The sequence below is a fragment of the Paenibacillus sp. J22R56 genome (genome assembly GCF_056269375.1).
In genome coordinates, this window is the sequence record NZ_JBWDNV010000009.1 from 172072 (window position 1) to 228964 (window position 56893).

Consider the following 56893-nt stretch of genomic DNA (forward strand, 5'->3'; position numbering starts at 1 on the left):
CTATGATCCCTGCACCTAGTCCAGCTACAAAGGAGCGGTTCTTAAACATAGACCTTCTCCTCCTGCTTAGCCAGTTGCAAGATCAGTTGCACTTCCCCTTTATTCATACTCAGTTTTTTAGCGATAGCCTCAATTGACTTTCCTTGATTGTACAGCTCGAATAAATCGGCATAACGCGATTGAATGCCCGATACTACTTGTTGAGGTTCAGGATCCTCAACAGTAGATTCAACTGTCGCTGCTTGGAAAGCTGGTGCAGCTGTCTGTATCGGTGCAGAATAGGCCTGGGCAACCATCAAGTCGTTCTGACGCTGTTGCTGTAGAAAACCTAGCTGTTGCTCCAATAGCGAACATTTGTTCTCGATTTCCATCAATCGCTGTTTACTTTGCTCGGTTTGTGTTTTTCCTTCTTCTCGAAGAACCGTTACAAGCTTCACAAGGTCTTGATGATCCTGCTCCGTATTCTCCATAAACTGCTCCAAAGCAATTTCCATATTACGAGTATCTTTTGACTCCTGTGACTGCTGCTGTTTCCGTGGAAGGAATAGCGAGGCTACGACTACAACAGCACCAAGAAGTACAATATAAGACCAGTTAGACATAATACACACCCCCTACAAAGCATTGCTGATGCTATAACGATATATCCACATGATGCCCTTTATAGGGATGCTCGGCCTGGCGGCTTTCTTCAGTTATGCCCTGGGATTCATCGGGCTTACGTTTCCTCTTTGCCAAATAGGGATTACCGCTCTGCCGATCTCGATCATTGCGTACATTTGGTCCGCCAGTCTGCTCAACACCGGTATTTTTACTTCGTAACTGTTCCGTTTGTTTGGATGCCAGCTCTGCCATTCTTGTCTGTTCCGCAATAGGCTTATGGTTAGTCTGACTTTGTGTCCCACTTGCTTCAAGTGTTCGTGGAATCGACCATTGCAAATCAATTGGCTTAAAAGGCATTCGCTCAGCTCCTCTCGTAACAGCCCAGTTAATATTTTTCATTAAAAGAAAACAATGAGATTACGTAAACAAAGGATACTGTACAATATCACCTTCCGAATAACGGAATGAAACACGCTGTACGGGATCCTTGATAAAACGGGTATATCGGCCGATTACAATTTTAATACCGCCATATACCGTATGGCTGATATCTACCTTGGATTTGTCGGTATCTTCCAGTGATTTCTCAATTTCAAGAATACGCTCTCTAATCTGATCGCTCTCAGCGGTAGTCTGACGTCTAGTTGCACCGAGTTTAATGCGCATCGCCATCTTCTGATCAGTAAGTTGATCTAAAGCTGCCTGCTGATCAAGAATAGCAAGCGCTTTCTCTGTCTTATCCATCGCATCCATGTTCTGCCTAAGCTTTAATCGCAGCTCTTGGAGCTCTGAGCGAAACTCCGGTCTTACCCCTACTTCAATAGAAGTGGCTGTCGACATCGTATTGCCAACCACTCGCGCAGAGACCTGCTCGACCGCTTGAATTGAACCACCCACAATGAGTCCCTTCGACCCCTGGCAAATAACGTTTCTGCCTGCCCGGACATTCGAGTGCATGATACTTTGCGATACCAGAACATCCTCACCAGCAATGACGTTACAGTCTTGAATGAAGGAGCTTTTTACATTCTTTTGTGCTTTGATGTAGCCCTTGTTACCCGCCATAATACCGCCAGTAATCTCGATTGAGCCTTCAGAATCCAGTTCAGCTCCTTCTACTCCGCCAATAACACGAATATCTCCGGAAGCTTTCACTCGGAATCCGCTTAATACATTCCCACGGATGACTACCGTACCGACAAAATCAATATTGCCGACTCTATAATCAACGTCCCCGTTCACTTCATAAACCGGGAAAACGTTTACTTTCTCTTTGTCAGTAATCGTGATAAGGCCGTCAATTAAGGCATACATCGCCGTTTGATCCTCGTTCACGACAACGTTTTTCCCTACTTTAAACCTAGCTTGTCTGCCTTGTTTAGCTGAGATTTCTTCACCCGTAATCATCATTCCGGGGGCACCAAATAAAGCTTCCACCCGCTCCGCAATTAATTGACCACGCTTCACATTTTTCAAACGCGAAACTTCTTTGAAATCAACTTTGCCGTCCTCCAGTTCTGCCGGACGCTGGGATTGCTCCTTCATATCATAGGCAAAACGGATTGAACCGTCCTTGCCTGGAGTTGCCGGAGTACCCATGGCTATTAACGTTTGCTCTTTACAATAAGCAAGCGTATTGGTGCAAATCTCATGTAACACACTTGTGCGTATTCCAAATACAACACCTTTGCTGCGTACAAAACGTTCCAATTGACCGGGAGTGCAGTCGAAATCTTCGGTGATCCGGTTAAAGGTCAGGAAGGCAGACAGCTTATCAGCAGATATCTGGATACGCAAGTAAGACTCTAATAAATGGTCATCCACCTTGCCCACTCCCTTCTAATGCTGCAATAATTGTTCTTTATTTTTCGCCAGTGCACCACGAAGCCTTAAGATCGCTTTTGAATGCAACTGAGATATACGGGAAGGGGAAAGTGACATCACTTCCGCAATTTCGCTTAACGATAATTCTTCATAATAGAAGAGAGAGATAACGGTTCTTTCCTTCTCCGTTAATTTCTCAATTCCGCTGATCAGTGAGTCCTTCAAGAAAAACTCATGAGCTTTATGATCCGGGTTTTTCGCCCGTTCATCAATGAGCAGCGACAGCCTTGTCTCCGACTCTTCCTCCCTGATCGGATCTTCCAATGAGCAAACCGTCGTGATTGCGATTTCATGGAGCATATTCGTAAACTCTTTTTCACTTACATTTAAATGATGGCTTATTTCTGCATCCGTTACCGAACGCAAATATTTTTGCTCCAAGTTTTGATAGGCTTCCTCAATTCGTTTCGCCTTTTCTCTAACTGAGCGCGGCACCCAGTCCCCTTGGCGCAGGCCATCAATGATCGACCCGCGAATACGCCAGGATGCGTATGTCTCAAATTGCAAACCTCGGCAATAATCGAATTTCTCGATGGCATCAATGAGTCCCATCACTCCATTGCTGGCGAGGTCATCCTTTAACACATTTTTCGGCAGTCCAATCGCCATTCGGTTCGTTACATAATCGACCAAAGGCAAGAACTGCTCAATTAGACGTTTCTTGGCTTCTAGGTCGCCTTCCTCTTTCCACGCTCGCCACATTTCTAAATTTGCAGTTGCGATCATGTCACTTACCCTCCTGTCATATGACGAATGGCTTTAGCCAATTCCTCAGGCTCTTTATTCTGGGTCGAAACAAGCTTAGGCGGTGTTAACGGTTTAAACTGCTTCAATTGCTCCGACTGTTCTGCTTCTTGCTGATGATTGCTATCAAGCTGTGATCGAAGCAGCTGATTGAGGTCTTCACTCTCATCAGGAGTCTGCAGATCCAACTGCGTGCCTTTGCCATCCTCTTGTGCTGTCTCTTCTTGATGCATGACTGGCGGGGCTAGTATAAAGGCCAGTGCAATCCGCATTACAAATGCAATCGCTACAAAGGCGATGAAAGCATACATGCTGCGCATCAGCATGACAGACAGCGGGTTTTTACCAATCGAAAATAATAAGGTTAGTACCGCGCCAATAATCCCCAAGCCGACATTCCATCGCCAATTTCCAACCATTTCAAATCTCCTTTATCCCAAACTGCACGCTTCTTATCGTCAATACTCCACTCATGCTGTCAATTTCAATCGTGCGGCCATAATTCCCGCCTGTATCCTGCCCTAAGACAGGAATGGAATAGTTCGCGAGAATTCCCAAACAGGATTCTACATTACGTGGTCCGATTCGCATCGAATCCGATTGGCCTGAAAAGGCGAACATTTGTGCTCCACCCGCCATTTTGGCCACAAGGCGGTTAACTACCGCCCCGATTGCTTTCATTTGCCCAATAAGCTCAGGAATTGCCGTATCCGCATATTTGGCAATATTCATTGTCGACTCTCTGGCAATTTCTGAAGATGGCAGCATAACATGTGCCATTCCTGCAACTCGTGCAACAGGATCGTATAACGTCAGACCGACACAAGAGCCTAGCCCTGTTGTCCGTAGATGTGCTCCGCCCGCAGCCCATTTTAAATCTGCCATGCCGACCTTGATCACATCTTGTTGGATCATTCGGTCAGTACTCCCAAGGATTGAAATATTTTAGAGAAGGAATCCGGATCTGGAATGAGGAAGAAATGTCCCTCCAGCTCCTCCTTGTCTTCGAGAAACGTTGTTTCTATAAGTAATGCGGAATCTCCCATTTCTCCGTATTGCATAAGCCCGTAGCTTAGGATAGGTCCTGCCATATCTCTAGCAACTGCGGGAACCGAAGGTGCCATCGACAAATTTGTAAAGTCAGCTAGGGATGATAAATAGGAGCCCGCCAAAATATTACCGATCTCGCAAAGCGCAGACATCTCCATTTCGGAATAATTGTCCGGTGCTTCGTTTTCAAGAGAAAGCAGTTGTCCAAGCAGTCGCTTGGCTGCCTCTTCTTGAATAATAAAGAACATATTGCCTGGCGCTTCCCCTTCTACCCGAAGAAAAACCGCGATGACAACTTGTTCGGAACCGCCCACACGATCAGCAACTTCTTCAAACGGCAGCAGGCTGACCTTAGGCACCGCCATGTCTACCGGCTTGTCCAGAAGGCGGGATAATGCAGTAGCTGCATTACCCGCTCCTATGTTGCCTACTTCCTTCAGAACATCCATCTCAAACGCTTTGAATCGATTAAAGACGTCCACACCTACACCTCTAACTGTTCGAGTTGAATAATTTCGCTCTTATTCAGCACTTCGGACAAGTTCAGCATAATGAGCAAACGGTTGTCACCGAACTTGGCAATCCCTCTTAAATATTTCGCTTTAATTCCTCCGACAATTTCCGGCGGTAAATCAATGGTATCCGTATCGATATCAACCACATCATTAGCAGAATCTACGATAAAGCCAACTTCCATATCAGCAGCCGCGACTACGATAATCCGGCTGTTCTCTGTTGTTGTGGATTCAGGAAGACCAAAACGTCCGCGCAAATCAATGACAGGAACAACTATACCGCGCAGATTGATAACACCTTTAATGAAGGAAGGAGTTTTCGGAACCCGAGTAATTGGGGCTAGGCGTTCGATCGTACGAACTTTATCAACCTCAATGCCATATTCCTCATGTGCCAGTGTAAATACGATAACTTTTAATTCTTCTCCCATCGGTAAGCCCTCCCTATTTGATTAAAGCATTAGGATCAATGATGAGTGCCACTTGGCCATCGCCAAGTATAGTTGCACCTGAAATTGCCTCGATATTGGTCAAATATTTGCCGAGCGTCTTCAAAACAATTTCGCTTTGCCCGATAAACTCATCCACCGTGACAGCTGCCCATTTATCGCCTTTACGAATAACAACAATCTCTGTTTCTGATTCGTTATGCTCGTTAAAGTCCGGAGATTCAAGGACTTTACTTAGAGAAACCAAAGGAATAACCGCGTTGCGGAAATGAATCATTCGATTACCGTGAACGTTCAAAATCTGCTCTTTTTGAATAATACCTGTCTCTACTATCGAAGTAAGAGGAATGGCATATTTCTCTGAACCTAGCTTAATCAGCATTGCCGAAATGATAGATAGCGTCAGAGGCAATTGCACGGCAAACTTTGTTCCTCGTCCTTGAACGGAGTCAATTGTAACGTTGCCGCCAAGTGAAGTGATTTTCGATTTTACTACATCAAGACCTACTCCGCGTCCTGAAATATCCGAGATTTTGTCAGCTGTACTGAAGCCCGGTGCGAATATCAACATGTTGATATCTTCACTAGTCAGCTGCTTGGACTGTTCCTCTGTTACTACTCCATTCTTAATGGCCGTCTGGAGCACTTTCTCTTGGTTAACGCCACGTCCATCTTCTTCTACTTCGATGAATACATGATTGCCGCTATGGTAAGCACGTAGATTGATCGTACCTGTCTCGGATTTGCCTGCCGCAATCCGTTCTCCCACCGTCTCAATACCGTGGTCGACCGAGTTGCGAAGCAAATGAACGAGTGGATCACCAATCTCATCAATGACGGTCCGATCAAGCTCTGTATCTGCACCGGTAATAACCAGATCGATCTTCTTATCAAGTGATTTGGCTAGATCCCGAATCATACGCGGGAATCGGTTGAATACCGAATCTACCGGAACCATTCTTAGTTTCAAAACGATATTTTGCAAATCTGAGCTGACACGAGTCATATGCTCTACGGTCTCTGTCAGATCATTACGGCGGATCTCACTGGAAAGCTGCTCTAGTCTTACTCGATCTATCAACAGCTCACTGAACAGATTCATCAGTGCATCAAGCCGGTCAATATCAACACGAATCGTTTTTGAAACGGCTGCTGGTGCTGCAGAAGCAGCTGCTGCCTGCGAACGCGCTGTTGTAACCTGCTTGCTAGCTTCCTCCTTCGCTGCCGCTTCCACTTGAACTGGAGCAGCTGCAGGAGATTGCTCTTTGGCAGCATTATTCAACATGGCTAGCGATTCGAGATCCAGCAAGGCAACCGAAACCTTCTCAATCTCCGAAATAGCGGAGAGTTGTGTTTCAAGCTCTTGCTGAGATAAGGTCGAGATAGTAAACACTGTGAAGGAGCGGTCGAACTTATCCTGCTCTAAATCCGTTACCGGCGGTTCTGACTTTATAATATCGCCGTTCTTCCCCAGCAGGTCGAATACCATGTAGGCACGAACTGCTTTCAATACACAATCCTCACGGACCTCAACTTCAATAAAGTAAACATTATGTCCGCTATCGATAGATTGCTGAATAACAGAGGTTTGGAATTCGTCTAGTAACGCAGGACCAGTTGCCTGCTGGCCATTCGGGGCTGCCGGCGATGCTACTACAGAAGTCCCTGATGTTTTATAATCTCCTTTTACAATCGACTGAAGGGAAGCTACCAGCGAAGTTACATCCGCTTTACCCGTTCCTCCCCCTACGATATCCTGGACCATTGCTTCCAGAGCATCAAGTCCTTTGAACAGTGTATCGAAGATGAAGCTATCCATTTTAAGCTTGCTATTACGTACAAGATCGAGGACATTCTCCATCTCATGTGTCAGAGAAGCGAGGTCTTCGTACCCCATTGTTGCAGACATACCTTTAAGCGTATGGGCTGAACGGAAAATCGATTGGACGATCGACAGATCCTCCGGTTCGCTTTCGAGGCGTAGCAGATTTTCATTCAAAGATTGCAGGTGATCATTGGACTCGTCGATAAACATTGACAAGTAGGCGTTCATATCCATTTTGTCGCACCTCCTGATAGGACTTTATATCGTCTATTATCCTTTCAATACCGCTTGCTGCAGCTCTGCAGCAATCTGCTGCAAAGGTAATACCGTCTTCACGCAGCCATTCTCAATGGCACTACGTGGCATTCCGTAAACGACGCAGGTTTGTTCCGATTCGGCAATTGCCGATTCTGCCCCGCTGTCGACCAGAGCTTTCATCCCTTTTGCTCCGTCGCTGCCCATCCCTGTCATAATGACAGCATGGCGTCGTAGTTCATCAAACGGAGTTAAAGATTCAAACAACACATCCACTGAAGGGCGATGGCCGTTTCGAGGTGGCTTCTGAGTAAGCTGCACATAATAGCCTGTTTGGTCTTTCGCCAGTTCCATATGATGACCGCCAGGCGCGACGTAGACTACACCTGCCTTCAGCCGATCTCCTTGTGCCGCTTCAATGACTTCCAGATCACTGAAGCTGTCCAGCCGCTGTGCAAGCGACTTTGTGAATTTGGGAGGCATATGCTGAACAATTAAGACCGGTGCAGCAAGCTCTGCTGGAAGAGAGCAAATCACTTCATGTAGTGCACGTGGTCCACCCGTGGAGGTCCCAATTGCAATAACATGGTCGAATTGATCTGCAGCTTTTAATCTCTTCTTCGGCTGCTTCCCACTCGTGCTATCCTCTAGAGCTGCCGCTACAGGTACAAGTGGAATTCTCTCCTCATTGGAGAGTTTCGGCAGCTTTTTCATAGGACTGGAAACCTTCACCTCTTGCGCTGGCGAAACCGCTTCCCGAGCTTCCGCCTGCTGTTCGGGCTGCAGCAACCTTTTCTTGCGGCTGCTCTCTTCTTCTAAAGGATTTGCCCTCTTAACCAACGGCAATCGTTCTATCTTTGCCTTTGGAAGAGCAGGCGTGTCCTCTATCCCATTAATGGAAGAATACCTTTTCATCAAAACAGCGATTCTTAGTTTTTCCAGCAACAGCTCTCCAACTCGAACGATGTCATTAGAGAATGCTCCCATGGGCTTACGAATAAAGTCAAATGCCCCAAACTGGAGCGCCTTGATGGTCTCTCTTGTGTTCTCTTCGCTAATACCCGACAGCATGATAATTGGAGTCGGCTGTTCACTCATAATGCGCTGCAACGCATCAATTCCGTTCAGCTCAGGCATTTCAAGATCAAGCGTTACCGCATCCGGCTTCCACCTCTTCACAGCCTCTATCGCTTCGAGTCCATTAGATGCTGTTGCCACAATCGTAAATTGGGGGTCCTGTACGATCAAATCGCTAAATATTTTCCTCATGAAAGGCGAATCGTCCACGACAAGCACGCGATAAGGAAGCATTCTGTTCCCCCCTCTTATGTACAAATCACTACCGCGATAGCTTGAACATTTTATGTATAAAACCTTTAATACCAGTTGCAGCAGCAGGCTCGGGTGAAGACATCTCCAGGTACCGGCGAGCTATCTCCTCAATTCCTCTAGTTGCATCACTTCCCGGATAGGCAACTGTAAACGGCGTTTGTCGTTTCACAGCCTTTGTTACATTCGGATCATCCAATATAACACCTAATGTCGGGAGCTCTGCTTGCAGAAACTTTTTTGCTACAAGATTGATTTTGTCCGCCGTCTGAATGCCTTCTCTTCGATCTGTTGCACGATTAATGATGAGCTTGAATGAAGCGTTAACGCCCATTGATTTGACCATCTTCACAAGAGCATAAGCATCGGTGATCGCGGTAGGCTCAGGTGTTGTGACAACAATTGTTTCCTCCGCGGCCGATATAAACTTAAGCGTCTCCTTAGATAACCCTGCCCCTGTATCAAACAAGATGAAATCATATTCGCCTTGCAGCTTGCCAATCTGCTCAGCGAACCAATCCAGTTGTTCTGACGAGAGTTCAAGCAAATCCTGAAACCCTGAACCACCTGCGATAAAATGGACTCCCGAAGGTCCCATTTGGATGATATCCCAAATTGTTTTATCCTGCTTAAATAGATGGTAGAGATGATAGGGGGAGCTGACCCCCATCAGCACATCGATATTTGCCATGCCGATATCGGCATCAAATACGAGCACTCTTTTCCCTAGGCGTTGAAGCGTGATGGCAAAGTTCAAGCTGAAATTCGATTTGCCTACTCCTCCCTTCCCGCTCGTGATCGTCACGATACGAGTTGGGCGGGCTTTATCTTGTCCCATCTTCATCTTCACCATGTTGCGCAGCGCCTCAGCCTGATCATTCATCGGCAGGAGCCCCCAGCAGCGCATCGATATAACGCTCGGCGTCAAACGGACCAATATCATCTGGAACCGTTTGGCCGCTTGCAATAAACACCGGCTTTAATTCGTATAACAATGCCAGGTTAAAGATCGCGCCATACACCGATGTCTCATCCAGTTTGGTGAAGAGCACTTTACTTACACCATACTTCACGAAGTTGTCGGCAACAGCCATCATATCCTTCGTTTTGCCGGTCAAGCTCAGTACAAGTACGGTTTCACTTTGCTCATTGGACTGCAACAAGCTGTTCACTTCCGATACATGGAGCTCATTGCGGAAATTCCGGCCGGCTGTATCCATATAGATGAGCTCTCGATCCTCAAGCTGCTTGTATGCCTTCGGCAGATCCATCGGCGAGAATACAACTTCCATTGGTACGTTCAAAATGTTCGCATAGGTTCTAAGTTGATCGACCGCTGCAATTCGATAAGTATCAGAAGTAATGAGACCAATCTGGCGGCCGAACTTGATCGATTGCCCGGCAGCAAGTTTGGCAATCGTTGTTGTCTTGCCAACTCCAGTTGGACCAACAAAATGAACGATTCTCGCAGAATGATTGATGGTGTGATTGGCTTGTGGTGCCAGCCATTCGTTCAACAGACCACGTGCTATGCTCCAAATGTCTTGTGGATTAAGCAGCTCCGGATTGCCCGCAAGTTTCTCCTTTACCGCGTCAACTAATCGATCAATAAGTTCTGCCTCAACCTCCTGCTGAACCAATCGGCTATACAGAGCTTGAATCGCTAGAGGTTTATCGATCTCTGGCCTATGCATCGAAAGCTGTTTCAAAGACAGCTTAATGTGACGAATTTCTTCAAGCAGATCATCATTGATTCTATTTAGCGGTTGAGATACAGGTGCAGTTGGTATGGATGGTGTAGGAGTCTGCACGACAGGAGGCTCTAAGACCGCTGTAGCTGTTGCAGCCTGTCTCTTCGACTCTTGAATCGCATGAACCACACGCTGAACATCCGCTGCAGCTTGACGCGGCTGAGAAGCAGCTGCCGGAGCAGGCGCTCCAGACTCTATCGCTGCGATGACCTCCATCTTCTTCTTACGAAACATGCCCATAAATCCACCGATGCGAACTTCCTTTGTATTAAGGATTACGGCGTCTTTTCCAAGCTCGCTCCGAATCATCGGTAAGGCTTCAGGCAAGGCATTCACGACATAACGTTTTACTCTCATAAGTTCACCACCCCTACGCTTTGAACCTCAATATTAGGTTCTAGCTCGCTGTATGATAATACGGGTACATCCTGCATCGTCCGTTCTACGATTTGTCTCAAATACATACGAATCGTCGGTGATGTCAGTACTACTGGCTGCTGGCCGGATTGAATTTGGCGTGATACCTGTTCATTCAGCTTTTGGTAGATTTGCTGAGTCGCAACCGGATCGAGAGCAATATAGCTGCCTTGATCGGTTTGTTGGACGGATTCTGCAATTTTCTTCTCGAGCGAAGGTCCAACCGTAATGACTTTCAGCATGTTTCCTGAAGAAGTGAATTGCTGGGTAATTTGTCTAGACAACGCCTGGCGGGCATATTCCGTAAGAATGTCCGGGTCCTTCGTATAATGACCTTGGTCAGCCAATGATTCGAAGATGGTAACAAGATCCCGAATGGATACTTTCTCACGAAGCAGCTTCGCCAATACTTTTTGCAAATCTCCAATTGATAGAATAGAAGGAATAAGTTCTTCGATAAGAGCTGGATAAGCATCTTTCACATTCTCTACCAAAGCTTTTGTCTCTTGGCGTCCAATCAGTTCATGAGCATGACGCTTAATTACTTCCGTTAAATGAGTCGCAACTACGGATGGTGGATCTACGACTGTATAGCCCGATATCTCCGCTCTCTCTTTCATTGCCTCATCTATCCATATAGCCGGAAGGCCAAAGGCCGGTTCTGTCGTTTCAATGCCGATCACCGACTCATCCTCAAACCCTGGACTCATAGCGAGATAATGGTTTAGGAGAAGCTCACCGCGAGCAACGATGTTGCCTTTTATCTTAATGACGTACTCATTTGGTTTAAGCTGAATATTATCTCGAATCCGAATGACTGGAACAACGAGCCCCAGCTCTAATGCACATTGTCTGCGGATCATAATAATCCGATCGAGCAAATCACCACCCTGCTGGGTATCAGCAAGTGGGATAAGACCATAACCAAATTCGAATTCGATTGGATCGACCTGCAGCAAGCTGATAACACTTTCTGGACTGCGAACCTCTTCGATTTGCTGCTCCTCCTCCAGTAGTTCCTCTTGCTGCATTTGCTTCGCAATCGTCTTCTGCATCTTCCATGCTCCAAATATAAGCAATCCGGCAAAAGGAATAGTACGTAGGATGCCGATTGGTGTAAACACGCCAAGCAGCGTGATCGTTCCAGCTACGATATATAGAAGCTTCGGATATTTAAGCAGCTGCTGCGTAACATCCTGTGCAAAGTTACCATCTGATGCTGCACGGGTTACGATCAAACCGGCTGCAGTCGAAATTAACAAAGCAGGAATCTGGCTGACCAGACCATCACCAATCGTCAGAATGGAATAGGTGTGAATGGCATCTTGGAATGAGTCTCCATGAATGGCCATCCCGATGATAAATCCACCTACCAAGTTGATGATCAAGATAATAATAGAAGCAATGGCATCGCCTTTGACGAATTTACTTGCACCGTCCATCGAGCCGTAGAAATCCGCTTCTCTTTCAATTTTCGAGCGGCGCTCGCGCGCCTGCTGTTCATTGATCAGTCCTGCGTTCAGGTCGGCGTCAATACTCATTTGCTTGCCGGGCATGGCGTCGAGTGTAAATCTGGCTGCAACCTCCGCTACCCGTTCCGAACCTTTCGTAATAACGATGAACTGGACAACGACCAGGATGAGGAAGACGACGAAGCCGATGGCGATTTCCCCACCGCCAACCCATGATCCAAACGTCTGAACGACTTCACCGGCATGCCCATGCTGTAAGATGTTACGTGTTGTGGACACGTTAAGTGCGAGCCGGAATAAAGTCGTGACGAGCAGGATTGCCGGGAAGATCGAGAAATCAAGGGCTTCCTTCGTATTCATCGCAATCAGCAGAATCATGAGCGCGATCGAAATGTTCAGGATGAGCAATATATCGAGAAGCAATGTAGGTATAGGGATGACCATCATGAGTACGATGCCGATAATCCCAGCTAAGATAGCAATATCTTTTACTTTCATGATGTTGTCTTCTCCCTTTCAATTATGATGATCGAACTCGGCCTTTCATTTTATAAACAGCAGCCAATACTTCCGCCACAGCTTGGAACAAATCGGCGGGAATCGAATCCCCAATATCTGCCCGTTCATACAAGGCTCTGGCGAGCGGCTTGTTTTCCATCATAATAACGCCGTGTTCCTTAGCAACTTCACGAATGCGAAGCGCAACATGATCCATTCCTTTTGCAATAATGAGTGGTGCTTCCATCTTCGAAGCGTCATATTGCAAGGCGATCGCAAAGTGAGTCGGGTTTGTAATAACAACATCTGCTTTAGGCACATCCTGCATCATCCGCTGCATCGCCATCCGGCGCTGCCGTTCACGGATCTTGCCTTTAATGAGAGGGTCACCCTCCGATTTCTTGTATTCATCTTTAATGTCTTGCTTGGACATCCGAAGACTCTTCGCATGCTCATATTTCTGATACATAAAATCGGCGAAAGCAAGAACGACTAGTACGGCTCCAGTCTCGAGCCCAAGCTTAATGGTTAGACCTGCTGCAAATTGAAAGATTTGCCCTATGGATAAGCTTGAAAGCAGCAATATCTTATCCCAATCGCTCCATATGGCCTGATAGACCAAAAATCCGATGACGAGGAGTTTGGTTAAGCTCTTTAGAAATTCAACAACCGTACGCATGGAAAAGATTTGCTTAAATCCATTAATCGGATTGAGCTTCGTGAATTTCATCTTGAGCGGTTCACCTGTAAGCAGGAATCCAAACTGCATGACATTACCGAGTATGGCAACAATGACTACGATTGCGAATATTGGCGCTAGAAACATGAGCATATCCACTGCAATCTCATTAAACAATGGCATAACATTCTCTTCTGTTACGTCCATCATCATCCAATTCTCGAACAACTCTCGAAACAAACCCATAATTCGCGTCTTATAATAATTGCCCAAAGCAGCAAAAGTCGCGAATGTAAAAAGCAGGATCATTGAGCTCGGCAAATCATTGGATTTCGCAATCTGCCCTTTCTTTCGAGCGTCCTGCGTTTTCTTTGGCGTTGCCTTTTCCGTCTTTTCCTGACTGAACAGCTGCAAGTCTAGCTCTAGGTAGTAAGATCGCAACGTTGCAGCCCCCTTATTTACTTTCCGTTTGTTGAACGACACTAAACAGCTTCTCTAAATTGTTAAACATAATGTCAATCAGTCTTTCGAATATCGCAGAAACGCCTGGAAGCAGCAAAATCAGTAAACCAAGGCCAATAAGCAGCTTCAGTGGAATCCCGATAACAAAGACATTGTATTGTGGTGCTGTCTTCGCCAGTAAACCAAGGCCTACATCGGTCAGGAACATCGCAATGACCAGTGGAGCAGCGACCTGCAAAGCAAGCAGGAAAGCATTACCAACCGCCCGGGTCAAAAACTCTGATATACTTCCGTTATAAATAGCTGCAAACAGTTCATTGGACAATGGCATCCATTTGTAGCTGTCCATTAATGCCGTGAGCAGATAATGATGACCATTCACCGCTAGGAACACCATGATGAGAAGCATATACTTGAAGTTGCCCAGCAACGGAGCCGAGACACCTGTCATCGGATCAATAACGTTCGACATTGCGAAGCCGATTTGCATATCCATAAGCGCGCCTGCCGTTTGCACAACCGTCATGAATAAGTAAACGACGTACCCCATCATTAACCCGATCAGTACTTCACGGAATATATACAAGATATATTCGGCATCCATTGGAACCATCGTTTCTTTAAGTCCGTATGTCATAAATACGATTAGGGATAAAAAGAAACCGAGGCCAATCTTAAACGTACTCGGGACACCCTTCATGGAAAACAACGGCGCCACGACGAAAAACGATGTCATTCGACAAAATATAAGCAAAAAAATAGGGAAGTACTGGACGATCTGATCCATGATTTCCGTTCACAACCTATCCGATGTATTTATACAAGTTGTTCAGCAGATTGTAAGTGAAATCGACTATTACATTCAGAATCCAAGGTCCAAATATAATAAGGGATACAAAGACCGCTACTATTTTAGGCACAAAAGCTAACGTCTGCTCTTGAATTTGGGTAGTCGCTTGAAAAATACTAACGATTAATCCGACGACTAGAGCGAGAACGAGCATCGGCGCGCTGGCTTTCAATACGGTACTGATGGCTTGACTAGCCAATCCGATGATGAAATCAGCACTCATTGAACGTTCCTCCCTGTCTTTAATTACGTGTTAAAACTTAATAGCAATGATTTGACGATCAGATACCAGCCATCTACAAGTACGAATAATAGCAGTTTGAATGGTAGAGATATCATGACCGGCGGCAGCATCATCATCCCCATCGCCATTAGTGTACTAGATACGATCATATCTATGACGAGGAATGGGATGAATATCATAAAGCCCATCTGAAAAGCCGTCTTGAGTTCACTAATCGCATAAGCTGGTACTAGAACCGTAATTGGAATGTCTTGATAATTTGCCGGCTTGTCCGTCTTCGTATAGTTCAGAAACAGCAGCAGGTCTTTCTCCCTTGTATGCGAGACCATAAACTTCTTCATAGGATCGGCGGCTTTCTCGAATGCTACCGTCTGCGTAATCTCACCTTTTAAATAAGGCTGCAGAGCTACTTCATTCACTTGCGAGAATGTCGGAGCCATAATGAAGAAGGTTAGGAACATTGCCAGCCCGATAAGAACTTGGTTAGGCGGCATTTGCTGCGTTCCTAGCGATGTCCGAACGAAACCAAGCACGATTACAATTCGGGTAAAACTCGTCATGAGCACAAGTATGGCTGGTGCAATGCTTAATACAGTAATAAGAAGCAGGAGCGACAATGCGCTTGTTCCCGGCTCTTCGCTTCCGTCACCAACGTTTAGACTGATATCCGGCAGAGGATCAGCCGCAAACGCATGCGATTGCAGCAGCATAACTCCCAGCAGTACGGTGACGATCGAAATCCACCTTTTATTTTTCATTGTCATCCCCATCGTGTTTGGATTCCTTCAGAAGCGACTCCAACTGTTGCTTGCGATCGGCTTGCTTGCTTAAGTTTTGATTCAGCAAGCTTTGGAACGAGGACGACTGCATATTCCACTGCTCATTAGTCAGATCCTCTCCCGAGCTCGGCTCTTGCTTGCGGAACCGCTTAAGGAAGTCTGTAATGGTGTTTGTTGACCATACAGCTCCATTCGATTGCCGATCGAGTGAAGCGAGAATTGCTTGTACCTGCTCTACATCTTCAATCTTGTCGAGCAGGGTTACGTTCTCACCAACGCCAACGACATATAGCCTGCCGGTGAGTTCAATAACCTGAAGCGAATTGTTTTGACCCAGCGCAACCCCTCCGAGCGATCGAACCGCTCGGTTAGTTCCCCATACGCGGTTACGCTGAGACAACCACTTAATAAGTAAGATAATTAAACCGATAACAATGATAAGAGAGATAATGACCCAGATGATACTACCGGCGTAGCTGTCAGATCCGGCCATTGGCCCCTGATCATTCTCATTACCGGCTGCCGCGGCGAAGGCGGGCTGTATAGCAACGCCAACCGCGATCATAGAAGTTAATCTCGAAACATATGTAAGCATTTCTTAGCCAAGCGTTTTCTTGATCGCTTCAATAACACGATCGGCTTGGAATGGTTTTACGATAAAGTCTTTCGCGCCGGCTTGGATTGCATCAATAACCATCGCTTGTTGGCCCATAGCGGAACACATGATTACTTTTGCATTAGGGTCAAGCTTCTTCACTTCTTTGAGTGCGGAGATTCCGTCCATCTCAGGCATCGTAATATCCATTGTAATCAGGTCAGGTTTAAGTTCCTTGTACTTTTCTACCGCCTGTGCGCCGTCTTGCGCTTCTCCGACGACCTCGTAGCCATTTTTAGTTAGAATGTCTCGGATCATCATGCGCATGAATGCTGCGTCGTCTACGATTAGAATGCGGTTTGCCATCTTTTTTTCCTCCTAGAGTATTATTGCAATTTTTGAATGCGGTCCCATTGGCTTACGATATCTGTTACACGTACCCCGAAGTTCTCATCAATGACGACAACCTCTCCCTTAGCAATAAGCTTGTTATTCACTAAGATGTCAACAGGCTCACCAGCGAGCTTGTCCAGCTCGATAATCGAACCTTGGGACAGTTCCAGAATATCCTTAATTTGCTTTTGGGTCCTACCTAATTCTACGGTAACTTTAAGCGGTATGTCGAGAAGTAAATTGAGGTTTGTTTCATCCGTATGCACATATGGCGCTTGATTAAAGTTAGCGAATTGCACAGGCTGTACATTTACATTCCGACTTGCTGTATGTCCGTAGGTTTGTGGTCCTTGCGGCTGAAGCGGAAGATCAAATCCTGCGCTTTGCTGATAAGGATTATAAGGCTGATTATACTGCGATGCCGCTGCTGCAGGTGCAGACTGATATGGATCCTGGTAAGCCTGCGCTTGCTGCGGAGCTGGCGTTGGTGCAACTGCTGCTGGTGCTGCCACAGGAGCAGGTGTAGGTGTAGGTGCTGGCGCAGGTGCAGCGATTTCGCTTTCTACATCCCCCATCAAAATGGCTACCATTTGCTTCGCGAATGGTACTGGCAGCAACTGCATGATAGTCGAATCAATCAGATCCCCAATCATTAAACGAAATGAGATTTTGATAAAGACATCTTCTGGGGGTAATTGTCCCATTCCATCACCGCTATCCACATCCAGGATGTCAATGCCTGGAGGCGAGATATTGACAAAGCGATTAAAAATGGTAGACATCGAAGTTGCAGATGAACCCATCATTTGATTCATCGCTTCCTGAACGGCGCTGATATGAATCTCATTCAATTCCTCAATAGTGATATCGCCTTCTCCGCCTAACATTAAGTCGGCAATAACTTGGGCATCCTTCGTCTTAATCACAAGCGAATTAATTCCTTGGAAGCCGTCTACATATTGAACACTTACTGCAACATGCGGCTTAGGGAACTCATTCGCTAAATCTTCACGTTTAATAAACGTTACTTGAGGAGTCGTAATATCAACTTTCTTACCCAGCAAGGTGGACAATGCGGTTGCCGCACTTCCGAAAGTAATATTTCCGATTTCTCCTAGAGCGTCCTGCTCGATCGAAGACAGGAAGTCCGACAGTTGATACACGGGATCCGGCGACTGTGATGCAGCGAAATCGTTTGCTGTCTGATTAAGCAACGCATCAATTTCTTCTTGCGATAAATAATCTTTACTCGTCATTTTCTTCTTCCGCTCCTTCGCTGACAACTAGATCCACTTGCACGGCTATCCGATCTTTGACGGAGCCTGGGCTTCCGATGAACTTCAGCTTTTCGCCTACCTTAATATGAAGGCCGTCATCTATCGGCTTATTTAGCGAAATAACGTCTCCAATCGCTAATCCTAAAAACTCTTTAATCGTAATGACCGACTCGCCAAGCTCGGCTACGATTGGAAGCTTAGCTTTGCTTACGCGCTGCTCAAGCATTTCGACTTCCGCTGGAATCCGCTCTTTCTTCTGGGATACAAACCAGTGATGTGCAGATAATCGCGGCATAACAGGCTCAATTACAACATGTGGAATACATAAGTTGATCATCCCCGTCGTATCGCCGATCTTCGTGCTTAGCGAGATCAAGGCAATCGTTTCGTTAGGCGATACAATTTGCATGAACTGCGGATTCGTCTCCAATGCCTCCAGACGAGGCGAAATGTCAATAATCGTTTTCCAAGCTTCCTGCAGGCTTTCGAATGCTCTTGCGAAAATTCGCTCCATGATGATCGTTTCGATCTCCGTTAAGTTGTTAATCTTAGATGGAGCAACACCATGTCCGCCTAACATCCGATCTAGCATGGCATACGCGACGTTGGGATTAACCTCGAGCACCATACGTCCTTCCAGCGGCTCCGCTTCAAATATGTTCAGAATCGTCATCTTCGGAATCGAGCGGATAAACTCATCGTACGGAAGCTGCTCGACTTGTACGACATTGATTTGAACGAATGTGCGAAGCTGCGCTGAGAAATAGGTTGTCAAATATCGCGCGAAGTTTTCGTGTATGCGTGTTAAGCTTCGTATGTGATCCTTCGAGAATCGAGTAGCACGCTTGAAATCATAGATTCGAACTTTTCGCGTTACTTCCTCTTTCTTCAGCTCGTCCGCATCCATCTCACCTGATGATAAAGCAGCCAGCAGCGCGTCTATCTCATTCTGCGATAATACATCAACCAATTCTCTCACCCCCTTCAAGGAATGTCGGCAACATGCTTATAATTGCTGCATGATAAAATTCGTAATTTCTACCTTTACCAACTTTTCATCTTCCGGCAGGATAGGATTAATCAAATTCAGAAGCTTCGATTCGAGCATATCCTCGCCTTGCGAGCCGTTTAATTCCGCTGCTGTCAAATCAGCCACAGTGCGGTTAATAATAGGTCTCACTTCAATCTCAAGCAGCTTGTCAAACTCTGTTTTCGTCTTCTTGCTGTCCAATTGGAAAGCAAAGCTCAGAACAACAACATAATCCGAATCTTTCAAGTTGCGTTTGAAATCTTTCAGTTCTGATGTGACAGATACAAGCTCATCAGCACTTAACTGCTTAACAACTACAGGCTTTTCAGCCGGATCCGTCGTATCTGAGTCATTAAAGAAAGATTTGTACAAAATAATCGATACGATTGCGATCAGCGTAATGGCTAGCAATGTAGTGACTAACCATGGCAACATTTTTTTCATCTCTATGGACCCTCCGTTTGTTCGATCTTCTGGGTCGCTGCTAGAACGCCGATTGTACGAATGTAACCCTGTATAAGGAGTTGTAGCTCTGATGCACTCTCCGTTACGATAATTTTCTTGCCTGTTGTGAGCGTAACAATCGTATCTGGAGTTTCTTCTATGATTTCAATAAGAAGAGCATTAATCATCAGTTTCGAGCCATTCAATCGAGTTACGGTAATCATAAGCTCCCCCCTCGCTGATTCGGGGGCTGCGAAGAGCCCCCGCCGATCATTTCCGTTACCTAATGCATGCTGCTATTAACGTTTCAGGTTAACAACCTCTTGCAAAATTTCATCGGATGTAGTGATGATTCGGGAATTCGCTTGGAAACCACGTTGAGCAACGATCATCTCGGTAAATTCATTCGTCAGGTCAACGTTCGACATCTCCAGCTGGCCAGCGATAATAGCGCCAGTGCCAAGCTCCGGATCGTCAGCTGTTACAATCTCGAACTCTCCGTCAGGATTAGCATTTGCTGTCACCTGATACAGATTGCCGCCTACTTTTTCAAGACCGCTTGGGTTAACAACCTTTACGATACCGAGTTGAGCGACTCCTTCCGTGCCATCTGCCGTTACCGCCAGAATAGATCCATCTTGACCAATCGAGTACGAGGTTACTTCTTCACCAAGCTGGATTGGCTCACCGTCCGAAGATAGAACGAACATACCGTCTGCATTTACAAGTTGTCTGTTGGCATCCAGTGTAAAGTTCCCTGCGCGAGTCAAATAAGTTGGCGCACCGTCTCCAGCCGATACTGCGAAGAATCCATCACCATCAATACGAAGATCCGTTGGAACGTTTGTCGTCATTGCACTGCCTGGCGTATGCAGCGTATCAATGGAAGCTATTGTTACACCAAGACCTATTTGCTTCGCATTTACCCCACCTTGTTCACCTTCAGCCGATGCGGTAACACCCGAAGTCGTCTGGCTCAAAATGTCACTAAACATAACACGTCCGCCTTTAAAACCAACTGTGTTTACGTTAGCGATGTTATTACCAATTACGTCAAGCTTCGTTTGAAAACCGCGCATACCTGATACACCGGAATACATGGATCTTAACATATGACTATATCCTCCTAATGTTGTGGTGAGATTGGCTGCTTCAGTCGGTCGGCAGCCAAAGGGCCTCCTTCTCGGTCCAGCCCTAGCTTAAAATCACCGCACTGTCTATATTCGTAAACACATTGCTTTGCATTTGCTTGCCGTCCATCGCAGTGACAACCGTTCTGCTTGGCACATTTACAATCATCGCAATATCCTTCATCACGATTAAGGAATCCTTTGCACCTTTGGACTCTGCTTCATCAACCGCATTCATAATCTTTGTAAGAGCTTCAGGCTGCAGTTGAATGCCCCGCTGTTTCATTCGCACTTCTGCATGCTGACTGAACTTGAGCACCTTTGCGTCGAGCATGTCCCGGAAACCGCCAGCTTGCTGCGGACGCTGAGTTGCATTTTTCGCACCAGTAAGAGGTGGTGCTCCGACAGGAAACAGATGATTGATTTTCACACCGTCACTCATACGGAACCATCTTCCTGCTCGCTTGAACCCGAATCTGTTGATTCAGTCGATTCCTCGGTAGAATCATCGGATTCTTGCGTATCTCCACTGTCTTCTGTCGCGTTTGAAGCAGGAGCAGCATCCGAAACGGTTACAATATCACACAATTCGATCATCGTATCATTGTCGAATTTGGCATACAGTGTACCATCTTGGTTGACGATGGAAGTTACCTCATCATAAAGCAGCTTCGTATTGCCGCTTTCATCCATCTCATACCAGGAAATGGTCTTCCCAATGATCGAAGAGGCTGTACCTAAATTTTGATTCAAGGTAGTAAGCTGGTCGGACATATTCATGAGCTGCTCGACAGAAGTAAACTGCGCCATCTGTGTAATAAAGGCTGCATTGTCCTGTGGCTGCAGAGGATCCTGGTTTTTCAGCTGTGTTACGAGCAATTGAAGAAAAGCATCTTTGCCCAGTGCTGTTTTATCCGTATCAGCCCCCGCTGCCTTTACGTTCGAAGTGCTGTAATTGGGCCACGTCACTTTCGAGTTTACAGTCGCCATTTCACTCACCTCCATCCTACACGCGTACCGTTTAAGGAGCCTTCGCTTAAGCTGTCACATTGACAGCGCGTCCGTAGCCTAAATCTTGTATTGCCTGCTGCTGGGCAACATCTGCTTCGAATCCGCTATCCTCCTGCAAAGATTCGCCTTTGGATTTATTTTGATTAGAGAAAGCCTGCTGCCCTGTACTTTGGCCATGTTGACCGTTCGTTAACTGAGCTGCCGATTGACTTGACGTGACTTCAAGCTTGTCTACTGACAAACCTTGTGCCTGCAGCGCCAATCTTAATTGAGCCATTTGATTATCGAGAGCATCCTTCGCATTAGCGTTATCCGCATGGAATAAGGCTGTCAGCTGTCCGTTATGCATCGTGATTCTGACATCAACCTGCCCAAGCTCTTCCGGGAACAGCTGAATGATCGCCTCAGACATTCCGTTGCCATGTTTGATATCCAGCTTCTGAATAAAATCTTTCATATTATCAGCAAACTGATCAACCGGAACATAAGCTTGAACCGCCGGTGCGAGCTTCGCTGTAAGTGGTGCTGTCTGCCGGAAAACATCCGTAAACGTTGATCCTGCAGCTACCGGTGCTTGTTCATTTGACTGAGAAGAAGCTTCTGCCTCTTCCTCAGCGGCTTGCTGATTGGCTGATGCTGCTAGAGCTACTGGATGAACAGCTTGTTGACTTAACCGCTGCAAATGTACTGATACAGTTGGTACATTCGTTGTTACTGTTGCTACCGTCACTTGGTCAGCAGAGCTTGCCTGTTTCTCAGGACGCACAAGAGAATCCTTTTGCTTCTGTACAAATTGCTGAATGGCACTTAGCTGCTGTCCGATTATAGCTACTGGCTCTTGCAGTACAGCCTGTTTCATCGTACCTTCTTGCATCGATCTCTGAAGCTGTAATAAAGAGTCTTGGATCTTACTTGTAATTGCCGTCAGCTGCTGCCCATCTTGTTCAACAGTGTCAGTTGGAACTGTGGTAGAGGACTGATTCTGCTGCTGTACGGGTACCGGAATACCTAGCAAGACAAGCAAAGCATTCAGTTGATCTAACATGGCTTCAAGTTCTTTCGAAGCCTGGTCTTGATCCGTATCTTTCGATTCACTCTTGATGTCTTGCAGGTCAGCAAGCAATTGATCAATGATGTCCATTAATTCTACCGCTGGATCGGAGACAACAATAGGATCTGTCGTAACGGTACCTGCTGCTGACACAGAACCTGCTGCGTTTGTCTGATCGACAGAAGCTTCAGTCGTTGCTGCCGCAGTTGTTGCCGATGTATCTTCTGGATTCTCCGCTTTTACTGTCGTAGCAGCAGTCGCATCACTTTTTTCCGTTGCCCCTTTATCACTCTTCATTTGGTTAGAGAGTGTTTTCTGGAACTTGTCACTGCCTCCTGTTTTAGCTTGACTGGAAGTTTTACCGGAAGAAGGAGCTGCTGGTGCAATTGGTGCTGCTTGCGGAATGGTCATTTCCATTATTCATTCACCTCCTCTCTTAGCTGCCAGCCATAAGCTTAGACACCAGCTGTGCGGTGATGTTCTGATTAATGCCAGACATTTCTGCGAGAATAGCAGAACGCGTATTATCATCAACCGTATTTAAGATTCGGATTACTTTACTAGGACTAATGTTCGCCATTTTCAAAAGAAGCTCGCCTGCACTCTTTGCATCCATAGCTGCAAATGTTGCACTCAACTGGTCACTGCTAAGCTGGGAGGATGGCTGCTTTGTTTCAGCCGGTTTTGCTTTCTTCAGCTCCGCTTGCAGCGCTGCGATCTGTCTGTCCTTTGCTGTTACCGTATCCTTCAGCATCATCGTTGCTTCAGCTGCAGTCTGTGGGTTCATCTTCTCCAAAATTCGAACACGGTCATCTGGTCTCATGGAATCCAGAACGAGGACCATTTCATCCATGGTCATGCTTTGCAAAATGGGTGCTGCTTTACTTGGTGTAATTTTGCTGTACATACCCGCGAGTTCTTGAATTTTGGCCTGATAGGCTTGATCGTCTGCTGTTTTTTCCTCATTAGAAACTGTCAGCTTGTCGATCTTTTCCTGCATGCTTTTTAGTTCTTCTTCTTGCGTAGTCTTTAACTGTGTCGTTTCTGCAAGTGCCGCTTCTTTCTCCTGCAGCTGTGCTTGAAGCTCGTCGATCTTACGGTTCAAATTCGCAGATTTCAGTTCATTGTCGTTTGGCTGTCCATCAGCTGTCTTAGCGTCAGGAAGCACGTCCTTCAAGAACGGCACCGAATTGCCAATTTCGAGCATTTGATTACGAGTTTCTGTATTAAATAGAACATATAACGCGCCAAGCAGGACAATCGTAAACAAGATCGGCGTCATAAAAAACATTAACCGCTCGAAGCCGCTATAACCTTGTTTCTCTATATCCATATCCGCCATATTCATTCACTCCCTTTACCTTGCGCCGCAGATCATGATGGGATGGACACCTTGAATCGAACGGTAGCCATCTCATCTAGTTCATTTTGTTCCTTGATCTGCATTACATGCCGAAATCGGTCTCCCGCATGCTCTTTCGCCTTCAGCCAAACCTTCTCATCCTTCATTCTCTCCGCCAGGTTCGACCGATTATGTTCGACCTTACGTTCCGCATGCTTAACCTCGGTTAACTTGTTGGCAATGCAAGAATCCAAGTATTCCAAGTAATGCTGCATCAGCTGTAGTTCGGACAAGGTAACTGCCTCATTCGAGCATTCATGCTGTTTGCTTTCCCACTCTGTCCGTTTCGTACGAAGTTCAGCAAGGCTTAACTCCTCCGCTTGCAATACTCCTATTGCCGATGACAGCTGCCACTCCGCTTGTGTTTTCTCGCTTGACTTCAAATCTACGATTTTCTGATATGCATATCGAAAGGATGCCATTTACCTGTCGTCATCTCCTGTGGAATTCCACCATTAATCTTTCTTGCGAGTCGGCCAAAGTGACCTTTTCATTCGTTTTTTGCTTTGTAAATTGATAGATGGCATCAATATTTTCTATTGCCATATCAATTTCTTCATTTGTTCCTCGTTGGTACGCCCCTATATTGATTAAGTCTTCCGAATCTCTATATAGAGATAGTAGTCGCTTAAGAAAATTGGCAGCATCCTGTTGTTCTTCCGTCACGATTTCCTTCATGACACGGCTGACCGATGCCAGAACATCAATGGCAGGAAAATGACCTTTGTTCGCCAGTTGCCGATTTAGCACAATGTGACCATCTAATATTCCGCGTACTGCGTCGGCTATTGGTTCGTTCATATCATCTCCGTCAACAAGCACGGTGTAAAAAGCAGTAATCGAACCAGTTGGCCCTGTACCTGCACGTTCCAACAGTTTTGGCAGCGTAGCAAAAACAGAAGGAGTATACCCTCTTGTTGCAGGAGGTTCACCAATCGCAAGTCCTACTTCACGTTGTGCCATCGCATAACGGGTAACAGAGTCCATCATCAGCATGACATTTAATCCGCGGTCACGGAAATATTCCGCAATCGAAGTTGCAATAAGTGCACCTTTGATCCGAATTAATGCCGGCTGATCCGAAGTTGCAACGATAACTACCGAGCGGGCAAGCCCTTCTGGGCCCAAATCCTTCTCGATGAACTCTAGCACTTCACGGCCCCGCTCACCTATTAGGGCAATGACATTCACGTCAGCAGAAGTGTTCCGTGCGATCATGCCAAGCAACGTACTTTTACCAACACCGGAACCTGCGAAAATACCAACACGCTGACCTCTGCCTACCGTAAGAAGTCCGTCAATGGCACGTACACCGATACTAAGTGTCTCCGTGACACGCGGACGGGTAAGAGGATTACTAGGTTCGTTATGCGTTGAATAATTTTGCATTCGGCTTGGAAGGAATGAACCATCCAGCGGTTGACCTAAACCATCAAGTACTTTACCTAGTAGTTCTGAACCAACTTGAACGGATAAAGGTTTTCCGGTACCTACAACATCACAGCCTGGTGAGATAGCATGCAGCTCACCTAGAGGCATAAGAATAACTTTGTTCTGACGAAACCCTACTACCTCTGCCTTAATTGGCTTCGCGCCTTTTGCGGGGTAGATCAAACATACATCTCCGATACTTGCATCGGGACCTTCGGATTCAACGGTTAAACCAATTACCTGAGTAACCTTGCCGTTCACTCGAATGGGATCAAGATGCCGAAGCTGATCTACGTACTTGGAGCTGTCCAGTTTAATACTGCTCATCTGGTATACTCCGTTCTTCTTGACTTTGGTTGGCAAGCTGTACAAGCTCGCGTTTAATTTCGGATAATTGGGTGTCAATTCTTGCATCGATACTTCCGAATGCAGATCGAATTACACAACCGAAATCTTTTACCGTAGCATCTGGAATGATCTGAAGCTCTGCTTGCGAATCGATAACAAGATTAAGCTCTTCCCTAGCCGCTTGAACAAAAGCGAGCTGGCCCGGTGAGACACAAAGGGCAATGACGCCTTGCTCTCTTCTTCGGGATAAAGATTTACGTATAAGTTCAAGTGCCATATCTGGTGCTTCAGTCAGCTGCCTGCCAATTACTTTCTCCGAAATGGAGACGCTCAGCTCGACCAAGAATGGCTCTGCTTCTTGAATGATTTGCTCACGCATTTCGTAAGCGGATTTCAGAATTGCACTTGCTTCCGCTAGCCGGCTTTCCCACTCTTGCTGAACAGCCAGTTCTGCTTGATCGCGGCCTTCTGCAAATCCTTGTTCAAATCCCGCTGCACGTGAGGCTTCAGAAACCGTCTCGTCTTCGAGCCGTTTCTCCAGCCACCAAGCATCAATCTTGGCTTCCGTTGCGGCTATCATTTGATCGCATTGTTCACCAGCTTCACGTATACGTTCTTCTGCGAATATTTGTGCATCTGCGATGATTTGGTCTCGTATGGAGATTGTCTCTTCATCCGGACCTGTCTCTTCAATAATCTCTTCAATCGTTTCTTGTTGCTCTGCAGCTGCATGTTTGTTGAGCCAATAAAGCTGTTTCAGCTGGTCGAGTGCGATTACGCTTGAAGACTTTATCAAATTAGACAATGATATCATCTCCTCCACCACGGGCGATGATTATTTCGCCGGCTTCTTCTAGCCTGCGAATCGTAGCGACGATACGGGATTGTGCTTCTTCAACATCACGCAGCCGGACAGGGCCCATAAATTCCATTTCTTCCTTGAAGGTATCGGCCATTCGTTTCGACATGTTGCGGAAAATAGATTCCCGTACTTCTTCGCTTGCCACTTTGAGGGCGAGTTGAAGATCGGCATTCTCGACATCGCGGATAATACGCTGAATGGAGCGGTTGTCGATGTTGACAATATCTTCGAAGACAAACATACGCTTCTTGATTTCTTCTGCCAGTTCCGGATCTTCAATCTCGAGAGCATCCAGGATGGTACGTTCCGTACCACGGTCGACACCATTCAAAATTTGTACGATCGAATCAATACCACCTGCATTTGTGTAGTCCTGAGTTACAGTAGCCGAAAGCTTTTGTTCCAGTACACGTTCTACCTGACTGATAACTTCAGGAGATGTACTGTCCATCAAGGCAATTCTGCGTGCAACATCAGCTTGCTTCTCTTGTGGAAGCGAAGACAGGATATGTGAAGATTGCTCGGATTGCAGATAAGAAAGCACGAGTGCGATCGTCTGCGAATTTTCATTTTGGATAAAGTTCAAGATTTGAGTCGGTTCAGCTTTACGTGCAAAATCAAACGGCCTAACCTGAAGCGTTGCCGTTAAGCGATTAATCACTTCAACTGCCTTTTGCTCACCAAGCGCTTTCTCCAAAATCTCTTTCGCATACGAAATACCGCCTTGCGAAATATATTCTTGAGCTAAGCAGATTTGATGGAAATCACTCAAAATCTGTTCTCTCTCTGCGCTGTCCACTTTCCGGACGTTAGCAATTTCAAGAGTGAGCTGTTCGATTTCTTCTTCTCTCAAATGCTTAAAGATTTGGGCTGAAACTTCTGGTCCCAGAGTAATAAGCAGAATCGCCGCCTTTTGCCGGCCGGTTAATCCATTGAGCGGTCTAACCATAGGAACCACCTCTATTCATCCACAAGCCAGGTGCGTAGCAAGTTGACAAATTCATCTGGCTTGCGTTTGGCGAGTGTTTCTAGATTTTTACGAGCCTGACTGTCATTGTTTACACTTTCAAAATCAATCGTAGGGAATTCCGGTTTCGTCGGAGTCTCGAGCATTGCTGCTGCTTCTGCTGCCGCTTCCTCTTCTGCCCGTTTTCTACGTCTACGTACGAGCATAATGGATAGGCCGCCAATCAAAGCAAGTGCCGCTGCGCCAAGTCCAATCGCCCATTGAGTAGATAAACCGCTAGTTGATGTTCCTGCATCATTAGCTGCAAAGTTTTGACCGAGAATTGTAACTTTTTTCGCGATTAGTGCGTCATCAGTTAAGTCCTGACCAGAATCAGCAAGCTGTGCACGAACAACGGAGCTTAGGAAATCAGAAAGTTCCTTACGGGATTCAGGCGTCAATTTGGTTTGCTCTACGCCGATGCTGATCGATAAATCTTTCAGTTGATATGGTGCCGACTCAATCTGATTGTTAATGCGGTCATAATCGTAATTTGTTACGCGTGAGCTTTGCTCGGACGAACCGTTTGTGCTGTCTGTTGCTGTATAGCCAGGAACATCTGTCTCACCAGTGCCTGCTACACCACCTGCCGGTGTGGAACCGTTCGTTGATGTGCTGTTATCCTGCTGCTCACTTACGATAATGCCGTTATTATTGTTGTTCTCAAGTGGTCTCACCAAGTTTTCTTGTGATACCTTCTTGTCGAAGTTAAAGCTGCTTGCCACACTAATGACCAGATTGTCACCAATCATTGGGGACAGAAATTGTTGAATGTTCTTCTTCACTTCCGCTTCGTATTTCCGTTGAATCAGGAACTGAGTCTCGGCAGCATCTGTAGCTGCACCAACTTTATTACCATCAATCTCCGAAGATATCAGTTCTCCTTGCGGACTCGAGATCGTAATATCTTGAACCGCAAGCTTTGGTACCGCCGTTTTCACCAGGTTGTAATACCCGTCAACTTCTTGTTGGCTTGGACGATAGCCAGCTGTGAAATTCATCATAATCGAAGCAGAGGCCTTTTCTTTTTCTTCAGCCGACAGGAATACTGATTCTTCCGGAAGGTTTACAAGTACTTTAGAACTTTGAACCCCTTGCATCCGATTAAGCAATTGTTGAACTTCACCGTTGAGCGCATTGATGTATTTGACGTTAAATTCATTTTCCGTTTGTCCAAAGGCACTTCCGCCATCAAAGGCTTCGAAACCAATCGAACCATTCTGTACAAGGCCTTGCGACCCAACGTCTACCCGGGTTCTTGTCGCTACAGCACTAGGTACCGAAATACTCTTGCCGTCCGCGCTTAGTTGGTAAGGGATACCATTCCCATCCAAGTAAGTCATAATTGCTGCTGCATCCGTCGTATCTAGACTTTGAAAGGCTACTTCATAATCTGTTCGTGTGAAAATGTAAGTCAAAATCACAATCGTCAACAACAATGCACCAATCGATGCCCCCAGCCCTATTTTTTGTTTTTTGCCCATTTGACCCCAAAACTGAGTGAGTCTCTGTCGGTATTGGGCGATTCTTTCGTTCACGTCGTCACCTCACCCAACTTCTGTCTAGTTCGAAAGCACTATTATACTTGCATTCGCATAATTTCTTGATAGGCATCGATGACTTTATTGCGAATTTGTGAAGTCAGCTGCAAGCTAAGTTCTGCTTTCTCAGAAGCGATGAGAACTTGTGAAACATCAACCTCGCCGATCATGTATTGATTGTTTAGCTTATGTACTTCTTTTTCCTGGGCATCCACGCTATTGAGTGCTTGTTCCAAGTATTGACCGAAAGAATTCGTCATCTCTGCAGGAGTAGCCTGCTGTTGAGGTTTCGCTGTTTCGAGAAGCTTGGTAACGGCTTGTGCGGGATTCATTTGTAACGGTTGAATCATGTCCGTCCCTCCGTCTTATTCAATTTATTTTCCAATCTCTAAAGCCTTCACGAACATGGCTTTTGAAGCATTAAGAGCTGTTACGTTAGCCTCATATGAACGGGAGGCTGAAATCATATCGACCATTTCCTTTGCCACATCAACGTTAGGCATATTGACATAGCCGTTTGCATCCGCGTCTGGGTGGGTTGGATTATAGACAAGCTTGGTTGGCGACTGATCCTCAATAATTCTGGTTGCCTTCACGCCTTGTGCTTCGGAAGTCCCTCCAAGCTGCTTATTTAACAAATCGGAGAAGGAGGAGGTTTGGTTTGTTGGCTCAAGTACGACCATTTTCCTCTTATATGGTACAAATTGACCATCTACATAAGAGGCCCGAGTTGTCTCGGCATTCGCGATGTTCGAGGAGATAACGTCCATCCGTAAACGCTGTGCAGTTAGTGCGGAAGCACTGGCGTCAAAACTGCTGGAAATTCTCATTTTTATTACCTCCCTTCAATAGCCGTAGTCATCATTTTCACATCATGGTTGATTTGTTGAATATAGAAGTTGTAACTAAGTTGGTTTTTAGCAAGCAACGACATTTCACGATCAATATCGACATTGTTCTCATTGTTATTCATTTGGGACAAGCTATCCGTTTGAACCTGTGCAGTTGGGACGGTCCCTCCCGACTTGCCAATCGGAATATGTCGTTCATTCGTTCGTTTGCCCTGAAGCCCCGTATTGCCTCCCATTTCTTGAGTGAGAAGCTCTTCAAACAATACTTCCGAACGTTTGAAGTTAGGAGTATCGACATTTGCGATGTTATTGGAGATTACGCCTTGGCGCATTTCCGCCGATTTCACCGCACTTTCCAGTCGCGCAAATGATGTGCCATTAAGTACATTCACGTTGTGTGTCACCACTTTCAGTTAGAAGATCATAAGTAACGTATTCAACAGATTCTGAACCATTCCTTCTTTCTTCGACATTAAATTATGAAAATTATGAGACTAAACTGTCGAGTTTTGCCGACATGTTAATATTCAACAATTGTCCAATTTATTACAATAAGAAAAAAGCCCTATCTTTAAAAACAAGATAGGACTTTACGATGAATTTCACATAGGATATATTTCCCAGTGCTAATTTTTTATTTTCTCTAATTCCTGAAGCAATTGGTGATTTAAGATTTTAATATAGGTACCCTTCATGCCTAAAGACCTTGTTTCGATAACGCCTGCACTTTCAAGCTTGCGTAGAGCATTAACGATAACGGATCTCGTAATACCTACTCGATCAGCGATTTTGGATGCAACAAGCAAGCCTTCTTTTCCTTCCAATTGCTCGAAGATATGCTCTACCGCTTCCAGCTCACTGAAAGAAAGAGAACCAATTGCAACCGACACAACTGCACGGCTGCGGGCTTCCTGCTCAACCTCTTCCGCACGTTCACGCAAAATTTCCATGCCGACAATTGTCGAACCGTATTCCGCGAGAATCAGGTCATCATCATCAAACGAGCCGTTCGTCCGGGTTAGGACTAACGTTCCTAGACGATCCCCACCACCTGTAATAGGCACAACTGTCATAATTTCTTGCTCGCCAAGCGCAGGGAATGTTGCATATACCCCTGAATCCGGTGCTACATTAGTCATCGGTTCCAGCATGTCCAGAAATAGGCTGTTACTCCCTTGCGGAAACCGTAATTCTTCTACAGACATCGACCGGAGCGTATCGTGATCATAAGGATTCACGGCTGCACAGCCTAGAACCTTCCCTTTACGGCTTACTACAAATACGTTCGTCTGAATCGTACTGCATAGTACCTCAGCCATTTCTCTGAAATTGAGCGCTTTGCCGGCTGCTCGTTGCAGCAACCGGTTCAGCGTTCTTGTTTTTGTAAGTAAAGTCATGCTAAAGCCTCCCAAAACTCATCCCAACTACATTTGAACTACAATATATATTGACTCAAATCGCGATTTTTCGCAATGGCCCCCACTTTTTCCCTTACATATTCAGGAGTGATGACCATATGATCCAGACTAATATCCGGTGCCTCGAAGGATAAATCCTCAAGCAGCTTCTCCAAAATCGTATGAAGCCTGCGTGCACCGATATTTTCTGTATTGCGGTTTAAATCTGCTGCAATTGATGCTATTTCTTTAATCGCATCATCAGAGAATTCAATCGAAATACCTTCTGTTTGAAGCAGAGCTGCATACTGCTTAGTTAAAGCATTTTTAGGCTCTGTCAAAATACTGACGAAATCTTCCAAGCTAAGTGAGGTTAGCTCTACCCGGATAGGGAAACGTCCCTGAAGCTCTGGAATCAAATCAGACGGCTTCGCAACATGGAATGCACCCGCTGCAATGAACAGGACATAGTCTGTCTTTACGGGGCCGTATTTCGTCATTACCGTCGAACCTTCCACTATAGGAAGAATATCACGCTGAACGCCTTCACGCGATACATCAGGACCAGTACCTCTCGACGGACTTGCAATCTTATCAATCTCATCAATGAAAATAATACCGGTCTGTTCTGCACGAGCTACCGATTCCGCGATAACATCATCCATATTAATCAGCTTGTTAGCTTCCTCCTGGATCAAGACAACGCGTGCTTCTTTGACGGAAAGCCTACGCTTCTTCGTCTTCTTCGGCATGAATTGACCAAGCATCTCCTGCATATTCATGCCGCCCATGCCTTCTGGCCCTTGACCTCCAAGCATATCCAGCATCGTAGGTGAATTATCCTCGATCTCAATTTCTACTGTTTCGTTCTCCAGCTTGCCTGCAGCAAGATCATCACGTGCTTGAGAACGTTTCAATATAATATTAGAGTCCTGCTCTGGCTCCTCAACGGTTTCCTTGCTGCCTTGTTGATTTCCAAACAGCATTTCAAACGGATTTTTTGATGATTTTTCTTTCACCTTCGATGGCACGAATAGTGACACGAGACGTTCATTCGCTAGCTTCTCGGCTTTATCCTGAACCCGCTCAGTCTTTTCTGCTTTAACTATACGTATAGCCGTCTCAACCAAGTCGCGGACCATCGATTCTACATCTCGGCCGACATAACCAACTTCAGTAAATTTGGTCGCTTCTACTTTAATAAATGGTGCCTTTACTAATTTGGCAAGCCGCCGCGCAATTTCGGTCTTGCCCACACCAGTAGGACCAATCATCAAAATATTTTTTGGAACAATCTCATCACGAAGCGCCTCGTCGAGCATACTTCTGCGATAACGATTACGGAGAGCTATGGCGACAGATCGTTTTGCAGGCTTTTGGCCTACAATATATTTATCGAGCTCGGCCACAATTTGACGAGGGGTAAAAGCTTGATTTACCATATTTTATTCTCCTCCGTTTTTAGCCAATTTCTTCTACTATAATATTATGATTTGTATAAACGCATATGTCGGCTGCTGTTTCGAGCGCTGCTCTAGCAATTTCTTTTGCTTCCATTTGTGGAGCATATTTCTGCAAGGCTCTGGCTGCGGAGAGTGCGTAATTACCTCCTGAGCCGATGGCCAGGATCCCATCATCCGGCTCAATAATTTCACCATTACCCGAAATAAGCAGCAAACCTGAATGATCCATGACCAGCATAAGTGCTTCAAGTTTGCGAAGGATACGGTCGGAACGCCAGTCTTTAGCAAGCTCTACTGCAGCCCGCTGAAGATTGCCATGATGCTCCTCCAGCTTCGCTTCAAATTTCTCAAACAAAGTAATGGCATCGGCTACAGAACCAGCAAAACCGGCAATAACTTGCCCGCGATACAATCTGCGAACCTTCTTCGCTTTATTCTTCATCACGACGCTGTTTCCAAAAGTAACTTGACCATCGCCAGCAATAGCCCCTTTGCCTTCGTGACGAACCGCACATATTGTAGTGGCGTGAAATTCCATGTCCATCTCTTCGCCCTCCTCATTCATGCAAATAATAGCTGCTTATACGTTTATATGTTCAAAATGTTCCTTCTTGAATCTCTCGATGCTGTCCAGTGCTCGATTAGCAATCGCTTCATTCTTTTCTTTCTTGTTCCGGATGCGATTCTCAAGCGGCGGGAACAAGCCAAAGTTCGCATTCATCGGTTGGAAATGCTTGAAGTCAGCCGTTGTAATATAATTTGCCATACTGCCCAAGGTTGTATCAACAGGCAGAACAAGCGGATCAAAACCTTTTGCCAATCTCGCCGCATTAAAGCCTGCAATCAAACCAGAAGCGGCAGATTCAACATATCCTTCTACGCCCGTCATCTGGCCTGCAAAGAACAGATTCTTGCGGTTCTTAAGCTGATAAGTCGGCTCAAGCATGCGCGGAGAGTTAATGAATGTATTACGATGCATGACACCGAAGCGTACAAACTCTGCATTCTCAAGACCTGGAATAAGCGAGAATACACGTTTCTGTTCTCCCCATTTCAGATGTGTCTGGAAACCTACCATGTTATAAAGCGTGCCAGCTGCATTATCCTGGCGCAGTTGAATGACTGCATGAGGAAGTTTGCCAGTATGCGGATTCACAAGGCCAACAGGCTTCATTGGTCCAAACAGTACCGTTTGCTTGCCACGGCTTGCCATAACTTCAATCGGCATACAGCCTTCGAAATAAACTTCTTTCTCGAAATCCTTCAGTGCAGCCGTCTCAGCGGTTACAAGTGCTTCATGGAAGATCTCGAACTCTTCTTCCGTCATCGGACAGTTGAGGTATGCCGCCTCACCTTTGTCATAACGGGATGCAAGATACACTTTACTCATATCAATCGAATCTTTCTCGATAATTGGAGCAGCCGCATCGTAGAAGTAGAAGTATTCCTCACCCAGCAGGTTGCGAATTTTCTCGGACAAAGCCGGAGCCGTCAGAGGTCCAGTAGCAATAACAACAATGCTGTCTTCAGGAATGTCTGTTACTTCCTCCGTACGAACCTCCACAAGTGGATGCTCATGCAAGAGTCGAGTAACTTCGCCAGAGAAGCCATCCCGGTCTACGGCTAGAGCTCCGCCAGCTGGTACGGCATGACGGTCAGCACTTCCAAGAATCAAGGAATCCAGACGGCGCATCTCTTCCTTCAGTACGCCAACTGCGTTAGCAAGGCCGTTCGCACGCAAGCTGTTGCTGCATACAAGTTCAGCGAAGTTATTAGTGTGATGGGCAGGTGTTTTCGTCTCAGGACGCATTTCATACAAAATGACTGGCACCCCTTGGGATGCTATTTGCCAAGCTGCTTCGCTTCCTGCAAGTCCTGCGCCAATTACGATAACGGATTGTTGTTGTGACAATGTAAAGACCTCCAATATATGCTAACACGGTAACAAAACACAGTTGTCCCCCCTGTATAAGGGAGGACTCTAGTTGTGGCCGCATCTGTACTAAATTTAAGCTTGTTCTTGTTCCTGCTCTTTTACCTGTTCATTCTCATTCTCATTCTCATGCTCTAGCTCGTTCTCGTCTTCCAGAATCTCTTCTGAATAATCACAGGACGGACACAGCAGCTTTGCACCACTGCGGTTCCTCTTCTCGACGAGCATTGATTCGCAATTCGGGCAAGGCTTATTCGTTGGTTTATCCCAAGATACATAGTCGCAGGTTGGATATGTATCACAGCCGTAGAAGATCCTTCCCTTTTTACTGCGGCGTTCAATGATTTTGCCTTTCGCGCATTTCGGACAAGTGACACCGATATCCTTCACGATTGGCTTCGTATTCCGGCAATCTGGGAACCCTGAGCAAGCAAGAAATTTACCGAAGCGTCCCATTTTATAAACCAAATGGCGGCCACATTTCTCACAGAGTTCATCCGAGACCTCGTCCTGGATCTCGATCTCCTTCATTTCCTCTTCGGCAACCTCAAGCCGCTTCTCGAAGGATTCATAGAAGGAAGAAAGCACTTTAACCCAATCTTCCATACCGTCTTCCACATGGTCAAGGTCGGATTCCATCTTCGCCGTAAACTCTGAATCCAGAATTTCAGGGAAGAACTCCTCCATTAATTGATTGACCAAATCACCAAGCTCGGTTGGAATAAACTTCTTCTCCTCAATCGCCACGTAACCGCGCTTTTGGATCGTTTCAAGGGTTGGTGCATACGTACTTGGACGTCCGATGCCAAGTTCCTCCAGCGTCCTAACCAGCCTTGCCTCTGAAAAACGCGGCGGTGGTTGGGTGAAATGCTGTTTCGGTTCAATGGAATCGGAATAAACCACATCACCAACAGCAAACGGAGGAAGGAATTTATGCTCTTCTACAGTCCCGTCATCATTACCCTCCACATACACTTTCATGAAGCCGGCGAATTTGATTTTGGAACCGTTCGCCCGGAAGGTTACTTCTCCCGATTTCATGTCCACTGTCATCGTATCGAGTACAGCAGAGGACATTTGACTGGATACGAAACGTTCCCACACCAGTTTATACAAGCGGAATTGGTCACGGCTCAAAAATGGCTTCATTGTTTCCGGATCACGAAGTATCGAAGTTGGCCGAATAGCTTCATGGGCATCCTGCGCATTGCTGTTCTTCTTCGTATAGACACGAGGCTGTTCAGGAGAAAATGGCGCTCCATATTTGCCTGTGATATATTCCTTTGCCTCTTCCTGCGCAACAGGAGAGATTCTAGTGGAGTCTGTTCTCATATAGGTAATGAGACCAACCGTACCTTCCTTGCCAAGCTCTACGCCCTCATACAATTGCTGTGCGACTGACATCGTCTTGGAGGCACGGAAGCCTAGCTTACGAGCAGCTTCCTGCTGCAGCGAGCTTGTAATAAACGGAGGTGCTGGATTGCGAAGACGTTCCTTCTCTTTCACTTCGGCTACTTTAAATTCATTACCGGACAGAGCTGCAAGTATAGTCTGCATCTCCTGCTCATTGCCAAGCTCCCGCTTTTCACCGCTAATAGAGTGATACTTCGCTTCAAATGGAACACCTTGCTGGGTTAATTGTGCTGTAATAGACCAGTACTCTTCGGGATTAAATGCTTCGATCTCGTTCTCACGGTCAATAATCAGCTTCACACATACGGATTGAACCCGGCCTGCGGATAGTCCTTTTTTGACTTTCTTCCATAATAAAGGACTAATCTTATAACCTACGAGACGGTCAAGAATCCGTCTAGCCTGCTGAGCATTAACCAGATCCATATTGATTTTGCGCGGCGTTTTGAAAGCATCCTTAACCGCTTGCTTTGTTATTTCATTAAATACGACACGACATGTGTCTGTCTCATCCAGCTCCAAGTAATGGGCCAAATGCCATGCGATAGCTTCCCCTTCTCTATCGGGGTCGGCTGCAAGAAAGACATGCTTGACTTTTTTGCTTGCGTCTTTTAGTTCTTTTAATACACTGCCCTTACCGCGAATCGTAATATATTTTGGTTGAAAACCATTTTCTACTTCGACGCCAGTCTGACTTTTGGGCAAATCGCGAATATGGCCCATCGATGCTTTAACGATATATTTGCTTCCCAAATATTTACCGATCGTCTTGGCTTTGGCCGGTGATTCGACGATTACTAATGAATCTGCCACGTTAGGCGCCCCCTCTCACTACAAGTTACAACGCTATATAAACTGCCCCTGGCTGTTGTTCGATTGTCCGTTTTATACTTAAATTTATCAGAAGTGCGCTTAAATGTCCAAAAGGGATCATCGTGAGCTGGTGCAATTCGTTAATTGTAAGCGGACGATCCCGCAGCAGATCGATAATTTTCTGCTCCTCGGGGGTCATGCTTGCTATCTCCGCAAACGTTTTTTTGGCGGTTGTCAGTTTCTGCAGTTCCTCTTGCAGCCAGCTGTATTCTTCTAGAATATGAGCCGCACTGCTGACAAGCTTGGCACCTTCCCGAATCAGACTGTTTGGCCCCTCGCTCTTGGGCGACGAGATTGGACCGGGAATTGCGAATACATCACGCCCCATCTCGAGCGCCTGGTCCGCTGTAATAAGCGATCCGCTGCCTTTAGCCGCCTCCACAACAATGGTTCCTAGTGACAAGCCGGCAATGATCCGATTCCGCAGCGGAAACATGCCCTTATGTAGTGGTGAACCAATCGGTGTCTCCGATAAGACGAGCCCTTGCTCGATAATTTGCTGATAGAGTGACCGATTCTCAGCCGGATAACAGTTGTCGACAGAACTCGCCATTACAGCAATTGTGCTTCCTATGCCTCGTAATGCCGCTTCATGTGCCTTACTGTCTATCCCGCGGGCCAAACCGCTTACAACCGTTAAACCTTGCACAGATAGCTGCTCAGACAGCGAGAACGCGGTATGGCGGCCATAGGCGCTGGGATTTCTCGTTCCGACCATAGCAATGGACGGTCTTTCGAATAATTCCAGCCTGCCGAATGCATACAGTACCCATGGAGGCTGAGGAATTCGGCGTAAGTATTCGGGATACTCATTATCAAAAGGAGTTAGTACAGACGCTCCTAGCTCTATCGCTCGAATATATGGCATGTCTGCCTGATCAAAAGGCTCGCTACACCTTCTTGCCGCCGTCTCTGCTTGTGCCCGCCCAAAACCGATAGCAAGCCATTCTGCTGCACTGGTGCCGTCTGAAAACTCCCAAGCTTTATGAGCAACCGCTTTCTGAACGGTATGCCAGCCAATGCCCGAACATTCATGCAGCATGATAACCATCTGCTTACATTTATCAACATTAAGCGTCATATTAGCTGATCTCTCCTTATAGGAGGTCAGCCTGCATTCTTTCCTATTGTGCGTTACATGGCAAAAGAATGCAAGTCGACCCCTTTATTTTCACAAAAAAAAGCAACCTTCCAAACCCTAATGGGCATTGAAAGGTTGCTTACCTTTAAAATATAAAAAGTCTTTGTTAGATGCTTAGCACGACTAGGCTTGAGCTACGCCAGTTGTACATTTTTCAAGCAAGCCTTGCTCCTCAAGAACCGATACAAGCGTAGAGCCCATGTCGGATGGAGTAGGAGCGACTTTAATGCCGCATGCTTCCAAAGTCGCGATTTTTTCCGCTGCAGTACCTTTACCACCGGAAATAATTGCGCCTGCATGTCCCATACGTTTGCCTGGAGGCGCTGTAGCGCCGCCAATGAAACCAACTACTGGTTTAGTCATGTTCGCTTTGATCCACTCAGCAGCTTCTTCTTCTGCTGTACCGCCGATCTCACCGATCATAATTACTGCATAAGTATCTGGATCTTCGTTGAAACGGTTCAAGATATCGATAAACTCGGAACCTTTTACAGGGTCGCCGCCGATACCAACTGCCGACGATTGACCAATGCCGCGAGTCGAAAGTTGATGAACTGCTTCGTAAGTCAGAGTTCCCGAACGGGAAACAACGCCTACATGACCTTTTGTATGAATGTAGCCCGGCATAATGCCGATTTTGCACTCGTCAGGAGTAATAACGCCTGGGCAGTTAGGACCGATTAGAGTCGTTTTGCTGCCTTCCATGTAACGTTTTACTTTAACCATATCAAGCACTGGAATACCTTCAGTAATACAGATAACTAGATCAAGACCAGCGTCTACCGCTTCCAAGATCGAGTCAGCTGCGAATGCTGGCGGTACATAGATTACAGATGCTGTAGCACCAGTTGCTGCTACCGCCTGCTCTACTGTATTGAATACAGGAAGAGATACAACATTGCCGTTCTCAAGCGTAATATCGACGTTTGTGCCGCCTTTACCAGGAGTTACGCCGCCTACCATTTGAGTACCGTATTCCAATGCGCCTTTCGCATGGAACAAGCCTGTTGCGCCTGTAATCCCTTGAGTGATTACTTTTGTATCTTTATTGACCAAAATGCTCATCGAATTTCACATCCCCGTTAATGAATTCGTACGCGTAATTATTTCACGAGATTTACGATTTTTTGCGCGCCGTCTGCCATCGAGTCAGCTGCAACAATGTTCAATCCCGATTCGTTCAACATTTTTTTACCGAGCTCAACGTTAGTACCTTCCAGTCTTACAACCAGTGGACGGTCCAGACCAAGCTCTTTCGCAGCTGCAATTACGCCGTCTGCGATAACGTCACAACGCATAATGCCGCCGAAGATATTAACGAAAATACCTTTTACGTTCTCGTCGGACAGAATGATTTTGAACGCTTCAGTAACTTTCTCTTTTGTAGCGCCGCCCCCTACGTCCAGGAAGTTGGCAGGGTCGCCGCCGTAGTATTTGATGATGTCCATAGTTGCCATAGCAAGACCTGCACCGTTAACCATACAGCCGATATTGCCTTCAAGGGCGATATAGCTCAGGTCATATTTCGATGCTTCGATTTCTTTGGCATCTTCTTCTTCCAGGTCACGAAGCGCTACGATATCTTTGTGACGGTACAGAGCGTTGGAATCGAAGTTCAGCTTAGCGTCAAGTGCCATAACATTACCGTCGCCAGTAACAACAAGCGGGTTGATCTCAGCGATCGAACAATCTTTATCAACGAATGCTGTATAAAGTGCGATCATGAATTTAACCGCTTTGTTAACAAGCTCGTTAGGAATGTTGATTGCATAAGCCAATTTACGCGCTTGGAACACTTGCAGACCAATTGCAGGGTCAATAACTTCTTTGATGATTTTCTCTGGCGAATGAGCTGCTACTTCTTCAATCTCTGTGCCGCCCTCTTCAGAAGCCATCATTGTTACGCGACCTGTACCACGGTCAATAACAACACCTACATAGTATTCTTTCTTGATGTCGCAGCCTTGCTCGATAAGAAGACGTTTAACTTCTTTACCTTCAGGGCCAGTTTGATGAGTAACGAGCACTTTGCCAAGAATTTCGCTAGCATATGCACGAACTTCATCAATGTTTTTTGCTACTTTAACGCCGCCGGCTTTACCGCGCCCGCCTGCGTGAATTTGCGCTTTAACAACTACAACTGGGGTACCCAGTGCTTGCGCCGCCTCTACCGCTTCATCAACGGAGAATGCTACCTTGCCTTCTGGAACAGCAACACCGTACTGTTTCAGGACCTCTTTGCCTTGATACTCATGGATATTCATTGTTTGAAATCCTCCATTTCACAGACTCAACTTCAGTCATATGTACACAAACCTTAATTATTGTAGCATTATTTATGCCATATTTCGACCCTTCGGGTTTCGGTTTTTTGATATGGATTTCATCTCAAAATGAGATTAAATACGATCAAATGGCAGGCGGACTCCAGTAGTATGCCCTATTTTTTAGAAGAATTCATACTTGTTTTTCCATTATTGACAAGCATACACTTCATCTACTATGATTCTGTTAACAATACTTTAAAAATCGGACGTGAGGAAGCACCTTCATCCATTCTCTTGGGGGTGCTTTTTGTTTTGTTCAGTTTCATATATAGCAGCAGTGTATTAGGTGTAGAAGGAAAGGGAATTGCCGTAGAGGTGGATATTGCTAGCGGCCTTCCGCAAGTTAGTGTCGTTGGCCTGCCGGATCCAGCCGTGAGAGAATCCGTTGAGCGGGTTAGAGCTGCAATCAAGAACAGCGGCTTCACCTTCCCTCTTGACCGTATTACCGTCAACCTTGCCCCTGCTGACCTTCGAAAAGAAGGTACTGCTTTCGACCTAGCAATTGCCGCTGGGATACTAACAGCTAGCGGACAGTTGGAAGCACGGCCTTTCAACAACACGATGCTTATCGGTGAATTGTCGCTTAATGGCGAAGTTAAAACCGTTCCGGGCGTTCTCGCCATGATTGAACAAGCGAAACGATCAGGTATCCGGAAGGTACTGCTTCCACTCGCGAACGCCAAGGAAGCCGCTTGGATTACGGATATGGAATTGTACGCGATAACACAATTGAAAGATCTAGTTCTGGAGAACAAAGGGGAGGAAGCCTGGACAGCTATCCGGTTCGACGCCGTAAGCAGCAGAGAGAATACCTCCGCTGTTGATGCTGTAGAGCATTCCGAAGCTTATGGGGATTATAGCGATGTATACGGTCAGCAGCAGGCGAAGCGCGCACTGCTCATAGCTGCAGCAGGTAAACACAATATTATGTTTGCAGGGCCGCCTGGCACCGGTAAAACGATGATGATCCGCCGATTGCCAGGTATACTGCCTCCACTTACCGAAGAGGAAGCTCTTGAAGTAACGAAAATATACAGTGCAGCCGGCAAACTATCCACCGATGCACAAGGCTTAATCCGAACCGCACCTTTCCGCTCGCCTCACCATACAATATCGGCCGGAGGGCTGATTGGCGGAGGTTCAGTGCCGAAACCGGGTGAAGTGACTCTTGCCCATCATGGCGTTCTCTACTTGGATGAATTGCCTGAATTCTCAAGGCAGGTGCTTGAAGTATTACGCCAGCCACTGGAGGACGGTATCGTCACGATTGCCCGTTCAAGAGCAGTTTTTCATTTTCCTGCTAAACTGATGCTTGCTGTTTCTTTCAACCCCTGCCCTTGTGGATACGCTGGCCATGAAACAACAGAGAAAAGATGTACCTGCAGCGACTCCTCCATTGCCAAATACAGAAGTAAGATGTCTGGTCCGCTACTTGACCGAATTGATATTCAGCTTGAAGTTCCTAGACCAATCGAGCTCGAATCTCCTGTTAACCAGGCAGCAGCTATGAGTTCTGCGGAAATACGAACGCAAGTCCTTCATGCGAGAAATCGAAGAGAACAACGAAACCTAGAGTTAGGCCTTAAGACGGATAAGCGATTATCCGGTGCCGCGCTCCGGCGATCTATTCTAATGAAGGAAGCCGCATTCAGCCTGTTGGACAATGCTCTTACCGTGCTTAATATAAGTATGCGGGCTTATGACAGAATCTTAAGGCTTTCAAGGACTATTGCGGATGTAGAAGGCTGTGAATATGTCGAGGATGTTCATGTAGCCGAAGCCATTCAATATCGTAGATTGGACATATAAAAGGATAAAAGCGGCTTTCTATTCGTTAGAAGGCCGCTTTTATATGTTTTATTTCGCTTATTGAGTCGTCACGTTCCATTGTTACAGCAATGACATCAAACCGCATTGGCGGATATGCCGCCTGACGCATCCGCAAATAGACTTGAGCAATTGCAGCTACCTGCTGCTGTTTGCGGCGGTCTACCGATTCCGCAGCGGTGCCGAAGCGACCTCCCGCTCGGCGGGTTCTTACTTCTACGAAGACAAGCAGGTTGTCCATTGAGGCAATGATGTCGATCTCGCCGGAACGGCAACGCCAGTTCCGTTCGATGATCATATAACCTGACTCCTCAAGGAAGGTAGTCGCCGCCTCTTCACCAGCCAACCCCGTCTGCCTTCTGCGATCCTCACTCATCCAAATCCCTCGCTCTTTGGTCCGAACGATAAACAAAGCTTAATATCTCGGCTACTAAGGTATAGAGTTCAGGAGGAATCGACTGATCAACATCCAGCTTGGAAAGCACTTCAACCAAAGATTTGTCCTGCTGTACTGGAACATCATGTTCTGCTGCCTTTTCTAGGATCTGTTCAGCCAAATGCCCTCTACCCTTTGCAACCACAATTGGAGCTTTGTTTACACCAGGCTCGTATTTTAACGCAACTGCCTTGCGTACCGATTTAATAACCTTGCTTTCTTTCTTATCCGAACTCATATCCGAAAGTCTACCCCTTTGTAACGCGTGTTTACGAATTGTTCCGGATCAGGCGGCAGCTTCCGTTTGGTTCCTTCCCCATCTTCACTCTCGCTTCTTGTAGGTGTTGTGCGAAGAGACAACAATTGATAGCCGGCTTCATTTAAGCTTGCTGCAATTTCGGAACGGGAAGAATCAACGAGAGCTGAAATCGCGGGATGATCATTCCATAACGTAAGGCTGACGATTTTGTCCATCACATTCACATCCACTAATGTCTGTCCTAAGTTTTTCATCGACAAATCGAATAATAATCGGCAATTCGCCGCATCAAGCTCACCTTGCCGCCCTCTTCTTGTCTGAATATGAACCGAAGCAGTCTGATTCCCATCAGGGCTGTTCAGTGGCACAAACATCGTTAAGTGGGAGAAAACAGCACCGTTACGTTCAGGTGTTAATAATAGCTGCTGACCAGTGATCTGCTGAACAAGCTGCTGCGCTGTCTCACGAAGTGCAGGTGGAGCATCATTCGAAGAAGCAATGGCGAGCAATGTACTTTTAAGGGATTCCTGTATTGGTTGCTTACCTTCCTCATTCTTAACGCCGTCAGGTGTCAGCTGCTGGTGTACAGCTGATGTTGGGAGTTCACGTTGCCGGTCAACATTTAACAACTTCGGTTCTTTATCTCCTTGCATGGCTGCATCCTGTTGTTCCTGCACGGCTGCTGCCTGCGGTACAGGAGTGCTCGGACGCTGTCCCTCCGTAGACGGTTGACGAGATACTTCACCCGTACTCTGGCCGCGACCAGCGGTTGGTTGTTCAACAGCCTGATCCTGAGGAGGATTAGGAGCAGCATTATTCGTCGCCAACTCGGATTGCCCAGACACCTTTGGTGCGGCAGGAGCTGGTAACTGCTTCGACAATTGGTTCTCATAGTCGACGCCAATCCATTTCATCATCTGGCCTAGCCAGTTGGATGAAGTACCGCCAGTGGCTGCACCAGGGCGCGCGCCTTGCTGCGCCGCGCTTTGCTCCGCGGGCAGCACTGCCGCCCCCGCGGCCGCTGGCGCTGCAGGCGCGGCAGTGCTGCCCGCGCCTGTGCCTTCGGCGCGCTGCGCAGCTGCGCCTGCGCCTGCCGCTGCTGCCGCCTGCGACGCGGGCTGCGCCGCGGCGGCGCTTTGCAGCGCTGCGCCTTCGGCGAGCAGCGCCGCAAGCCGCGCTGCCAGCTGCGGCAGCGCCTGCGGCACGCTGCCGCCGACCGCACGCGGCGCAGCGGCTGCGCCCGCATCATCGCCGGATGCTTCGCCGGCGATGCCAACAAGCTGCTGCTGCAGCGCATCCAGCAGTTCGTGCGCTGGGTGCCCGAACATGACCTGCTGCAGCGCACTAACGGTGCCGGCGGATATCGGCAGCCCACGCTTTACACCCGCAGCTGCCGCCTGCATCCACTGCTCAGCATCTGCTTCAGGCGGCATAGCCTCTGCCGCCGCACGCAAAGCCATGAATGTATCCTTATTCATGGTTACTCCATCTTTGCGTAAATCCTTAATAACATCGGCCGCCCATTTCACATCAGGCATTCCGCTTTGCTTTACCCATTCTTTAATGGCATCTTCAAGCCCCGATTGGTTTTCAACCTGTTTCAACACAAGAAGACCGCCTGTTGATTGAGGCTGCACTTGAAGCATCGCGAACTTCCCCGGCTCCAAAGGCAGCTCCAAGAACGCTCTTACCTGTACGCCATTAATTTGTACGGTTGCTTCATTATTTTCTAACAGCTGCAAGACAACACCACGAACAACCTGTCCAGGCTTCAGCTCCAGCTTACGATTATCTCCGCTTCCTGCCGACTCGCCAAGCAAGCCCCTTACCAATTGACCAATGTTCATCCGGTCACCTCTTTCGCTATCGCATGATGCTTACGCACGATTATTCCACTACTCCCTATATCGGCTTTTTACTACATCCATTGAAGAACGGTCAACCATCATTATTTGAATAAGTCGCTCTACAACCTGTTATTTGCACAAAAAAACAGCGTATAGCTCAAATTCAAGCAGTACGCTGTTCATATATTGTTATAAGGAATTTAAAATAGCTGTTGTTGTTCTACAAAAATTTTACCCAAGAAAGACTTGCGGTGAAGCGGACTTGCTCCGTATTCAAGCAGCCGCTCCCGATGCAGCTTTGTCGCATACCCTTTATGTATCGCAATACCGTACTCCGGATATAACTGCTCCCACTCGCTCTCGCAAAGCCGATCTCTTGTCACCTTCGCAATAATCGAAGCGGCAGCAATCGTCTGGCTTGTCGCATCGCCTTTAATGATCGCAAGCTGCGGTTTAGGTAAATCTACCTTCTCCGCATCAACCAGCAAATAATCCGGCTCTGCCTTCAGCGATTCCAGCGCAATTTTCATCGCAAGTCTTGCCGCTTGCTTGATATTAATCCGATCAATCGTCTCCGCATCTACTCGAGCCGCAGCCCAAGCAATACTTTGATCGACTATGACATCATACAGCTGATTCCGCTTTTTCTCGGACAACTTCTTGGAGTCATTGACACCTTCAAGTACGAGATGAGGCGGTAAAATAACCGCAGCTGCAACAACATCACCGAACAAGCAGCCTCTTCCTACCTCATCAACGCCGGCAATCGCAGAGTATCCCTCTTCCCATAACCTCTGTTCATATTCCAGCACGTTCTCTATTCCCCCGGTCTTCCTGCTGCTGCCGGGAAAGGCGCTTCCAGCGTAATACGTCCTAGCTTACCTGCACGAAGCTCCCGCAAAATAATGCCGGATGCTTTCTCCAGGTCAACATGTCCTCCGCTAATCAGACAGCCTCTACGTCGTCCGATATCTTCCATAATTCGAACGACCTCATCCGAATCTGTCGGATCAGTAGGTGGTGTGTCGAGATCGAATCGTTCCTTCAAAGCCGGCCAATATCGTTCCGCAAGCTCACGAACCGCAAAGAAAGCAATGTCTTCCACGTTCAGGATTTGCTCTCTAATTGCACCCGTCATCGCAAGGCGGAAGCCAACTAGATCATCTTCGAATTTCGGCCACAATATACCCGGTGTATCTAGCAAGTCCATCTCATAGTTCGTTTTAATCCACTGCTGGCCTTTTGTTACCCCCGGCCGATCGCCTGTAATAGCAATATTACGGCCAGCGAGACGATTAATCAGCGTAGATTTACCAACATTCGGAATACCAACAATCAATCCACGCATTGCGCGAGGGTTCATCCCTTTTGACAACTGGCGATCGATTTTCTCCTTCAGGATTTCTTTCGCCTTCATTGGAATATCTCCAATACGCGTTCCTGTCGAAGAATCAACCGCTACCGTTTCATGACCTTCGTATTTGAAATATTCGATCCATTGCTCTGTGACCTTCGGGTCAGCTAAATCCGACTTATTAAGTACAATCAGCCGCGGTTTGCCGCTCAAAATCTCATCAACCATAGGATTACGGCTGGAAAGCGGAACACGCGCATCCAATAGTTCAATGGCAATATCGATAAGTTTTAACTTCGCTTGTATTTGCCGTTTTGCCCGGGTCATATGACCGGGAAACCATTGAATGGTCATTTCCTCACCTCATTGCAGCATTACCAGTGCACTTTATAGTGCTTAATGATGCTAATTTTATTTAATGGCCAGAACATAGCATCTGCTCTGCCGATAATTTCTTTTTCAGACACGAAGCCAATATCACGGCTGTCTTGGCTATTACCGCGATGATCACCCATTGCGAAGATTTTCCCGTCAGGTACAACCGATTCCGAAACATTTGAATTCGGGAAGTCAGGTCCTGTGTTATAGAGTTCTCCACTTGCATGAGCAGCTTCAATTGCTTCTTTAATGTAAGGCTCATCCACTTTTTGATCATTGACGAAGACATCGTCTCCAACTACTTTAAGCGTATCACCAGGTACACCAATGACCCGTTTAATGAAGTCTCTGCCTTGATCCGGCACATGGAAGACAACAACTTCTCCATGATGTGGTTCGCGTAATTTGAATATGAGTTTATTCACGATGAGACGTTCACCCGTATAGAAGTTAGGCTCCATAGATGGTCCTTCCACAATAAAAGGCGAGAACAGAAACGTACGGATAATAAACACAAGAATAACCGCAATAGCGAGCGCCTTAATCCAGTCTACAATTTCCTTGTAGGCACGTCCGCCCTTTTTTGCGTCAGTCGGTCCTGATGTATTCAGTACAGTTCCATCGATTACTTCCGATTGCTGATTCGAGTCTTCATTATGCTGTTGTGAATTCACCAGTACGCCTTCTTTCTATCTATAGTGTCCCTATTCGTACATAGCAAGTCATACCAAAATAACGAAAAGGAGCTTGTTTGAGCAAGCCCCTCTTGTCGTTTGATCTTAACGAATTTCTTTAATTCTTGCAGCTTTACCGCGCAGTTCGCGAAGGTAGTACAGTTTCGCGCGACGTACTTTACCACGACGAGCCACTTCGATTTTCTCGAGTTTAGGCGAATGCAGTGGGAAAGTTCTTTCCACACCAACACCGTACGAGATTTTACGAACCGTAAACGTTTCGCTGATACCGCCGCCGCGACGTTTAATTACAACGCCTTCGAACAACTGAATCCGCTCACGCGAGCCCTCGATAACTTTAACGTGTACTTTCAACGTGTCACCTGGACGAAAATTAGGAAGATCTTGACGAAGCTGTTCTTGAGCAATCGTTTGTAAAAGATTCATCTTTGTTTCACTCCTTCCACCATAGACGTTCTTAACAGCTCTTACTGTTCCTAGCGAACAGCGTCATCACTATTAGCGGACCGCCCGATTAATACGTACAACATTTGAAATCTTAACACAGCGTACAACTTTTTTCAACCTCTTTTATTCCAATACACGAATTTCCCTAGTACTAATCAGTATATCCAAAAGCGATATCTTTCAAACTCCACTCCATACAGCGATCACAATTCCATTAACCGCCTATTTCATAGACTACCCGCTAGCGCCGTCTCTATGAAATGTTCTCTTTCATACAGTATCGCATGGAAGCTCAATGAAATGAGGTTATGTGATGACTATAAAAAGGTCTTTAAAAAAGGTAAACAAGAGTAATGTCAAAAGCAAGTCGAAGGCTAAAGTAACTAGCAGTATCAAGGCGAAAAATATCAAGCGTTCAACATCAAGTCTCTACCGGACAAAAAGCTCCACATCTACACGAACAAGAAGTTTTCAAAAATCGGCTTTCCGAGCTGTCTCCAATCAATTCCAAACCATTATATCCACCACTGTTCCTCAGGTTATTTATAGCCAAGAGTTGTTCGACCTGGGAAATGAGTACAATCCAGCAACATCAACTTTCACTGCAAAACAAAATGGCATTTATAACTTCTTCGCAACTGTCAACTACGGTACAGAACCAGTAACTCCTGTGACAGTAACTCTTGTTGTGTTAGTTAACGATGAAGTACAGATCCCCGTTATAGAAACGTTAAGCTCAGGAAGTGGGATTGTGCTCACAACAGGTGTAGTCAAGCTGAGTAAAGGAGATACCGTTCAAGTCGTTATTCGTGTATCTGCTGACGGGTTTATCTCCTCTGGTACTGGTACACGATTCGAAGGCTACCGAGTCCATTAATCAGCTGATTCTTGTTATATATCGTAACGCCTATTTAATAGTTTCCCCACTATAGCCGTTTCTAATAAATGGACTCCCCCATACATTAATGTATTGCAGGTTCAGCAATAGATTTTGTATAGGAAAGGAGGTTATGATCTAATGACAATCCGTAAATCAAAATGCACACCTCGTAAATTCAAATCTGCTTTTAAAGCTATTTCTGATCAAAATCAATCTATTGGCAGACCTGAATTTGGTGTAACCGTAAGATATGGCAAAAAGATCTTTGATCTTGGAAATGAATATAATCCCGCCACTTCTACCTTTACTCCCAAACATGATGGTGTTTACTCCCTATTTGGAAGCATCCTTTACAAAAGAGGATCACAAGAGCCTGATGAAGTCATTTTTCTTCTTACAGTCAATGATATTGTAATCTTTGCTGGCGGTAAAGTTATCAACGCGGATCGTGAGTTTATTACTGCAGCAGCTGTAAAACGACTTCGTAAGGGGGACAAGGTTCAATTATCCGCTTCTTCTCATGTATCCGGTGGCTTAATCCTTAAAGGATGTTCAACTCGATTTAAGGGGAAAAGAATTCGTTAATGAGTGGCCGATTCCAGTGAAGGAGTCGGTTCTTTTTATGTTATTTTCTCCATCCTGCGCCTATTTCATAGCTTCCCCCGCTATCGCCGTTTCTATTAAATGGACGCTGCCATACTCTAATGTATTGCTGGTACAAGCAATCATTTGAATTTCACAGGATGGAGGGCAAGAACAATGCCAATTAAGAAACCAGCGGCTAAAATCAAAAGCACAAAAAGCTCGTTAAAAAATGCAGTCAAAGGCAGTGTGAAAACAAAAAAAGAGGTAAGCGTGTCCTATGGTTACGGAAAATGCAAAAAGAATTATGGCACCAAAAAGAAAACAGCTTGTAAAACTGTTAAATCCGTATGTAACGCCAAAAAAAGCTGCAAAAAAGCAGTTCGACGTAAATCGGCTTTCCGTGCGAACGCTAGTCAAATACAAACCATATCAGCTACCAATTTGATACGAGTTGCATTTGGAGAAGAGGTATTTGACTTAGGTAAAGAGTACAACCCAGCCACATCAACATTTCGTGCGAAACAAAGCGGTGTCTACACATTTTTTGCAAGTGTTTTCTTCAGCACAGCAGATCCCAATAGTTCGGTTGAGGTTACCGTTTTGCTAAGAGTTAACGGTGATACTCAATTTGGCGATACAGAAACATTAGGATTCGGCAGCGGTGTCATCGACACGTCTGGTATTGTAAACCTTCGCCGTGGTGACGATGTTCAAGTTGAATTCATCGCTAGCAGCGATGGTATTATTCTGCCTAATGCAGGAACACATTTTGATGGTGCTCTGCTCCGTTTAACTAAGTAAATAATAAACGAAACCAATTCTTAGTAGGAGTTGGTTCTTTTTTGTACAAAAAGCCCTTTTCATAGATTCCCCGCTATCGCCGTTTCTTTCAAATGGACACCGCCATATATTAATGTATTGCTAGATTTCATTTTAGCAATCAGAAATTTTCTAAAGAATGGAGGTAATGAACAATGCCAATTAAAAAACAAGCGGTCAAAGTCAAAAGCTCGGTTAAACCAGCTGCCAAAGGTAGTTTGAAAGCTAAAAAATCTGTGAGTGTATCTTATGGATATGGATCCTGCAAAAAGAAAACCGGCTATGGTTCCAAAAAGAAAGCAGCTTGCAAACCATCAAAATCAGTATGTAAACCAGTGAAATACGTCTGTAAACCGGTTAAATCAGTTGCCAAATGTAAAAAAGTTGTCCGTAAATCGGCTTTCCGCGCAGTGTCTGCAGCAACTCAACAAGTTGAAGCTGGCACAACGGTACGAGTCAATTATGGTCTGGAACAATATGATCTCGGAGGAGAGTATAATCCGGTTACATCGACTTTCCGTCCAAGGCAAGCCGGGATCTATTCCTTCGTGGCAAGTGTCCTCATCTTCATCGCCAACCCCTCTGATGCCCCTTTTCTAGCCGCACTATCGATAACAGTCAACGGTACAGCTGTAGCAACCGAAGCCTCAACAACAACATCAGGCATCGCTACCTTGGACGTTTCGACTATCGTGAAGCTTCGCAGTAACGACGAGGTACAGGTTGAATTCTTAATCTTAACAGGCCAGGCTGCCAATATCCTTCGGAATACTGCAACACACTTCGAAGGTGTTCTGAACCGCGTCACTAAATAACTGGACAACCATCTAAAGAAAGAACCGCCTGCTCGGCCTAATGGCTGTGCGACGGTTCTTTTTTATGGGGTTTGTTCTCGTTTCTGTGCAGCCAGCCATTTGCGTTCCTTATCCGTAAGCTCTGCATTCTCAAGAAGGTCAGGACGGCGCTTCAACGTCCGCAGAAGCGATTGCTCACGTCTCCAGGCATCAATCTTCGCATGATTGCCGGATATGAGCACTTCTGGCACTTCCCAGTCTCTGAATACAGCTGGACGGGTATAATGCGGATACTCCAGCAGGCCTGTGCTGTATGAATCCGTCACAGCCGAAGACTCATTCCCTAGCACACCTGGGAGCAGCCGGACAACGCTGTCTATAACTGTCATAGCAGGAATTTCGCCGCCCGTTAATACATAATCACCAATGGATAACTCATCTGTCACCAAATACTCGCGGATACGTTCATCATACCCCTCATAATGGCCGCAGATCAGCACGAGATGCTCTTCCTTCGACAGCTCCTCCGCTTTCTTCTGCGTGAAGGATTCGCCTTGTGGGCACATCAGAATGACACGGGGGCGGGCTCCGCCTTCCTTCTTGGCCATCAGATCCTCTACAGCTCCAAAGACAGGCTCAGCCTTAAGCACCATCCCGCCGCCGCCTCCGTAAGGATAGTCATCCACGGTGTTATGCTTATTATTTGAATAATCACGGAAGTTAATCGCTTCAAGTGATACGATTCCCTTTTCTCGTGCTTTACCTAGGATGCTCGCGCCAAATACGCCATCGAACATTTCCGGGAACAGCGTCAGCACATCAATACGCATTATTAGATCAGCCCTTCCAATAAACGCACAGTAACCGTTTTGTTTGCAACATCGACATTCAGAAGGACATCATCAATTACCGGCAAAAGCAGTTCCTTACGCTTTGGCTGCTCGACAACCCACACATCATTCGCACCCGGGCGCAATATTTCACAAATCGTCCCAAGCTCTTCGCCTTCCTCGGTTACAACGCGGCAGCCAATGATCTCATGATAGTAGTACTCGCCTTCATCCAGCTTCTCGAGATCAGTTTCTTCAATCTTTAACAGCCAGCCTTTATATTTCTCAACTTCATTAATATCATTGAAGCCTTTAAGCTTCAAGACAAACATGCCCTTTTGTTCACGGGAACTAACGACTTCCACTTCCAGCTTCTGTCCGTTATCCATGTTTTGAAGCGATAATTTGTTGCCTGGTGCAAAACGTACATCGGCAAAATCTGTCTGCGACAATACTTTCACTTCGCCGCGAAGACCATGGGTATTGACCAGCTTGCCGACAGTAAACCATTTGTTGTTGCTCATAGTATGTACCCACCTGTCTATATTTGTACGAAAAAGGGCTAGGATAATTATCCTAACCCTGCATCGTATGTGTTTACGATATGATGTCTACGATAACGCGTTTCTGAGATTTGATGGCCGCGGATGTAACGACGGCACGAATGGCTTTCGCAATTCGCCCCTGCTTGCCAATTACCTTACCGATATCATCGGCATGGACCGACAGCTCGTACACCGTACCTCGATCATCATCTCTCTCATTAACGCGTACGTCCTCTGGATGATCCACTAATGCCTTTGCGATGACAAGAATCAATTCTTTCATTTCAAGGCCCTCCGCTATTCAACAGTTATTTCTGTTGTTTAAGCTCATGGAACTTTTTCATCACACCTGCTTTGGAAAGCAAGTCGCGAACTGTATCAGAAGCTTGAGCTCCTGTTTGCAGCCATTTCAATGCTTTCTCTTCATCAATTGTTACTTGAGCCGGTTGTGTAACCGGGTTGTAAGTACCGATTTCTTCGATAAAGCGACCGTCACGTGGGGAACGGGAGTTAGAAACGACAACGCGGTAGAATGGGGCTTTATGAGCACCCATACGTTTCAGACGAATACGTACTGCCATGGAAATTCACCTCCTTCATTTAATCAAATGTATGTTTTGTATGGCTTAGAAAGGAAACTTCATCCCTTTGCCGCCTTTGCCAAGCATACCCTTCAAGCCTTTCATGCCGCCTTTAGGACCTTTTGGACCCATCATCGATGAGAATTGCTTCATCATCTTGCGCATATCTTCGAACTGCTTGATAAGACGATTTACTTCCGTTATGGATGTACCACTGCCTGCTGCAACACGCTTACGGCGGCTGTGATTAAGCAGTTCCGGCTTCTGCTTCTCTGCTTTGGTCATCGAGCGGACAATCGCTTCAACGCGGTTGATTTGCTTCTCGTCCACTTTCATATCCTTCATGTTGCCCTTCATCTTGTTCATGCCGGGCAGCATATCCATCAGTTGATCAAGTGGTCCAAGCTTCCGGATCTGAGCCATCTGTTCGAGGAAGTCGTCGAATGTAAATTCGGCCGTACGCATTTTGCGTTCCATCTCTGCCGCTTTATCGGCATCAATATTCATTTGCGCCTTCTCGATCAGAGACAACATATCACCCATCCCAAGGATACGGGATGCCATCCGGTCTGGATGGAACGGCTCGAGTGCATCAATCTTCTCGCCCATTGCAGCGAATTTGATCGGCTTGCCGGTTACTGCTTTAACAGACAACGCAGCACCGCCGCGTGTATCGCCGTCAAGCTTCGTCAGTACAACACCTGTGAGCTCAAGCTGCTCATGGAAGCTTTGTGCTACGTTGACTGCATCTTGACCAGTCATTGCATCAACAACGAGCAAAACTTCGTCAGGATTAACATTTTGATGAATTTGTTTAAGCTCTTCCATCAAAATTTCATCAATATGCAGCCTGCCGGCAGTATCGAAGATCACATAATCATTGTGATTTTCTTTTGCATGCGCCAGACCAGCTTTTGCAATTTCCACTGGAGAAGTTTGATCTCCCAAGGAGAATACTGGAGCATTAATCTGTTCTCCGAGCACTTGCAGCTGCTTAATCGCAGCAGGACGGTAAATGTCACATGCAACCAGGAGCGGCTTGTGATTGCTTTTTTGAAGCAGTTTTGCCAGCTTACCTGTTGTCGTTGTCTTACCGGCACCTTGCAAACCAACCATCATAATAACTGTTGGAGGCTTGTTCGCTTTTGCAAGTTTACTTTGTGTTCCGCCCATCAATTCCGTTAACTCTTTATTAACGATGTCGATGACGACCATGCCAGGCGTAAAGCTCTTCGAAACATCGAGGCCAAGCGCCTTCTCTTTCACTTTGGCAATAAAATCTTTGACAACTTTAAAGTTAACGTCCGCTTCGAGCAAGGCAAGCCGCACTTCGCGCATTGCTTCGTTCAAATCTTCTTCCGATACTTTACCTTTGCCTCTCAGCTTGCTGAACACGTTTTGTAATCGGTTCGTTAAACTCTCAAATGCCGCCATGATTCGTCACCTCCGTCACATCTATATATTCCGTCTTCGTTAATTGTTCAATATCATCAAGCAGCTTTTGCTTAAATACGTTATCGATCGGCAATGCAGCTACTTTACGTTCCAGCTCTTCAGCCAGCTTTTGCATCGCTTCATACTTGGCTAGAAGCATAAGTTTGCCTTCATAGCTTTCAAGCACTTGCTCTGCACGTTTCACATGTTCATACACCGCTTGTCTGCTTATGCCAGATTCAGCGGCGATCTCGCCGAGCGAGTAATCATCGTGGAAGTAGTATTTCAAGAAAGTCCGCTGCTTCTCAGTAAGAAGCGGTTCGTAGAAATCAAATAACGAGTTAATTCGTGTTGTCTTCGCAAGGGCATCCGGTTCATGAATAGTCATTAGCTTCCGCCCCTTTCGAATTGTCCGTCAAGTAAATTGCCTTGACAGTGTTACAACGACTCTTATCTTACACGAAGTCAGATAGCACTGTCAAGCATTTGTCCTTGTCACTTGTTTAATTCGATTCTGACTCCCCATCTTCCCGCTGAATCAGCCCTGCGAACAATGCATGAACGAACTGCTCGGAGTCGAATTCCTGCAGATCAGTCATTTTCTCCCCAAGTCCTACAAGCTTCACCGGAAGGTTCAATTCATTACGGATCGCAATAACGATACCGCCTTTCGCAGTACCATCCAGCTTCGTTAATACGAGGCCGGTTACGCCGCTCTTCTCGCCGAACAGCTTCGCTTGGCTGAGCGCATTTTGACCAGTTGTTGCATCAAGCACTAACAATACTTCATGTGGAGCATCCGGAATTTCACGTTGAATAACGCGGAAAATTTTGTTCAGCTCTTCCATCAGATTCGTCTTGTTCTGCAGACGGCCTGCTGTATCGCATAGCAATACATCAACTCCGCGCTGCTTTGCCGCTTGAACAGCATCGAACATAACGGCAGCAGGATCCGAACCGGATTGCTGCTTAATCACATCAACCCCAACACGTTGTCCCCATACTTCAAGCTGTTCAATCGCGCCAGCGCGGAACGTATCACCTGCAGCAAGCAGAACGCTTTTGCCTTCGCTCTTGAATTTGTGGGCCAGCTTGCCGATTGTTGTCGTCTTGCCGACACCATTAACACCAACGAACAAAATAACGGTAATGCCGCTTTTCGCCATTTGGATGCCTGGATTCGACTCACCTTTAAGCAATCCTACCAGCTTTTCAGACAAAACTGGCTGCAGCTCAGATGGTTGTTCAATTTTGCGTTTCTTCACTTCAACACGTAATTCGTCTATCAGTGTCATAACCGTATTGACGCCTACATCGGCACCGATGAGAATTTCCTCAAGCTCTTCATAGAACTCTTCATCGATCTTCTTGCGCCGAGTAATTAGCTCTTCGACCTTCTCGACGAGCGCAACACGCGTCTTCGTCAGGCCTTCTTTAAATATCGTTGTTACTGCTTCTGTCTTCGAAGCAATACTTTCCTTCAGCTTTTTGAAAAAACTCATACTGTTTCAAGTCCCCCATCCTATATCAGCATATTACGCGGATTCCTGCTCCTCCGCATCCTCCTCAAGACGGACCGATACGAGCTTCGATACGCCGCCTTCCTCCATCGTTACCCCATACAGCACATCTGCTTCTTCCATCGTACCTTTCCGGTGGGTAACCACGATGAACTGGGTAAGTTCGGAGAATTCACGAAGGTATTGGGCAAACCGGGCAACGTTCGCTTCATCAAGTGCCGCTTCAACCTCGTCAAGTACACAGAACGGAACTGGCTTCACCTGCAGAATCGCGAACAATAACGCGATTGCAGTAAGCGCCCGCTCTCCGCCGGATAACAGCTGCAAATTTTGCAGCTTTTTCCCTGGAGGCTGGGCTACGATATCAATCCCTGTATCCAGGACACGTTCCGGATCCACCATCACAAGATCGGCACGTCCTCCGCCAAACAGCTTCGCGAAGACGACGACGAAATGGCGTCTAATCTGTTCAAATGTTGTTTTGAACCGTTTGGACATTTCTTCATCCATCTCGCGGATAACCTGATAAAGCGTTGTTTTAGCTTCAACAAGGTCATCTTTCTGCTCGGTTAAGAATTCGAACCGTTCCCGAACCCGCTCATACTCTTCGATTGCACCCATGTTCACATCGCCAAGTGCTGTAATTTGACGTTTAATATCTCGTACAGCATTTTGCGTTCCAACGATGTCTTCAGGAACCGGATATTGTTCCTTCGCTAGCTCAAAGCTCAGTTCATACTCTTCGCTCAGCTTGCGCAGAAGGTTGTCCAGTTCAACATCCAGACGGTTCGCTGCAATCTCATTCTGACGCATTTGCTCTTCAACATCACGAAGCTGTCCACGTTGTTCTTTCGTATCGCTCTCGCCTTTTTCCAGCTCACGAACACGATCTGCACGGGCCGAGCGCTTCAGATCTGTCTGTTCCGCACATTCCTGC

At 46.3% G+C, this 56893-nt stretch carries 65 protein-coding genes (2 of these 65 running past the window's edge); 5 read left to right on the top strand and 60 right to left on the bottom strand.

Annotation, left to right across the window (positions count from 1 at the left end; genetic code table 11):
- The 45 genes from AC0YNT_RS21915 to sucC form a co-directional block, all read right to left on the bottom strand.
- A protein-coding gene (locus tag AC0YNT_RS21915) for a hypothetical protein (protein WP_475806532.1) crosses the window boundary here: on the bottom strand, positions 1 to 49 show its start. Its footprint begins 497 nt before the window's first position; 49 of the gene's 546 nt are visible here — the first part of the coding sequence; the start codon lies at positions 47 to 49; its stop codon lies beyond the left edge, outside the window.
- Positions 42 to 602 (bottom strand): DUF6115 domain-containing protein, encoded by a 561-nt coding sequence (locus tag AC0YNT_RS21920; protein ID WP_475806533.1) that lies wholly within the window; start codon positions 600 to 602, stop codon positions 42 to 44. The genes AC0YNT_RS21915 and AC0YNT_RS21920 overlap by 8 nt, the downstream gene beginning before the upstream one ends.
- A 31-nt stretch (positions 603 to 633) precedes the next feature.
- Positions 634 to 960, bottom strand: coding sequence for a hypothetical protein (locus AC0YNT_RS21925; protein WP_475806534.1), 327 nt, complete (start codon positions 958 to 960; stop codon positions 634 to 636).
- A gap of 60 nt (positions 961 to 1020) precedes the next feature.
- A complete protein-coding gene (locus AC0YNT_RS21930; RefSeq protein ID WP_475806535.1) occupies positions 1021 to 2427 on the bottom strand; it encodes a DUF342 domain-containing protein in 1407 nt (468 codons plus the stop codon).
- 15 nt (positions 2428 to 2442) lie between these two features.
- Positions 2443 to 3213: a FliA/WhiG family RNA polymerase sigma factor gene (locus AC0YNT_RS21935; RefSeq protein ID WP_167280728.1), complete on the bottom strand. Its 771-nt coding sequence runs from the start codon at positions 3211 to 3213 to the stop codon at positions 2443 to 2445.
- A gap of 5 nt (positions 3214 to 3218) precedes the next feature.
- On the bottom strand, positions 3219 to 3650 hold the full coding sequence (locus AC0YNT_RS21940; protein WP_475806536.1) for a hypothetical protein: 432 nt from the start codon (positions 3648 to 3650) through the stop codon (positions 3219 to 3221).
- Position 3651: 1 nt separating this feature from the next.
- On the bottom strand, positions 3652 to 4146 hold the full coding sequence (locus AC0YNT_RS21945; RefSeq protein ID WP_475806537.1) for a chemotaxis protein CheD: 495 nt from the start codon (positions 4144 to 4146) through the stop codon (positions 3652 to 3654).
- Positions 4143 to 4730, bottom strand: coding sequence for a chemotaxis protein CheC (locus AC0YNT_RS21950; protein ID WP_167280895.1), 588 nt, complete (start codon positions 4728 to 4730; stop codon positions 4143 to 4145). Before AC0YNT_RS21950 ends, AC0YNT_RS21945 begins: the two co-directional genes overlap by 4 nt.
- A gap of 35 nt (positions 4731 to 4765) precedes the next feature.
- Positions 4766 to 5227 carry a chemotaxis protein CheW gene (locus tag AC0YNT_RS21955; RefSeq protein ID WP_167280731.1) on the bottom strand — a complete coding sequence of 154 codons (462 nt, stop codon included), beginning with the start codon at positions 5225 to 5227 and terminating at the stop codon, positions 4766 to 4768.
- Between the two features lie 13 nt (positions 5228 to 5240).
- On the bottom strand, positions 5241 to 7304 hold the full coding sequence (locus tag AC0YNT_RS21960) for a chemotaxis protein CheW (protein WP_475806538.1): 2064 nt from the start codon (positions 7302 to 7304) through the stop codon (positions 5241 to 5243).
- Between the two features lie 36 nt (positions 7305 to 7340).
- Positions 7341 to 8636: a protein-glutamate methylesterase/protein-glutamine glutaminase gene (locus AC0YNT_RS21965; protein WP_475806539.1), complete on the bottom strand. Its 1296-nt coding sequence runs from the start codon at positions 8634 to 8636 to the stop codon at positions 7341 to 7343.
- Between the two features lie 28 nt (positions 8637 to 8664).
- The gene (locus tag AC0YNT_RS21970; RefSeq protein ID WP_475806540.1) at positions 8665 to 9537 is read right to left on the bottom strand and encodes a MinD/ParA family protein; all 873 of its coding nucleotides are present in this window, start codon (positions 9535 to 9537) and stop codon (positions 8665 to 8667) included.
- Positions 9530 to 10762 (bottom strand): flagellar biosynthesis protein FlhF, encoded by a 1233-nt coding sequence (gene flhF, locus AC0YNT_RS21975; protein ID WP_475806541.1) that lies wholly within the window; start codon positions 10760 to 10762, stop codon positions 9530 to 9532. Before flhF ends, AC0YNT_RS21970 begins: the two co-directional genes overlap by 8 nt.
- Positions 10759 to 12792, bottom strand: a complete 2034-nt coding sequence (flhA, locus tag AC0YNT_RS21980; protein ID WP_475806542.1) for a flagellar biosynthesis protein FlhA — start codon at positions 12790 to 12792, stop codon at positions 10759 to 10761. Before flhA ends, flhF begins: the two co-directional genes overlap by 4 nt.
- Positions 12793 to 12814: 22 nt before the next feature.
- Positions 12815 to 13912 carry a flagellar biosynthesis protein FlhB gene (gene flhB, locus AC0YNT_RS21985; RefSeq protein WP_167280737.1) on the bottom strand — a complete coding sequence of 366 codons (1098 nt, stop codon included), beginning with the start codon at positions 13910 to 13912 and terminating at the stop codon, positions 12815 to 12817.
- Positions 13913 to 13925: 13 nt separating this feature from the next.
- Positions 13926 to 14720 carry a flagellar biosynthetic protein FliR gene (gene fliR / locus AC0YNT_RS21990; protein ID WP_167280738.1) on the bottom strand — a complete coding sequence of 265 codons (795 nt, stop codon included), beginning with the start codon at positions 14718 to 14720 and terminating at the stop codon, positions 13926 to 13928.
- A gap of 16 nt (positions 14721 to 14736) precedes the next feature.
- A complete protein-coding gene (fliQ, locus tag AC0YNT_RS21995; protein WP_167280739.1) occupies positions 14737 to 15006 on the bottom strand; it encodes a flagellar biosynthesis protein FliQ in 270 nt (89 codons plus the stop codon).
- Between the two features lie 23 nt (positions 15007 to 15029).
- Complete coding sequence (fliP, locus tag AC0YNT_RS22000) at positions 15030 to 15785, bottom strand: flagellar type III secretion system pore protein FliP (RefSeq protein WP_167280740.1); 756 nt, start codon at positions 15783 to 15785, stop codon at positions 15030 to 15032.
- The gene (locus AC0YNT_RS22005) at positions 15775 to 16371 is read right to left on the bottom strand and encodes a flagellar biosynthetic protein FliO (protein ID WP_475806543.1); all 597 of its coding nucleotides are present in this window, start codon (positions 16369 to 16371) and stop codon (positions 15775 to 15777) included. Before AC0YNT_RS22005 ends, fliP begins: the two co-directional genes overlap by 11 nt.
- A gap of 33 nt (positions 16372 to 16404) precedes the next feature.
- Positions 16405 to 16767, bottom strand: coding sequence for a response regulator (locus AC0YNT_RS22010; RefSeq protein WP_167280742.1), 363 nt, complete (start codon positions 16765 to 16767; stop codon positions 16405 to 16407).
- Between the two features lie 20 nt (positions 16768 to 16787).
- Positions 16788 to 18050 carry a flagellar motor switch phosphatase FliY gene (fliY, locus tag AC0YNT_RS22015; RefSeq protein ID WP_475806544.1) on the bottom strand — a complete coding sequence of 421 codons (1263 nt, stop codon included), beginning with the start codon at positions 18048 to 18050 and terminating at the stop codon, positions 16788 to 16790.
- Positions 18040 to 19041: a flagellar motor switch protein FliM gene (gene fliM / locus AC0YNT_RS22020; protein ID WP_167280744.1), complete on the bottom strand. Its 1002-nt coding sequence runs from the start codon at positions 19039 to 19041 to the stop codon at positions 18040 to 18042. Before fliM ends, fliY begins: the two co-directional genes overlap by 11 nt.
- A gap of 36 nt (positions 19042 to 19077) precedes the next feature.
- Positions 19078 to 19545 carry a flagellar basal body-associated FliL family protein gene (locus tag AC0YNT_RS22025; protein ID WP_167280745.1) on the bottom strand — a complete coding sequence of 156 codons (468 nt, stop codon included), beginning with the start codon at positions 19543 to 19545 and terminating at the stop codon, positions 19078 to 19080.
- 2 nt (positions 19546 to 19547) lie between these two features.
- Complete coding sequence (locus AC0YNT_RS22030) at positions 19548 to 19769, bottom strand: flagellar FlbD family protein (RefSeq protein ID WP_167280746.1); 222 nt, start codon at positions 19767 to 19769, stop codon at positions 19548 to 19550.
- A 75-nt stretch (positions 19770 to 19844) separates the two neighbouring features.
- Positions 19845 to 20657: a flagellar basal body rod protein FlgG gene (gene flgG / locus AC0YNT_RS22035; protein WP_475806545.1), complete on the bottom strand. Its 813-nt coding sequence runs from the start codon at positions 20655 to 20657 to the stop codon at positions 19845 to 19847.
- Between the two features lie 82 nt (positions 20658 to 20739).
- The gene (locus tag AC0YNT_RS22040; protein ID WP_475806546.1) at positions 20740 to 21117 is read right to left on the bottom strand and encodes a TIGR02530 family flagellar biosynthesis protein; all 378 of its coding nucleotides are present in this window, start codon (positions 21115 to 21117) and stop codon (positions 20740 to 20742) included.
- On the bottom strand, positions 21114 to 21665 hold the full coding sequence (locus AC0YNT_RS22045) for a flagellar hook capping FlgD N-terminal domain-containing protein (RefSeq protein WP_475806547.1): 552 nt from the start codon (positions 21663 to 21665) through the stop codon (positions 21114 to 21116). The genes AC0YNT_RS22040 and AC0YNT_RS22045 overlap by 4 nt, the downstream gene beginning before the upstream one ends.
- 46 nt (positions 21666 to 21711) lie before the next feature.
- Entirely contained in the window at positions 21712 to 23154 is a 1443-nt protein-coding gene (locus tag AC0YNT_RS22050) for a flagellar hook-length control protein FliK (protein WP_475806548.1), read from the bottom strand.
- Positions 23155 to 23173: 19 nt separating this feature from the next.
- On the bottom strand, positions 23174 to 24079 hold the full coding sequence (locus AC0YNT_RS22055) for a MotE family protein (RefSeq protein WP_475806549.1): 906 nt from the start codon (positions 24077 to 24079) through the stop codon (positions 23174 to 23176).
- Between the two features lie 32 nt (positions 24080 to 24111).
- On the bottom strand, positions 24112 to 24561 hold the full coding sequence (gene fliJ / locus AC0YNT_RS22060; RefSeq protein WP_167280752.1) for a flagellar export protein FliJ: 450 nt from the start codon (positions 24559 to 24561) through the stop codon (positions 24112 to 24114).
- 10 nt (positions 24562 to 24571) lie between these two features.
- A complete protein-coding gene (gene fliI, locus AC0YNT_RS22065) occupies positions 24572 to 25897 on the bottom strand; it encodes a flagellar protein export ATPase FliI (RefSeq protein ID WP_475806550.1) in 1326 nt (441 codons plus the stop codon).
- Positions 25884 to 26723 (bottom strand): FliH/SctL family protein, encoded by an 840-nt coding sequence (locus tag AC0YNT_RS22070; protein WP_475806551.1) that lies wholly within the window; start codon positions 26721 to 26723, stop codon positions 25884 to 25886. Before AC0YNT_RS22070 ends, fliI begins: the two co-directional genes overlap by 14 nt.
- Positions 26716 to 27729 (bottom strand): flagellar motor switch protein FliG, encoded by a 1014-nt coding sequence (gene fliG, locus AC0YNT_RS22075; RefSeq protein WP_167280755.1) that lies wholly within the window; start codon positions 27727 to 27729, stop codon positions 26716 to 26718. Before fliG ends, AC0YNT_RS22070 begins: the two co-directional genes overlap by 8 nt.
- 11 nt (positions 27730 to 27740) lie before the next feature.
- Positions 27741 to 29324, bottom strand: coding sequence for a flagellar basal-body MS-ring/collar protein FliF (gene fliF / locus AC0YNT_RS22080; RefSeq protein ID WP_475806552.1), 1584 nt, complete (start codon positions 29322 to 29324; stop codon positions 27741 to 27743).
- 41 nt (positions 29325 to 29365) lie between these two features.
- The gene (gene fliE / locus AC0YNT_RS22085; protein WP_167280757.1) at positions 29366 to 29677 is read right to left on the bottom strand and encodes a flagellar hook-basal body complex protein FliE; all 312 of its coding nucleotides are present in this window, start codon (positions 29675 to 29677) and stop codon (positions 29366 to 29368) included.
- 24 nt (positions 29678 to 29701) lie between these two features.
- The gene (flgC, locus tag AC0YNT_RS22090) at positions 29702 to 30157 is read right to left on the bottom strand and encodes a flagellar basal body rod protein FlgC (protein WP_167280758.1); all 456 of its coding nucleotides are present in this window, start codon (positions 30155 to 30157) and stop codon (positions 29702 to 29704) included.
- A 5-nt stretch (positions 30158 to 30162) separates the two neighbouring features.
- A complete protein-coding gene (flgB, locus tag AC0YNT_RS22095) occupies positions 30163 to 30570 on the bottom strand; it encodes a flagellar basal body rod protein FlgB (RefSeq protein WP_167280759.1) in 408 nt (135 codons plus the stop codon).
- A 234-nt stretch (positions 30571 to 30804) separates the two neighbouring features.
- Complete coding sequence (gene codY / locus AC0YNT_RS22100) at positions 30805 to 31575, bottom strand: GTP-sensing pleiotropic transcriptional regulator CodY (RefSeq protein WP_167280760.1); 771 nt, start codon at positions 31573 to 31575, stop codon at positions 30805 to 30807.
- 38 nt (positions 31576 to 31613) lie between these two features.
- The gene (hslU, locus tag AC0YNT_RS22105) at positions 31614 to 33017 is read right to left on the bottom strand and encodes an ATP-dependent protease ATPase subunit HslU (protein ID WP_475806553.1); all 1404 of its coding nucleotides are present in this window, start codon (positions 33015 to 33017) and stop codon (positions 31614 to 31616) included.
- A 19-nt stretch (positions 33018 to 33036) separates the two neighbouring features.
- Positions 33037 to 33582, bottom strand: a complete 546-nt coding sequence (gene hslV / locus AC0YNT_RS22110) for an ATP-dependent protease subunit HslV (RefSeq protein WP_475806554.1) — start codon at positions 33580 to 33582, stop codon at positions 33037 to 33039.
- A 36-nt stretch (positions 33583 to 33618) separates the two neighbouring features.
- Complete coding sequence (gene trmFO, locus AC0YNT_RS22115; protein ID WP_475806555.1) at positions 33619 to 34950, bottom strand: FADH(2)-oxidizing methylenetetrahydrofolate--tRNA-(uracil(54)-C(5))-methyltransferase TrmFO; 1332 nt, start codon at positions 34948 to 34950, stop codon at positions 33619 to 33621.
- A gap of 96 nt (positions 34951 to 35046) precedes the next feature.
- Positions 35047 to 37197: a type I DNA topoisomerase gene (topA, locus tag AC0YNT_RS22120; protein WP_475806556.1), complete on the bottom strand. Its 2151-nt coding sequence runs from the start codon at positions 37195 to 37197 to the stop codon at positions 35047 to 35049.
- Positions 37198 to 37222: 25 nt separating this feature from the next.
- The gene (dprA, locus tag AC0YNT_RS22125) at positions 37223 to 38338 is read right to left on the bottom strand and encodes a DNA-processing protein DprA (protein WP_475806557.1); all 1116 of its coding nucleotides are present in this window, start codon (positions 38336 to 38338) and stop codon (positions 37223 to 37225) included.
- Positions 38339 to 38521: 183 nt separating this feature from the next.
- The gene (sucD, locus tag AC0YNT_RS22130; protein WP_475806558.1) at positions 38522 to 39463 is read right to left on the bottom strand and encodes a succinate--CoA ligase subunit alpha; all 942 of its coding nucleotides are present in this window, start codon (positions 39461 to 39463) and stop codon (positions 38522 to 38524) included.
- Between the two features lie 38 nt (positions 39464 to 39501).
- The gene (sucC, locus tag AC0YNT_RS22135) at positions 39502 to 40662 is read right to left on the bottom strand and encodes an ADP-forming succinate--CoA ligase subunit beta (protein ID WP_167280767.1); all 1161 of its coding nucleotides are present in this window, start codon (positions 40660 to 40662) and stop codon (positions 39502 to 39504) included.
- A 315-nt stretch (positions 40663 to 40977) separates the two neighbouring features.
- Here sucC and AC0YNT_RS22140 point away from each other — a divergent pair, with 315 nt between their 5' ends.
- Positions 40978 to 42534 carry a YifB family Mg chelatase-like AAA ATPase gene (locus AC0YNT_RS22140; protein WP_475806559.1) on the top strand — a complete coding sequence of 519 codons (1557 nt, stop codon included), beginning with the start codon at positions 40978 to 40980 and terminating at the stop codon, positions 42532 to 42534.
- Between the two features lie 25 nt (positions 42535 to 42559).
- Here the strand turns inward: AC0YNT_RS22140 and AC0YNT_RS22145 are convergent, their stop codons facing one another.
- The 7 genes from AC0YNT_RS22145 to rplS form a co-directional block, all read right to left on the bottom strand.
- Positions 42560 to 42928 (bottom strand): YraN family protein, encoded by a 369-nt coding sequence (locus tag AC0YNT_RS22145; RefSeq protein ID WP_167280769.1) that lies wholly within the window; start codon positions 42926 to 42928, stop codon positions 42560 to 42562.
- Positions 42921 to 43226 (bottom strand): EscU/YscU/HrcU family type III secretion system export apparatus switch protein, encoded by a 306-nt coding sequence (locus tag AC0YNT_RS22150; protein WP_475806560.1) that lies wholly within the window; start codon positions 43224 to 43226, stop codon positions 42921 to 42923. The genes AC0YNT_RS22145 and AC0YNT_RS22150 overlap by 8 nt, the downstream gene beginning before the upstream one ends.
- Entirely contained in the window at positions 43223 to 45094 is a 1872-nt protein-coding gene (locus AC0YNT_RS22155) for a hypothetical protein (RefSeq protein ID WP_475806561.1), read from the bottom strand. Before AC0YNT_RS22155 ends, AC0YNT_RS22150 begins: the two co-directional genes overlap by 4 nt.
- Before the next feature lie 200 nt (positions 45095 to 45294).
- Positions 45295 to 45906 carry a ribonuclease HII gene (locus AC0YNT_RS22160; RefSeq protein ID WP_475806562.1) on the bottom strand — a complete coding sequence of 204 codons (612 nt, stop codon included), beginning with the start codon at positions 45904 to 45906 and terminating at the stop codon, positions 45295 to 45297.
- Between the two features lie 5 nt (positions 45907 to 45911).
- Complete coding sequence (ylqF, locus tag AC0YNT_RS22165) at positions 45912 to 46802, bottom strand: ribosome biogenesis GTPase YlqF (protein WP_475806563.1); 891 nt, start codon at positions 46800 to 46802, stop codon at positions 45912 to 45914.
- 20 nt (positions 46803 to 46822) lie between these two features.
- Positions 46823 to 47500 (bottom strand): signal peptidase I, encoded by a 678-nt coding sequence (lepB, locus tag AC0YNT_RS22170; protein WP_441896108.1) that lies wholly within the window; start codon positions 47498 to 47500, stop codon positions 46823 to 46825.
- 105 nt (positions 47501 to 47605) lie between these two features.
- A complete protein-coding gene (gene rplS / locus AC0YNT_RS22175) occupies positions 47606 to 47947 on the bottom strand; it encodes a 50S ribosomal protein L19 (protein ID WP_167280775.1) in 342 nt (113 codons plus the stop codon).
- A 334-nt stretch (positions 47948 to 48281) separates the two neighbouring features.
- On the opposite strand from rplS, the gene AC0YNT_RS22180 reads away from it, so the two are divergent.
- The 4 genes from AC0YNT_RS22180 to AC0YNT_RS22195 all read left to right on the top strand — a co-directional run bounded on the left by AC0YNT_RS22180 (position 48282) and on the right by AC0YNT_RS22195 (position 51067).
- Positions 48282 to 48845, top strand: a complete 564-nt coding sequence (locus AC0YNT_RS22180) for a C1q-like domain-containing protein (protein ID WP_475806564.1) — start codon at positions 48282 to 48284, stop codon at positions 48843 to 48845.
- Between the two features lie 141 nt (positions 48846 to 48986).
- Complete coding sequence (locus AC0YNT_RS22185; RefSeq protein ID WP_475806565.1) at positions 48987 to 49433, top strand: C1q-like domain-containing protein; 447 nt, start codon at positions 48987 to 48989, stop codon at positions 49431 to 49433.
- Between the two features lie 174 nt (positions 49434 to 49607).
- Positions 49608 to 50234: a C1q-like domain-containing protein gene (locus tag AC0YNT_RS22190; protein ID WP_475806566.1), complete on the top strand. Its 627-nt coding sequence runs from the start codon at positions 49608 to 49610 to the stop codon at positions 50232 to 50234.
- A gap of 173 nt (positions 50235 to 50407) precedes the next feature.
- Positions 50408 to 51067 (top strand): C1q-like domain-containing protein, encoded by a 660-nt coding sequence (locus AC0YNT_RS22195; RefSeq protein WP_475806567.1) that lies wholly within the window; start codon positions 50408 to 50410, stop codon positions 51065 to 51067.
- A 62-nt stretch (positions 51068 to 51129) separates the two neighbouring features.
- On the opposite strand, the gene trmD is transcribed toward AC0YNT_RS22195, so the two are convergent.
- The 8 genes from trmD to smc form a co-directional block, all read right to left on the bottom strand.
- Complete coding sequence (gene trmD, locus AC0YNT_RS22200; protein ID WP_475806568.1) at positions 51130 to 51876, bottom strand: tRNA (guanosine(37)-N1)-methyltransferase TrmD; 747 nt, start codon at positions 51874 to 51876, stop codon at positions 51130 to 51132.
- Between the two features lie 2 nt (positions 51877 to 51878).
- A complete protein-coding gene (gene rimM, locus AC0YNT_RS22205; RefSeq protein WP_475806569.1) occupies positions 51879 to 52400 on the bottom strand; it encodes a ribosome maturation factor RimM in 522 nt (173 codons plus the stop codon).
- A gap of 73 nt (positions 52401 to 52473) precedes the next feature.
- Positions 52474 to 52704 carry a KH domain-containing protein gene (locus tag AC0YNT_RS22210; RefSeq protein ID WP_091181527.1) on the bottom strand — a complete coding sequence of 77 codons (231 nt, stop codon included), beginning with the start codon at positions 52702 to 52704 and terminating at the stop codon, positions 52474 to 52476.
- A gap of 25 nt (positions 52705 to 52729) precedes the next feature.
- The gene (rpsP, locus tag AC0YNT_RS22215; protein ID WP_167280780.1) at positions 52730 to 53002 is read right to left on the bottom strand and encodes a 30S ribosomal protein S16; all 273 of its coding nucleotides are present in this window, start codon (positions 53000 to 53002) and stop codon (positions 52730 to 52732) included.
- A 45-nt stretch (positions 53003 to 53047) separates the two neighbouring features.
- Positions 53048 to 54436: a signal recognition particle protein gene (ffh, locus tag AC0YNT_RS22220; RefSeq protein ID WP_167280781.1), complete on the bottom strand. Its 1389-nt coding sequence runs from the start codon at positions 54434 to 54436 to the stop codon at positions 53048 to 53050.
- Positions 54423 to 54824: a YlxM family DNA-binding protein gene (gene ylxM / locus AC0YNT_RS22225; RefSeq protein WP_208420513.1), complete on the bottom strand. Its 402-nt coding sequence runs from the start codon at positions 54822 to 54824 to the stop codon at positions 54423 to 54425. The genes ffh and ylxM overlap by 14 nt, the downstream gene beginning before the upstream one ends.
- A 115-nt stretch (positions 54825 to 54939) precedes the next feature.
- The gene (gene ftsY / locus AC0YNT_RS22230; protein ID WP_475806570.1) at positions 54940 to 55938 is read right to left on the bottom strand and encodes a signal recognition particle-docking protein FtsY; all 999 of its coding nucleotides are present in this window, start codon (positions 55936 to 55938) and stop codon (positions 54940 to 54942) included.
- A gap of 33 nt (positions 55939 to 55971) precedes the next feature.
- On the bottom strand, positions 55972 to 56893 hold the 3' end of the coding sequence (gene smc, locus AC0YNT_RS22235) for a chromosome segregation protein SMC (RefSeq protein ID WP_475806571.1). The gene runs 2666 nt beyond the window's last position; the window shows 922 of its 3588 coding nt (coding positions 2667-3588); the start codon falls outside the window, past its right edge; it ends in the stop codon at positions 55972 to 55974.

Bases quoted from the DNA above. Each gene is read 5' to 3' on its own strand.
- AC0YNT_RS21920 (WP_475806533.1), bottom strand. From the start codon at position 602: ATGTCTAACTGGTCTTATATTGTACTTCTTGGTGCTGTTGTAGTCGTA.
- AC0YNT_RS21925 (WP_475806534.1), bottom strand. From the start codon at position 960: ATGCCTTTTAAGCCAATTGATTTGCAATGGTCGATTCCACGAACACTT.
- AC0YNT_RS21935 (WP_167280728.1), bottom strand. From the start codon at position 3,213: ATGATCGCAACTGCAAATTTAGAAATGTGGCGAGCGTGGAAAGAGGAA.
- AC0YNT_RS21940 (WP_475806536.1), bottom strand. From the start codon at position 3,650: ATGGTTGGAAATTGGCGATGGAATGTCGGCTTGGGGATTATTGGCGCG.
- AC0YNT_RS21945 (WP_475806537.1), bottom strand. From the start codon at position 4,146: ATGATCCAACAAGATGTGATCAAGGTCGGCATGGCAGATTTAAAATGG.
- AC0YNT_RS21950 (WP_167280895.1), bottom strand. From the start codon at position 4,730: ATGGATGTTCTGAAGGAAGTAGGCAACATAGGAGCGGGTAATGCAGCT.
- AC0YNT_RS21955 (WP_167280731.1), bottom strand. From the start codon at position 5,227: ATGGGAGAAGAATTAAAAGTTATCGTATTTACACTGGCACATGAGGAA.
- AC0YNT_RS21960 (WP_475806538.1), bottom strand. From the start codon at position 7,304: ATGGATATGAACGCCTACTTGTCAATGTTTATCGACGAGTCCAATGAT.
- AC0YNT_RS21965 (WP_475806539.1), bottom strand. From the start codon at position 8,636: ATGCTTCCTTATCGCGTGCTTGTCGTGGACGATTCGCCTTTCATGAGG.
- AC0YNT_RS21970 (WP_475806540.1), bottom strand. From the start codon at position 9,537: ATGAATGATCAGGCTGAGGCGCTGCGCAACATGGTGAAGATGAAGATG.
- flhF (WP_475806541.1), bottom strand. From the start codon at position 10,762: ATGAGAGTAAAACGTTATGTCGTGAATGCCTTGCCTGAAGCCTTACCG.
- flhA (WP_475806542.1), bottom strand. From the start codon at position 12,792: ATGAAAGTAAAAGATATTGCTATCTTAGCTGGGATTATCGGCATCGTA.
- fliR (WP_167280738.1), bottom strand. From the start codon at position 14,720: ATGGATCAGATCGTCCAGTACTTCCCTATTTTTTTGCTTATATTTTGT.
- fliQ (WP_167280739.1), bottom strand. From the start codon at position 15,006: ATGAGTGCTGATTTCATCATCGGATTGGCTAGTCAAGCCATCAGTACC.
- fliP (WP_167280740.1), bottom strand. From the start codon at position 15,785: ATGAAAAATAAAAGGTGGATTTCGATCGTCACCGTACTGCTGGGAGTT.
- AC0YNT_RS22005 (WP_475806543.1), bottom strand. From the start codon at position 16,371: ATGATCGCGGTTGGCGTTGCTATACAGCCCGCCTTCGCCGCGGCAGCC.
- AC0YNT_RS22010 (WP_167280742.1), bottom strand. From the start codon at position 16,767: ATGGCAAACCGCATTCTAATCGTAGACGACGCAGCATTCATGCGCATG.
- fliY (WP_475806544.1), bottom strand. From the start codon at position 18,050: ATGACGAGTAAAGATTATTTATCGCAAGAAGAAATTGATGCGTTGCTT.
- AC0YNT_RS22025 (WP_167280745.1), bottom strand. From the start codon at position 19,545: ATGAAAAAAATGTTGCCATGGTTAGTCACTACATTGCTAGCCATTACG.
- AC0YNT_RS22030 (WP_167280746.1), bottom strand. From the start codon at position 19,769: ATGATTACCGTAACTCGATTGAATGGCTCGAAACTGATGATTAATGCT.
- flgG (WP_475806545.1), bottom strand. From the start codon at position 20,657: ATGTTAAGATCCATGTATTCCGGTGTATCAGGTATGCGCGGTTTTCAA.
- AC0YNT_RS22040 (WP_475806546.1), bottom strand. From the start codon at position 21,117: ATGAGTGACGGTGTGAAAATCAATCATCTGTTTCCTGTCGGAGCACCA.
- AC0YNT_RS22045 (WP_475806547.1), bottom strand. From the start codon at position 21,665: ATGGCGACTGTAAACTCGAAAGTGACGTGGCCCAATTACAGCACTTCG.
- AC0YNT_RS22050 (WP_475806548.1), bottom strand. From the start codon at position 23,154: ATGGAAATGACCATTCCGCAAGCAGCACCAATTGCACCAGCAGCTCCT.
- AC0YNT_RS22055 (WP_475806549.1), bottom strand. From the start codon at position 24,079: ATGGCGGATATGGATATAGAGAAACAAGGTTATAGCGGCTTCGAGCGG.
- fliJ (WP_167280752.1), bottom strand. From the start codon at position 24,561: ATGGCATCCTTTCGATATGCATATCAGAAAATCGTAGATTTGAAGTCA.
- fliI (WP_475806550.1), bottom strand. From the start codon at position 25,897: ATGAGCAGTATTAAACTGGACAGCTCCAAGTACGTAGATCAGCTTCGG.
- fliG (WP_167280755.1), bottom strand. From the start codon at position 27,729: ATGGTTAGACCGCTCAATGGATTAACCGGCCGGCAAAAGGCGGCGATT.
- fliE (WP_167280757.1), bottom strand. From the start codon at position 29,677: ATGATTCAACCGTTACAAATGAATCCCGCACAAGCCGTTACCAAGCTT.
- flgC (WP_167280758.1), bottom strand. From the start codon at position 30,157: ATGAGAATTTCCAGCAGTTTTGACGCCAGTGCTTCCGCACTAACTGCA.
- codY (WP_167280760.1), bottom strand. From the start codon at position 31,575: ATGACTTTACTTACAAAAACAAGAACGCTGAACCGGTTGCTGCAACGA.
- hslU (WP_475806553.1), bottom strand. From the start codon at position 33,017: ATGGTAAATCAAGCTTTTACCCCTCGTCAAATTGTGGCCGAGCTCGAT.
- hslV (WP_475806554.1), bottom strand. From the start codon at position 33,582: ATGGACATGGAATTTCACGCCACTACAATATGTGCGGTTCGTCACGAA.
- dprA (WP_475806557.1), bottom strand. From the start codon at position 38,338: ATGACGCTTAATGTTGATAAATGTAAGCAGATGGTTATCATGCTGCAT.
- sucD (WP_475806558.1), bottom strand. From the start codon at position 39,463: ATGAGCATTTTGGTCAATAAAGATACAAAAGTAATCACTCAAGGGATT.
- sucC (WP_167280767.1), bottom strand. From the start codon at position 40,662: ATGAATATCCATGAGTATCAAGGCAAAGAGGTCCTGAAACAGTACGGT.
- AC0YNT_RS22145 (WP_167280769.1), bottom strand. From the start codon at position 42,928: ATGAGTGAGGATCGCAGAAGGCAGACGGGGTTGGCTGGTGAAGAGGCG.
- AC0YNT_RS22150 (WP_475806560.1), bottom strand. From the start codon at position 43,226: ATGAGTTCGGATAAGAAAGAAAGCAAGGTTATTAAATCGGTACGCAAG.
- AC0YNT_RS22155 (WP_475806561.1), bottom strand. From the start codon at position 45,094: ATGAACATTGGTCAATTGGTAAGGGGCTTGCTTGGCGAGTCGGCAGGA.
- ylqF (WP_475806563.1), bottom strand. From the start codon at position 46,802: ATGACCATTCAATGGTTTCCCGGTCATATGACCCGGGCAAAACGGCAA.
- rplS (WP_167280775.1), bottom strand. From the start codon at position 47,947: ATGAATCTTTTACAAACGATTGCTCAAGAACAGCTTCGTCAAGATCTT.
- AC0YNT_RS22180 (WP_475806564.1), top strand. From the start codon at position 48,282: ATGACTATAAAAAGGTCTTTAAAAAAGGTAAACAAGAGTAATGTCAAA.
- AC0YNT_RS22185 (WP_475806565.1), top strand. From the start codon at position 48,987: ATGACAATCCGTAAATCAAAATGCACACCTCGTAAATTCAAATCTGCT.
- AC0YNT_RS22190 (WP_475806566.1), top strand. From the start codon at position 49,608: ATGCCAATTAAGAAACCAGCGGCTAAAATCAAAAGCACAAAAAGCTCG.
- AC0YNT_RS22195 (WP_475806567.1), top strand. From the start codon at position 50,408: ATGCCAATTAAAAAACAAGCGGTCAAAGTCAAAAGCTCGGTTAAACCA.
- trmD (WP_475806568.1), bottom strand. From the start codon at position 51,876: ATGCGTATTGATGTGCTGACGCTGTTCCCGGAAATGTTCGATGGCGTA.
- rimM (WP_475806569.1), bottom strand. From the start codon at position 52,400: ATGAGCAACAACAAATGGTTTACTGTCGGCAAGCTGGTCAATACCCAT.
- AC0YNT_RS22210 (WP_091181527.1), bottom strand. From the start codon at position 52,704: ATGAAAGAATTGATTCTTGTCATCGCAAAGGCATTAGTGGATCATCCA.
- rpsP (WP_167280780.1), bottom strand. From the start codon at position 53,002: ATGGCAGTACGTATTCGTCTGAAACGTATGGGTGCTCATAAAGCCCCA.
- ffh (WP_167280781.1), bottom strand. From the start codon at position 54,436: ATGGCGGCATTTGAGAGTTTAACGAACCGATTACAAAACGTGTTCAGC.
- ylxM (WP_208420513.1), bottom strand. From the start codon at position 54,824: ATGACTATTCATGAACCGGATGCCCTTGCGAAGACAACACGAATTAAC.
- ftsY (WP_475806570.1), bottom strand. From the start codon at position 55,938: ATGAGTTTTTTCAAAAAGCTGAAGGAAAGTATTGCTTCGAAGACAGAA.